Here is a 56,275-nt window from a genome sequence, read left to right on the forward strand (position 1 = left end):
GCACCCACCCCATACGACAACGTCGGCCTTCAAGACCACAACCAGGTCTTGAAGGCCGACGTCACGCCAGGCCCCGGATTAACCAACAGCATCCGATCGCGGTCCGGGGCCCTTGCGCGTCGCGGGGTTACGGCAGCTGCGCCGCCCGTGCCTCGCGGCGGTTGTCGCGGATGTTGTTCACCCGGCGGGCCGTGGCGAACAGGGGGATCACCGCGCCCATCACCAGCTGCAGCGCACAGCCGGTCTGGAGCAGGAGCTGGCCGCCGGGGGCGTCGAAGGCCCAGGACGCCAGGAGCCCCATCGACAGGACGATCCAGGACAGCATCGCCCCGGCCAGACGCCCGCGCGGCTTCGGGTACTCGACCCGGCTCACCATCAGCCACGCCGTGCCGATGATCGCGAGGAGCGTCGCGACGAAGGGCAGCTCCAGCAGCACGATCGAGACGACCGTGAGCGCGCCGAACGGCGAGGGCATGCCCTGGAACATGCCGTTCGGCGGGGTCACACAGCTGAAGCGGGCCAGCCGCAGCACCACCGCCAGCAGCACGACCACCGCTCCGACCGCGGCCACCTTCTGGTACGCGTCGTCGGCCACCATGCCGTAGACGAGCACGAAGTACGCGGGGGCCAGGCCGAAGCTGACGAGGTCCGAGAGGTTGTCCAGCTCGGCGCCCATGGGGGAGGAGCGCAGCTTGCGCGCCACGAGGCCGTCGAACAGGTCGAAGACCGCCGCGCAGAGCATGAGGATGACCGCGGTGGCGGCGCTGTGCCGTGCCATGCCCGCCGACTGGTCGTCCCCGGTGAGGTGCGGGATCAGGATGCCGGTGGTGGTGAAGTACACCGCCATGAAGCCGCACGTGGCGTTGCCCAGCGTGAGGGTGTCCGCTATCGAGAGGCGAAGAGAGAGAGGCATCTCCTCCTCGTCCTCGCCGATCTCGTCCGCCTCGGGCACCCAGCCCGCCTGGGTCTCCGGATCAATCACGGTCAATGCGAGTCACCCCAGCCACGGTCTTCTGGCCGACCTCGACCGCGACCTCCACGCCCTCGGGCAGGTAGATGTCGACGCGCGAGCCGAAGCGGATCAGACCGATGCGGTCGCCCTGCTCGACCTTCGTGTCCTGCGGGACGTAGGGCACGATGCGACGGGCCACCGCGCCGGCGATCTGGATCATCTCGATGTCGCCGAGTTCGGTGTCGAAATGCCAGACTACGCGCTCGTTGTTCTCGCTCTCCTTGTTGAAGGCGGGAACGAAGCCACCGGGGATGTGCTCCACCGACGTCACGGTGCCGGACAGCGGCGCCCGGTTCACGTGGACGTTGAGCGGGCTCATGAAGATCGCGACGCGGGTGCGGCCGTCCTTCCACGGCATGATGCTCTGCACCACACCGTCGGCGGGGGAGATGACACGGCCCTGGGCGATCTCACGCTCGGGGTCGCGGAAGAACCACAGCATGCCCGCCGCGAGCGCGGTGGCGGGCACGGCGACGGCCTTCGCGGCGCCGGAGCGACGGGCACGCAGGAGGCTGACGGCTGCGGTGGCGACGGTCGGGAGAAGCCACGGCGATGCTCCGCGCGCGAGGCGTACGCCGGCCAGGCTGTCTCGATGTGCAGAGGTTTGGCTGTGGGGCATGGATGACCTTCGTAGCGGATGATGCCGCGCGGTGATAGGGGACGGCGGCTTTCCGGGATCGTACCGGTCGGGGGCCACAACTGGGCAAGCCAGGATACCGAGTCGGCGGCCGAAGACCGCTGACGGGGTGTGATCTTCTTCTCGAAGAAAACACCCCGCACCGGGACAATCAGCCCTGGAATCGATACTCCTCGAGCAGCCTTCGCCCGATGATCATTTTCTGGATCTCGGCGGTACCTTCGCCGATCAGCAGCATCGGCGCCTCCCGGTAGAGGCGCTCGATCTCGTACTCCTTGGAGAATCCGTAGCCGCCGTGGATGCGGAACGCGTCCTCCACGACCTCCTTGCAGTACTCGGAGGCGAGGTACTTCGCCATCCCGGCCTCCAGGTCGTTTCGTTCCCCGGAGTCCTTTTTGCGTGCGGCGTTCACCATCATGGCATGGGCGGCCTCGACCTTGGTGGCCATCTCGGCGAGCTTGAACTGGATGGCCTGGTGCTGGGCGATCGCCTTGCCGAAAGTGTGACGCTGCTGGGCGTACTGGACACCCAGTTCGAACGCACGCTGAGCGACACCGCAGCCACGCGCCGCCACGTTGACGCGACCGACCTCGACTCCGTCCATCATTTGGTAAAAACCTCGGCCCGTGGCCCCGCCGAGCACCCGATCGGCCGGAATCCGCAGCCCGTCCATGATCAGTTCGGTGGTGTCGACGCCCTTGTAGCCCATCTTGTCGATCTTGCCCGGGATGGTGAGGCCGGGGCGGACCTCGCCGAAGCCCGGCTCCTTCTCGACCAGGAAGGTCGTCATCGACTTGTGGGGGGGCGTCCCCTCGGGGTGGCCTTCGTCACTTCGCACGAGGACGGCCACGAGGGAGGACGTACCGCCGTTCGTCAGCCACATCTTCTGGCCGTTCAGGACGTACTCCTCGCCGTCCTTCACCGCCTTCGAGGTGATGGCGGAGACGTCCGAGCCGAGGGCCGGCTCCGACATCGAGAACGCGCCCCGGATGTCGCCGGCCGCCATCCGCGGCAGGAAGTGGTCCTTCTGCTCCTGCGTGCCGTGCTGCTTGAGCATGTACGCCACGATGAAGTGCGTGTTGATGATGCCGGAGACGGACATCCAGCCCCGGGCGATCTCCTCGACGCACAGCGCGTACGTCAGGAGCGACTCGCCCAGGCCGCCGTACTCCTCGGGGATCATCAGGCCGAACAGACCCAGTTCCCTGAGGCCGTCGACGATCGCCTGCGGGTACTCGTCGCGGTGCTCCAGTTCGGTGGCGACCGGGATGATCTCCTTGTCCACGAAGTCGCGGACGGTGGAGAGGATCTCCTGCTGGACGTCGGTCAGACCGGCGGTCTGGGCGAGACGGGCCATCGGTTACTTCCCCTGTTCCTTCAGCTCGGGGCGGCCCGGCTGCTCGCCGCCGCGCTCCTTGATGTACGTCTCGGTCGGCACCATCACCTTGCGGCGGAAGATGCACACCAGCGTGCCGTCCTGCTTGTAGCCCTTGGTCTCGACGTAGACGATCCCGCGGTCGTTCTTCGACTTGGAGGGCCACTTGTCGAGCACGGTCGTCTGCCCGTAGACCGTGTCGCCGTGGAAGGTCGGCGCCACGTGCTTGAGCGACTCGATCTCCAGGTTGGCGATCGCCTTGCCGGAGATGTCCGGCACGCTCATGCCGAGCAGCAGCGAGTAGATGTAGTTCCCCACCACCACGTTCTTGCCGAAGTCGGTCGTCTTCTCGGCGTAGTTGGTGTCCATGTGGAGCGGATGGTGGTTCATGGTGAGCAGACAGAACAGGTGGTCGTCGTACTCCGTGACCGTCTTGCCCGGCCAGTGCTTGTACGTCGCCCCGACCTCGAACTCCTCGTACGTGCGTCCGAACTGCATCGCGCTCAGGCCTCCGGGATCTCGAACTTCGAGGTGCGCTGCATGCCGGCGGCCCGGCCCTTGCCGGAGATGACCAGGGCCATCTTGCGGCTGGCCTCGTCGATCATCTCGTCGCCGAGCATCGCGGAGCCCTTCTTGCCGCCCGCCTCGGACGTGCAGTAGTCGTACGCGTCCAGGATCAGCTCGGCGTGGTCGAAGTCCTCCTGGGAGGGCGAGAAGATCTCGTTGGACGCCTCGACCTGGCCCGGGTGCAGCACCCACTTGCCGTCGAAGCCGAGGGCCGCGGCGCGCCGGGCGACCTCGCGGTAGCCCTCCACGTTGCGGATCTGGAGGTAGGGGCCGTCGATCGCCTGGAGGTTGTTGGCGCGGGCGGCCATCAGGATCTTCATCAGGATGTAGTGGTAGGCGTCCGCCGGGTAGCCGGGCGGCTGCTCGCCCACGACCAGCGACTTCATGTTGATGGACGCCATGAAGTCGGCCGGGCCGAAGATGATCGTCTCGACACGCGGGGAGGCCTGCGCGATCTCGTTGACGTTGTTGAGGCCCTGGGCGTTCTCGATCTGCGCCTCGATGCCGATCTTGCCGACCTCGAAGCCCATGGTCTTCTCGATCTGGGTGAGCAGCAGGTCCAGCGCGACGACCTGCTGGGCCGTCTGCACCTTCGGCAGCATGATGCAGTCGAGGTTCTGGCCGGCGCCCTCGACCACCGTGACGACGTCGCGGTACGTCCACTCGGTCGTCCAGTCGTTGACGCGCACCACCCGCGTCTTGCCGGTCCAGTCACCCTCGTTGAGGAACTTCACGATGGTGTGCCGCGCCTCGGGCTTGGCGAGCGGCGCGCACGCGTCCTCCAGGTCCAGGAAGACCTGGTCCGCCGGGAGACCCTGCGCCTTCTCCAGGAAGCGCGGGTTCGAGCCGGGCACGGCCAGGCAGGAGCGCCGCGGGCGGAGCCGGTTGACAGCGGGAAGGTGCGCGGCGGAGCCGCTCGTTGGAAGGGTGGTGGCGGGCGACGGGCGGGCGGTCATGCGGGGACCTCCAGGGGGTCGAGCTTGTTCGCTTTCCGGATCTCGTCGACGATGCGGCCGATGATTCCGGTGATGTCGAAGTCCTTCGGGGTGAAGACCGCGGCCACTCCGGCTTCCCTGAGCTGCGCGGCGTCACCATTCGGGATGATGCCACCGGCGATGACGGGTATATCTGTGGCACCGGCCACACGGAGGCGTTCCAGGACGTCCGGGACCAGCTGGGCGTGCGAGCCGGACAGGATCGACAGGCCCACCGCGTGCACGTCCTCGGCCAGTGCCGCGTCCACGATCTGCTCGGGCGTCAGCCGGATGCCCTGGTACACCACTTCGAAGCCGGCGTCCCTGGCCCGTACGGCGATCTGCTCGGCGCCGTTGGAGTGCCCGTCGAGGCCGGGCTTGCCGACCAGGAAGCGGAGCTTGCCGGTGCCCAGGTCGCGGGCGGTGGCGTCCACCCGCGCACGTACCGCGGCCATCGCCGAGCCGGCCTCGGCGGGCACCGCCACCGGGGCCGAGGAGACCCCGGTGGGCGCCCGGAACTCGCCGAACACCTCCCGCAGCGCGCCCGCCCACTCGCCGGTCGTGACGCCGGCACGGGCACACTCCAGGGTGGCCTCCATCAGGTTGCCGGTGCCCTTGGCGGCCTCCTTCAGCCGCTCCAGCGCCTTGCAGGGGCGCGGGTGGTTGAACGGCGGCTGGTAGCGCGTGTCGCGCCAGCGGCCGATGGCCGTCACCACCCGGGCCTCCACCGCCGGGTCGACCGTCTGGATCGCGGTGTCCAGGTCGGCGGTGAGCGGGTTGGGCTCGGTCGACTCGAAGATGTTGACACCGACGATCTTCTCCTGCCCCGACTCGATCCGGCCCCGGCGCTCCGCGTGCGAGGCGACCAGCTGGGACTTGAGGTACCCGGACTCGACGGCCGCCATCGCGCCGCCCATCTCCTGGATCCGGTCCATCTCGGCGAGCGAGTCCTCGACCAGCTGCGTGACCTTCGCCTCGATGACGTGCGAGCCCTCGAAGATGTCCTCGTACTCCAGCAGGTCGCTCTCGTGGGCGAGCACCTGCTGGATGCGCAGCGACCACTGCTGGTCCCAGGGCCGGGGCAGGCCGAGCGCCTCGTTCCAGGCGGGCAGCTGCACGGCACGCGCGCGGGCGTCCTTGGACAGCGTCACGGCGAGCATCTCCAGCACGATCCGCTGGACGTTGTTCTCCGGCTGCGCCTCGGTCAGACCGAGCGAGTTCACCTGGACGCCGTAACGGAACCGCCGCTGTTTGGGGTTCTCGATGCCGTACCGCTCGCGGGTGACCTTGTCCCAGATACGGCCGAACGCGCGCATCTTGCACATCTCCTCGACGAAGCGGACGCCCGCGTTCACGAAGAAGGAGAGACGGGCCACGACGTCACCCATACGTTCCTGCGGCACCTGGCCGCTGTCGCGCACGGCGTCCAGCACGGCGATGGCAGTGGACATCGCGTACGCGATCTCCTGCACCGGGGTGGCGCCCGCCTCCTGCAGGTGGTAGCTGCAGATGTTGATCGGGTTCCACCTCGGGATGTGGGAGACCGTGTACGCGATCATGTCCGTCGTCAGCCGGAGGCTCGGCCCCGGCGGGAAGACGTGCGTCCCCCGGGACAGGTACTCCTTGACGATGTCGTTCTGGGTCGTGCCCTGGAGCTTGGTGATGTCGGCACCCTGCTCCTCGGCGACGACCTGGTAGAGCGCCAGCAGCCACATGGCGGTGGCATTGATCGTCATCGAGGTGTTCATCTGCTCCAGGGGGATGTCCTGGAACAGCCGGCGCATGTCACCGAGGTGCGAGACGGGCACGCCCACCCGGCCGACCTCGCCGCGGGCGAGGATGTGGTCGGGGTCGTAGCCGGTCTGCGTCGGCAGGTCGAACGCAACCGACAGGCCGGTCTGGCCCTTGTCGAGGTTGCGCCGGTACAGCTCGTTGGACGCCTCGGCGGTGGAGTGACCGGCATACGTGCGCATGAGCCACGGCCGGTCCTTCTCCCGGGCGGTCGGCGGAGCGGACTCCCGCACGCCGTCGGCGATCTGACGCTCAGTCATCTATGACCTCGGGTGTCTCAGACGTTGCGGAAGCGGTTGATGGCGTCGAGGTGCTTGGCGCGCATCTCCTCGTCGCGCACGCCGAGGCCCTCCCCGGGGGCCAGGCACAGGACGCCGACCTTGCCCTGGTGGAGGTTGCGGTGCACGTCGTAGGCGGCCTGGCCGGTCTCCTCCAGGGAGTAGACCTTCGACAGCGTCGGGTGGATCCTGCCCTTCGCGATCAGCCGGTTGGCCTCCCAGGCCTCCCGGTAGTTGGCGAAGTGCGAGCCGATGATCCGCTTCAGGGACATCCACAGGTAGCGGTTGTCGTACTCGTGCATGTAGCCGGAGGTCGAGGCGCAGGTGGTGATGGTGCCGCCCTTGCGGGTGACGAAGACGCTCGCGCCGAAGGTCTCGCGGCCGGGGTGCTCGAAGACGATGTCGATGTCCTCGCCGCCGGTGAGTTCGCGGATGCGCTTGCCGAAGCGCTTCCACTCCTTCGGGTCCTGGGTCCGCTCGTCCTTCCAGAACCGGTAGCCCTCGGCGTTGCGGTCGATGATCGCCTCGGCGCCCATCGAGCGGCAGATGTCCGCTTTCTGGTCGCTGGAGACGACGCAGATCGGGTTGGCTCCGCCGGCCAGCGCGAACTGGGTGGCGTAGGAGCCGAGGCCGCCGCTGGCTCCCCAGATCAGCACGTTGTCGCCCTGCTTCATGCCGGCGCCGTTGCGGGAGACCAGCTGCCGGTAGGCGGTGGAGTTGACCAGGCCCGGGGCGGCGGCCTCCTCCCAGCTGAGGTGGCCGGGCTTCGGCATCAGCTGGTTGGACTTGACGAGCGCGATCTCCGCGAGGCCGCCGAAGTTGGTCTCGAAGCCCCAGATGCGCTGCTCGGGGTCGAGCATCGTGTCGTTGTGCCCGTCCGAGGACTCCATCTCGACCGACAGGCAGTGCGCGACGACCTCGTCGCCCGGCTTCCAGGCGTTGACGCCGGGGCCGGTGCGCAGGACGACGCCCGCGAGGTCGGAGCCGATGATGTGGTAGGGCAGGTCATGGCGCTTGGCCAGGTCGTTGGTGCGGCCGTAGCGCTCCAGGAAGCCGAAGGTCGACAGCGGCTCGAAGATCGAGGTCCACACCGAGTTGTAGTTGACGCTCGATGCCATGACGGCGACCAGCGCCTCGCCCGGGCCCAGCTCGGGCAGCGCCACCTCGTCGAGGTGGGTGGACTTGCGCGGGTCCTTGTCGCGGGTCTCCAGGCCCGCGAACATCTCCGTCTCGTCCTTGTGCACGGTGATCGCGCGGTAGGACTCGGGGAGGGCCAGGGCGGCGAAGTCGGCCGGCGTCGAGTCCGGCGACTGGATCGCGTCGAGAATGGCCTGAGTGGTCACGGTGTTGCCTCCGGCGGTCGGCGCCCTTGAGGGAAGGGGCGCTGAGGGTTACGGCGGTGCTGCTGAGGGTTTTGGGAAGGTGCCGTCGGTTCGGCGTGGGTGGTGCTTCGGCAGCGCTTTGTGGCGCGGGAGGGTGCCTGTGACGCAGGCGTCCGGCGGGCGGGCTGGTGGGCTCGCCAGGACAGGCCGGACACCAACAACGTATGACACCGCGTGTCAGGTGGCAAGGCACTGAGTGCCAGAACTTGCTCTCAGGTGAAATCTTTACGTAACAAATGAGCGATGATCGATCAAGGCTACTGGCGGGTAGCCCAAGGTGCGCCGACTCGCGGGGGTCGTCCCGATGTCTGAGCCGTCATCCGGCACGCAGTGCCATCGCACCCCGGAAAAAAGATCGCGCCCGGAAAACATCGCGCCCGGAAAAACGACGACGCGCCCTCGAGGGGCGCGTCGTCGTGTGCGGTTGCGGTTGCGGTTCGTGCTCAGTGCTCCTTGAGCGCCTGCTCGATCATGCGCATCACCTCGTCGAGCGGGGCGTCGGTCCTGGCCACCGTCACCAGTACCTCGCCCTGCGAGGCCACGGTGGCCGGTGCGGTGGTCCGCGGCGGGGTCTCCCGGCCCGCCCCGATCCCGGTCCCGAACGTCTTCCGCACGATCGCGAAGGCGTGGTCCAGCTGCGTCTCCACGTCCCCCTGCCCGCCGGCCCGCAGCCAGCGCCGCAGCACGTGGTTGTGGGCGGTGACCACCGCGGACGCCGCGACCTCGGCCAGCAGCGGGTCGTCGTTCGCGTCGTCCGCGTGCGCGTGCTCGTCGAAGTGGCCGAGGAGATAGCGCGTGAAGAGGCGCTCGTAGCGGGCCACCGAGGCGATCTCGGCCTCGCGCAGGGTCGGCACCTCGCGGGTGAGCTTGTAGCGGGCGACCGAGATGTCCGGCCGGGCCGCGTACATCTTCATGACCTCCTTGATGCCACGGCACACGGTGTCGAGCGGGTGCTCGTGCGCAGGGGCCGCGTTGAGCACGGCCTCCGCACGGATCAGCGTGTCGTCGTGGTCCGGGAAGATCGCCTCTTCCTTGGAGCGGAAATGGCGGAAGAAGGTACGGCGGGCGACCCCGGCCGCGGCCGCGATCTCGTCGACGGTGGTCGCCTCGTACCCCTTGGTCGCGAACAGCTCCATCGCGGCGGCCGCCAGCTCCCGGCGCATCTTGAGCCGCTGCGCGGCCGCGCGACTGCCGGCGGCGCTTTCCGGGGCGTCGGACGTGGCTGGTGTGCGTGAGGACCTGGCGGGCTGGGGCATGCCCCGAACGTACTGCATGTGCGCAGCTTGATGGGCATGACCGGGGTTTCCCCCGTCCGCGAAGGGCGGGGGACCGCAGGGCCCGGGGGGCGGGGGAGGGCCGTCCCGGAGGGGCGGAAGACCGCCGCCAGGGTCGAGCAGCCCGCCCCAGTCCCGTTCGTCCCGGTACCCGTCGCCGAGGCCCTCAGCGGCGGGCATATTCGCGGAAGCCACGGCCCGTCTTGCGGCCGAGGCAGCCCGCGGCCACCAGGTGTTCGAGCAGCGGCGCGGGCGCGAGCCCGGGATCGCGGAACTCCCGGTGCAGGACCTTCTCGATCGCGAGCGACACGTCCAGGCCGACCACGTCCAGCAGCTCGAACGGGCCCATCGGGTAGCCACCGCCGAGTTTCATCGCCGCGTCGATGTCGTCCAGCGAGGCGTAGTGCTCCTCGACCATCTTGATCGCGTTGTTGAGGTACGGGAACAGCAGCGCGTTCACGATGAACCCGGCCCGGTCGCCGCAGTCCACGGGGTGCTTCCTGATGGTCGCGCAGACCTCGCGGACGGTCGCGTGCACGTCCTCGGCGGTCAGCACGGTACGGACGACCTCGACCAGCTTCATGGCCGGTGCCGGGTTGAAGAAGTGCATGCCGATCACGTCCTGGGGCCGCGAGGTGGCCCGGGCACAGGCCACGACCGGCAGCGACGAGGTCGTGGTGGCCAGGACCGCGCCGGGCTTGCAGACCTTGTCCAGCGTGGCGAACAGCTGCTGCTTGACCTCCAGGTCCTCGGCGACCGCCTCCACGGCCAGGTCGACGTCGGCGAAGGCGTCGTAGGAACCCGCGGCGCTGATCAGGTCCAGGGTCTCCGCGGCGGCCTCGGCCGTCATCCGGCCCTTGCCGACCGAGCGGTCCAGGGACTTTCCGATGCGGGCCTTGGCGGCCTGCGCCTTGTCCTCGCTGCGAGCGGCCAGGACGACCCGGTACCCGGCCTTGGCGAACACCTCGGCGATGCCGGAGGCCATGGTGCCGGAGCCGGCCACCCCGACCGAGCGGACCGGGCGGCCCTGGGTGAGGGCGGCGCCCTCCAGCGGGGTCAGCGCGTCCCGGACGACCGTCGCGCTGCCCGGAGCCTCGTAGGTGTAGAAACCGCGCCCGGACTTGCGGCCGGTCAGGCCCGCCTCGCTGAGCTGCTTGAGGACGGGGGCCGGGGCGTGCAGCCGGTCGCGGGACTCGGCGTACATGGCCTCCAGGACCGTCCGGGCGGTGTCGACGCCGATCAGGTCGAGCAGGGCCAGCGGGCCCATCGGCAGGCCGCAGCCGAGCCGCATGGCCGCGTCGATGTCCTCACGGGAGGCGTACTTCGCCTCGTACATCGCGGCGGCCTGGTTCAGGTAGCCGAAGAGCAGCCCGTCCGCGACGAACCCGGGGCGGTCGCCGACCGCGACCGGCTCCTTGCCCAGTTCCAGCGCGAGATCGGTGACCGCGGCGACCGCACTCGGGGCGGTGAGCACCGAGGAGACGACCTCGACCAGCTTCATCGCCGGGGCCGGGTTGAAGAAGTGCAGACCGAGGACGCGCTCGGGCCGTGCCGAGTCGGCGGCCAGCCGGGTCACGGAGAGCGCGTTGGTGCCGGTGGCCAGGACGGTCTCGGGGCGGACGATGCCGTCCAGCTCGCGGAGGACCTGGTGCTTGATGTCGTACGACTCCGGCACCACCTCGATGACGAGGTCGGCGTCGGCCGCGGCCGTGAGGTCGGTGCCGGTGCGGACCCGGGCGAGGACGTCGGCACGCTCCTGCTCGGTCAGTCTGCCGCGGGCCACGGCACGGGCCGTGGAGGCCTCCAGGGCGGCGAGGGAGCCGGCCGCCTGGGACTCGCTGACGTCGATGCCGATCACCTCGCGGCCGGCCCTGGCGAGGACCTCGGTGATACCGGTGCCCATGGTGCCGAGGCCGACCACGGCGACGGTCCTGAGCGGGGACAGGGAGGGGTCGGACTGGGGAGTGGCCATCGCGGGACTCCAGGAATGAGGGTGACGACTGGAAACGCCCCGGGTGCGCCGAAACGGCGCACCGGGTGCGGAGAGAGCTGCACGGGAGCTGCGTGAATGCGGGTGTTGCCGGGCTGCGGGCGCACACGCCCGGTGCGGTCGCCGCGGGCGTGCACACGCCCGGGAACCGCTGATCCCGACCGGCCCTGTCCCGGAGCCGAGTCGTACGTACGGTACGAGGTACCGAACCGACCTGATGCTCACGACGGCTGCGTCACCAAACCGGAATGAGCGTCAATGCGAGTGGGTGACTCGCTCGATTGAGCTTAACCGGCGGGTAACGAGCGCGCCAGCCCCCGGGCTTTGTGATGTACGTCCCTCCGCTCCCGCAACCCCTCTACGCTGGGCTTCGTGGACGAAGAGTTGCGGTCGCTCACGGAGCGTCTGCGTCAGGAGTCGCAGGGATCGGCCGCCTGCGACCGGCTCCTGGCGACCGAGAACCCCGACGAGCTGGCGGAGGTGCTCACCGCCGCCGGACAGCCCTTGTGGGCCAGGGAGTTGGCGGCGTACCGCCTGGGCACCGCCGGCGACCGGCGTGCCTTCGAGACCCTGGTCCTTCTGCTCAACCACCGCGACCCGCCCCGGTGCGCCTCCGCCGCGCACGCCCTCGCCCGCCTGCGGGACCCGCGCACCGCCCGCGCGGCCGCGGCCCTCGCCACCAACGAACTCCGGGTCGCCTACGCCCTGCACCCGGTCCGTCTCCTGGTCGTGCTCCGCGCCCCGGAGTCCGTGCCCGCCCTCATCACCACCCTGGAGCGCCGGCTGCGCCCCCACGACCCCTACCGCAAGGTCGCGCTCGCCTGCGTGGAGGGCCTCGGCGACCTGGGCGACACCCGTGCCCGCCGTGTCCTGAGCGAGGCGCTGGCCCACCCCACCCTCGCCGAGGCCGCGGTCCGGGCGCTGTCCCACATTCCTAGGCCGAGGTGAGATCGCGGTTCCTGACGTACCGCACCTCGGGCACCGGCACCCCGTCGACCTCGTACGGCTCCTCGGAGCCGTCGGGACGGAAGCCCGCAGTCTCGTAGAACCGCCGGGCGCGCGTGTTCCCCTTCAACACCCACAGGTACACACGCGTGTACCGGGCACACTGCCCCAGCACCGTCTCCAGCAGCCGCCGCCCGGCGCCGGTGCCGACATGGGCCGGGTCCAGGTAGATCGCGTACAACTCGGCGTCTGCGGTGCGCACGTCGCCGTCCCGGTACGGCCCGTGCGCCGCCCAGCCGACGATCTCGCCGCCCCGTTCGGCGACCAGGTCCGTCACCCCGTCCTCGCCGTCCCGGAACCGGGCCCGGCGCCGTTCGGCGTCCCGCTCCACACTGAGCCCGTCCAGGAACGGCTGCGGCATGAGCCCCCGGTAGGCGTACTGCCAGCCCCGGATGCGTATCTCCGAGACCCGGTCGCAGTCGTCGAGGGCCATCGGTCGGATGCGGAGCAAGTCGTCGGTCATGACGGCACCCTAGGAAACGGACGGCTCCACCCGCCGGGAATTCCGCCCGGTCCGCGGCACGAGCCTCGCGGAGGGCCGGTGGCCGCCACGACACGGCTGTACCGGGCGGCCGGGGCGACGCCGTCGGGGGCGGTGATGCGGGTCGGCGCAGCCATGCGTCCACGGTGGACCCGGGTGTCACAACGTCCCCGACCGGCTCGTCAGGACCGGTTCAGCCGCGGAAGCCCAGCAGCCCGTGCAGGGTCGAGCCGCGGGACGACGTCGAGGCGGCCTTGGTGCTCAGGGGCTTCGGGTCCGGGGTCTTGCGGCAGACGGCGTCGGCGGTGCCGTCGCCGTGCGGCACCGTGCCGTCGGTCAGGTAGGCGGCGAGGTGGTCGTCCAGGCAGGTGTTGCCGCTGAGCGTGATGCCGTGGTTGCCGCCGCCCTGTTCGACGACCAGGCTGGAGCCTGCCAGCAGCCGGTGGGCCGCGACGCCGCCCTGGTAGGGCGTGGCCGCGTCGTCGGTGGCCTGGAAGAGGAGGGCCGGCGGGAGCTTGCCGTTGGCGATGTCCGGCGGTTTCAGGGTGGACGTCGGCCAGGAGGTGCACGCCGCGTTGTACCAGGCGTTGTTCCAGGCCATGAAGGGCGCCTTCTCGTACGCCGCCCAGCTGTCCTTGCGCCACTGGGCCCAGTCCCGCGGCCAGGAGGCGTCCCGGCACTGGACGGCCGCGTAGACGCTGTAGCCGTTGTCGCCCGAGGGGTCGACGGCCGCGAAGTTCTGGTAGGCCTCGACGAGCGCCGCCGTCTTCCTGCCGTGGGCGTAGGCCGAGAACGCCTCCGCCAGGTAGGGCCAGTAGCCGTTGTAGTAGCCGCCCGGGATGAAGGTGTCGTCCAGCTCGGAGGCGCCCACCTTGCCGCCCGCCGGCTTCTTCGCCAGCGCGGCCCGCATGGCGTACCACTCGGTCTCGACCTGCTTCGGGTCGGAGCCGAGCTTGTAGGTGGAGTCGTACTTGGCGATCCACGTCATCAGGGCGCGGTGGCGGTCGTTGAACGCGTAGTCCTGGCTGAGGTTGTCGTCGTACCAGACACCCGTCGGGTCCACGATCGAGTCCAGGACCAGCCGGTGGATCCGGTCCGGGTGCAGCTTGGCGTAGACGGCGCCCAGGTAGGTGCCGTAGGAGTAGGCGAAGTAGCTGATCCGGCGGGCCCCGAGGGCCTGGCGGACGGAGTCGATGTCCTGCGCGGCGCTGACCGTGTCGAGGTAGGGCAGCACGCTCGCGTACTTCCTGGCGCAGGCCGCCGCGAACGACTGCACGCGCTTGAGGTTCGCCTGCTCCAGGGCGGGCGTGGCCGGCACCGAGTCGGGGCGCACCGGGTCGAAGTAGCCGGGCGCGCAGTCGATCGCCGGAGTGCTCTTGCCCACGCCACGCGGGTCGAAGCCGATGACGTCGTAGCGGGCCGCCACCTTCTTCGGCAGCGTGGAGGCGACGAACCCCGCGAGGCCCAGCCCGCTGCCGCCGGGGCCGCCGGGGTTGACCAGCAGCGGGCCCTGGTAGGCGGAGGCGGCGGCGGTGTGCGGGACGCGGGAGAGGGCGAGCGTGATCTGCCCGCCGCCCGGGTTCCGGTGGTCGAGGGGCACCTTGAGGGTGCCGCACTGCAGCGTCGGGTAGTCGGTGCTGCCGCACTTCTTCCAGGCCACCGAGGGTGTCTCGGCGGCGGCTCGGGCGGTGGCGCTCGCGGGCGGGACGGTGACCGACCCGGCCATGACGGCGGCGGCGCACAGCACGGCTGCGCGTGTTCGCATGGGGTCCTCCCAGGACGGAGGGTCGCGGACCGCACGGGTCACGGTCCTCGCCGCATCGTCCCGGGAACAGCACCCGGAAGAACCTGTTCTGACGATTATTGACCCAATTGGGCCGAGGGTTGCGCTCGAACGCTCCCCGCCGCGCACGCCGCGGCCGGGAACGCTCTCAGAGCAGCGTGAGTTGTGCCGGCTCGGGCGGCGCGGGCTCCTCCTCCGCCGGAGGCACCGGCGTCCGGCGGAAGGCGCCGGCGCGGGTCGGGCCGATGCCGTACTCCTCGGCCAGTTCGTGCACCTGCCGGGTGATCCGGCGCTGGTACCACCTGGGCGCGTAGGCGCCCTCCGCGTACAGCCGCTCGTAGCGGCGGACGAGGTGCGGGTGGTGGGATGCGAGCCAGCTCATGAACCACTCACGGGCGCCGGGGCGCAGGTGCAGCACCAGGGGTGTCACGGACGTGGCGCCGGCGGCCGCGATCGCCCGCACGGTGGCCCGCAGTTGGGCCGGGTGGTCGCCCAGGAAGGGGATCACGGGGGCCATCAGGACACCGCAGCCGACACCGGCCTCGGTGAGGGCCCGTACGACGTCCAGGCGGCGCTCGGGCGCCGGGGTGCCCGGCTCCACGGTGCGCCACAGCTCGGCATCGACGAAGCCGACCGAGACCGAGATGCCGACGTCCGTGACCTCGGCCGCGCGCCGCAGCAGGTCGAGGTCGCGCAGGATCAGCGTGCCCTTGGTGAGGATCGAGAACGGGTTCGCGTGGTCGGTGAGGGCCGAGATGATCCCCGGCATCAGCCGGTAGCGGCCCTCCGCGCGCTGGTAGCAGTCGACGTTGGTGCCCATCGCGATGTGGTCGCCCAGCCAGCGCCGTGAGCCCAGCTGGCGGCGGAGCAGGTCGGGGGCGTTCACCTTGACCACGATCTGGGTGTCGAAGCCGATCCCGGTGTCGAGGTCCAGGTAGCTGTGCGTCTTGCGCGCGAAGCAGTACACGCACGCGTGGGTGCAGCCCCGGTACGGGTTCACCGTCCATTCGAACGGCATCCGCGAGGCGCCCGGCACCCGGTTGATGATCGACCGGCCCCGCACCTCGTGGAAGGTGATCCCCCGGAACTCGGGGGTGTCGAAGGTGCGGGTCGTGACCGCGTCCGCGCCGAACAGCGCGGTGTCCGCACGGCCGTGTTCGGCCTCCTCGGTGAGGTTCTCCCAGCGCATGACGCCTCCTCGATAGCACTGCCCCCAGAATAGAACATCTGTTCCCATGATCGTGCGGACGATCTGTGGAGACCGCGCGCACACCGTTTCCGACCGCTTCCGTCACCCCGATTTGGGCGGCCGGGCGCCGGGGTGGTTGGCTTGCCCCAACCCCGAGAACTCAGGTGCTGGAGGAACTCAATGGCGCAGGTCGAGGCCACTACGGAGCGGGTCGTCGCGGCGGACGCGGAGACGGTGTTCGACGCGCTCGCCGACTACAGCGGCACGCGCGCGAAGCTGCTGCCCCAGCATTTCAGCGAGTACGAGGTGCGCGAGGGCGGCGACGGCGAGGGCACCCTGGTGCACTGGAAGCTCCAGGCCACGAGCAAGCGCGTCCGCGACTGCCTCCTGGAGGTCAGCGAGCCCACCGACGGCGAGCTGGTCGAGAAGGACCGCAACTCCTCCATGGTCACCACCTGGCGCGTCACCCCGGCCGGCGAGGGCAGCTCCAGGGTCGTGGTCCACACCACCTGGCAGGGCGCCGGCGGCGTCGGCGGTTTCTTCGAGAAGACCTTCGCCCCCAAGGGCCTCGGCCGGATCTACGGCGAGGTGCTCGACAGGCTCGCCACCGAGGTCGAGAAGTAGTCCCGTTCCCCCGGCGGTAGGTAACCGCCGGATGGACAGGGGGTGTTGACCCCTCTCACCGGTTCGAGTGGATCTCCGGCCCGACCGGTGCCGTGCCGTAACTCGTCGTGCTTGCCCACAGTTGTCGCCCAGCGGGACACAAGGCGGCAATTGTGCGCAGGCGCGACGAGGGGAGCGGTACGTGGGGACGACTCTGGTGCAGTACGAGGAGCCGGCCGCGGCACCCGCAGACGCCCCCCTACCGGAACCCGCCCCGGCGCGGGGACTCGGGCCGCGCCGCACCCGGCTGGTGTTCTGCGGGCTGATGCTCGCGCTGCTCCTGGCGGCGCTGGACCAGATGATCGTCGCCACCGCGCTGCCGAGGATCGTCGGCGAACTGCACGGTCTGGAGCGGATGTCCTGGGCGATCACCGCCTATCTGCTGACCTCCACCATCGGCCTCCCGGTCTACGGCAAGCTCGGCGACCTCATCGGCCGCAAGAGCGTCTTCCAGTTCGCGATCCTGGTCTTCGTCGTCGGTTCCGCGCTGGCCGGCCGCGCGCAGAGCATGGACCAGCTGATCGCTTTCCGCGCGGTGCAGGGCATCGGCGCCGGCGGGCTCATGATCGGCGTCCAGGCGATCATCGCCGACATCGTGCCGCCCCGGCAGCGCGGGCGCTTCATGGGACTGATCGGCGCCGCCTTCGGCCTCGCCTCCGTCGCCGGGCCGCTGCTCGGCGGCTACTTCACCGACCACCTCTCCTGGCGCTGGTGTTTCTACGTCAACGTGCCCTTCGGCCTGGTCACGCTGGCCGTCGTCACCGCCGTGCTGAGGCTGCCGAAGCCCCGGGTCCGCGCTCGTTTCGACGTCCTGGGCAGCCTGTTGCTGGGCGCCGCCTCCACCTGCCTGGTCCTGCTGACCAGTTGGGGCGGCACGGAGTACGCGTGGGACTCCCGCGTCATCCTGGGACTCGGGGCCGGCGCCCTGGCCGCCACCGCGCTGTTCCTGGTCGCCGAGCACCGCGCGGCCGAACCCCTCATCCCGCCGCGGCTGTTCCGGGACTCCGTCTTCAACGTGACCGGACTGGTCGGACTGGTCATCGGCGTCGCCCTGTTCGGCGCCGCGAGCTACCTGCCGACCTTCCTGCAGATGGTCGACGGCGCCTCGGCCACCGAGTCCGGGCTGCTGATGCTGCCCATGATGGGCGGGATCGTCGGCGCCTCGATCGTCTCCGGCCAGCTCATCAGCCACACCGGGCACTACCGGATCTACCCGGTGCTCGGCGGGGGAGTGTCGGTGGTCGGCATGTGGCTGCTCTCCCGGCTCGAGGTCGACACCCCGCGCTGGCAGTACAGCATCTGGATGGCCGTCCTCGGCGCCGGCATCGGCATGGTGATGCCGGTACTCGTGCTGGCCGTGCAGAACTCCGTGCCGCCGGCCGACCTCGGCACCGCCACCAGCGCCAACAACTACTTCCGGCAGATCGGCGGCAGCGTCGGCGCCGCCGTCTTCGGCACGCTCTTCGCCGACCGGCTCACCGACGCCCTGCACCGGCATCTGCCCGCCCACGCCGGCGCCCGGCTGCCCGACCCCGAGACGCTGACCCCGCAGCTCGTCCACGCGCTGCCCCCGGCACTGCGTGACGCCTACATCCGCGCCTACGCCGACGCGATGCCCAGGATCTTCCTCTACCTGGTGCCGATGCTCGTCCTCGGCCTGCTCATCGCCTGCTTCCTCAAGGAGAAACCGCTGGTGTCCCACCCCACCGCCGAAACCGCGTCCGTCCCCGTCCACACCCCGATCCCGCAGGCGCGCTCGGCGCATCCCGGTGCCGGGATCCCGGTCTGCGGCACCGTGCAGCACCCCGACGGGACCGTGGTGCCCCGCGCCGCACTCACCCTCATCGACGCCGTCGGCCGGCAGATCGGCCGGGGCGCCAGCGGCGACGACGGACGGTACGCCCTGTCCACACCCGGCTCCGGGGCGTACGTCCTGATCGCCGCCGCCGGCGGCCACCAGCCGCAGGCGGTCACCGTGACCGTCGGCGAGCGGCCCGTCGATCTCGACGTCGTCCTCGGCGGCGCCGGACGCCTCGCGGGCACCGTCCGCACCGCCGACGGCACGCCGGTGCGCGACGCCACCGTCACGCTCACCAACGTGCAGGGCGAGGTGGTCGCCAGCACCCGCAGCGGACGCGAGGGCGGCTACGTCATCACCGAGCTGGTGGCGGGCGAGTACACCCTCGCCGGCAGCGCCCCCGCCTTCCGCCCGGCCGCCCTCCCGGTCACCGTGCAGGCAGCCCGGGAGACCCGGCAGGACGTCGAACTCGCGGGCGGCGCCGTGCTGAAGGGCACCGTCCGGGCCGGCGGCGGGCGGCCCGTCGAGGACGCGCGGGTGACGCTGCTCGACGCCGCCGGGAACGTCGTGGACACCCTCACCACCGGTCCCGACGGAACGTTCCGGTTCGTCGACCTCTCCTCGGGCGAGTACACCGTCATCGCCGCCGGTTACCCGCCGGTCGCCACGGTGCTGCAGGTGGCGGGCGGCGGCCGCACCGAACGCGATCTCCAACTGGGGCACGAGGACTGACCGGACGGGGCACGGGGCCGGACCTGGCGGGCGCGAGGGCGCGGACCTGTGCGCCGGTGCGCTCCGGTGATACCAATTCCAGAATTGGCACACATCGCAACCGGCGGCCACCGTACGGTAGTGGCGGGCGGCACAGATCTTCGCGGAGCCGTGGGGAGAGAGGGCCTGGGCCATGAACCATGGCGGCGAGCGGGACGCACCTCCCAGTCTCGGTGCCGGGGAGGGCGCGTCCGGCCGTATCCCCCTCGCCGTGGTGGTCGTCGGCCGCGACGGGCGGGTCTCCCACTGGAGCACCGGCGCGCGCCGGCTGTTCGGCGCCGTCAGGGAACAGGCGATCGGCCGCCCCGTCCTGGACCTGCTGCCGGTCTCCGGGGCGCTCCCCGAGGACGACGAGATCACCCCGTACGGTGCCTACGCGGCCTACGACGGACTCGGCCCCGACCTGGAGTCCTCCCTCGACGGACGGCTCAGCTTCCCGGCCGCCGGCCGGGCCCGGCTGACCGTGCCGGACCGCGACCGCGTCGACGTGCTGTGGTGGGCGTATCCGCTGGTCGGACCCGGCGAGGAGCGGCTGTTGGTGCTCGCCGCCGACGCCGGGCGGCTGCGCCGGTCCGAGCGCGCCGAGGACGTCGCCTTCGAGCGCATCGCGCCCGGATTCGCCCTGCACACCGACTTCCCCGGCGCCGAGGAACTCGCCCGCCGGCTCCCCGAGATCCTGCCCAGCATGAGCGTCGGCGAGAGCGCGCGGATCGTCGCCCAGGTTCTCGAACTCGGCTACCCCATCCTGGAGTTCAGCCAGAACGACCGGGTCCCCGTCACCCCCGACTGGGGTGTCGCCCGGCGCGCCGAGCGCCAGGCCCGTCGAGAGCGTGCCGCCCGGGCGGCCGCCCAGGGCCTCCCGCCGCCCGCCGGCCTCACCGGCGACGAGGGCGAGGACCTGGAGCACGCGGCCGTCCGCGAGCGCCTGGAATTCCTCAACGAGGTCAGCGGGAGGATCGGCACCTCGCTCGACCTGTCCCGGACCATCGTCGAGGTCAGCAGGGCCGTCGTACCCCGTTTCACCGATGTCGCCGGCACCTATCTGCGCGAACAGGTCGTCGCCGGGGAGGGGTTCCAGGGGGGCGTGCCCGACACCACCACCATGTGGCACCGGGTGGCCCTGGAGCACACCGACGAGCCCGGCCGCTGGGACGACGTCGTGCCGGTCGGCGAGGCCATGCCGTTCCCCGCGCACACGCCGTTCTTCCAGTGCATGACCAGCGGTGAGCCGGTCCTGGTCCCGCGCATCAGCGTGGAGATGGGCCACGCCATCGCCTCGCAGTTCGAAAAGCGCGACATCCGGCCGCTGATCACCGGCCGCTCGATGCTGGTCGTCCCCCTCAAGGCCCGCAACGTCGTGCTGGGTTTCATGATCCTGCTGCGCCACCCCGAGCGCGAGACGTTCAACGACATGGACCGCGTCACCGGAGCCGAACTCGCCGCCCGCGCCGGCCTCGTGCTCGACAACGCGCGCATGTACACCTTCCAGGAGAGCGTCGCGGAGACCCTCCAGGACAGCATGCTGCCGCACATCCCGCCGCGCATGGCGGGCTGTGACATCGCCACCCGGTACCTGCCGGGCACCCTGCTCGGACGGGTCGGCGGCGACTGGTTCGACTCCGTGAAGCTCCCCGGCGCCCGCACCGCCCTGGTCGTCGGCGACGTCATGGGCCACGGCCTCCACTCGGCCGCGATGATGGGCCAGCTGCGGACCGCCGTCCAGACCATGGCGGCCCTGGACCTCCCGCCCGCCCAGCTCCTGCGCAACCTGGACGACCTCGCCCAGCGCCTCGGCGACGGCTACCTCGCCACCTGCCTCTACGCCGTCTACGACCCGATCGAGAGCGAACTCCACCTCGCCAACGCGGGCCACATCCCGCCCGTGCTGGTCCGTGCCGTGGACGGCCGAAGCGAACTCCTCGACCTGCCCACCGGGGCGCCCATCGGCGTCGGCGGGGTCGCCTTCGAGTCGCTGAGGGTGCGGGTGGAGCCCGGTGACCGGCTGGTGATGTGCACCGACGGACTGGTCGAGATGCGCGGCGAGGACATCGGTGTCGGCCTCGCCGCCCTCTGCGAGTCCGCCGCCCACCCGGCCGCCTCCATGGACGACGCCTGCGACACCATCGTCCGCACCCTGGCCGCGACCTTCTCGAAGACGGGCCGCGGCGACCGCAAGGACGACGTCGCCCTGCTGATGACCCGCCTCAACGGCATCGAGCCGGACGACGTCGCCGAGTGGCGGCTCGCCCTCGACCCCGCCGAGGTCCGCAGGGCCCGAGCGGCCGTCCGCGAACAGCTGCACGACTGGGGCCTGGCCCGGCTCGCCGACCCCGCCGAGCTGATGGTCAGCGAACTCGTCACCAACGCGATACGGCACTCCCACAGCCGCCCGGTCCAGCTCCGGCTGATCCGTGACGAGACCCTGCTGTGCGAGGTCGACGACGACGACCACACGCTGCCGACCCTGCTGGGCAGGGACTCCGGCGCCGAGGCCGGGCGCGGACTGCGGGTGGTCAGCACGCTGGCCCGGGAGTGGGGCAGCAGCCGTACGGCCGCCGGGAAGACCGTCTGGTTCGAACTCACCTCACGGCGCCGCTGAAGACGCACGTTCGCCGAATGCGCGGTGAAGGAGCGCGCCGGGCGCTTGTGGCCGAAACCGGCGCAGGGTAAACCGTACTGGCCCGTCACATACGGCGGCCTTCTGCGGTCACACCCCGGGGAGTTGGGCATGAGCGTGACGAGTCGGTACCGGAACGCCTGGGAGGGCTTCTGGCGTGAAGCGCCCGAGGGGACGGGAGCGGTGTTCTGGGACGCGGAACCGGGCGTCACCGCCGCCGTCCACGTCCCCCTCCTCGAGCCCCACCTCATCGACCCCGGCCTGCCGCTGGTCGACCTGGGCTGCGGCAACGGCACCCAGACCCGTTTCCTCGCCGGCCGTTTCCCGCGCGTGCTGGGCACCGACGTCGCCGAGGCCGCCCTGGCGCACGCCCGGCACGCCGACCCGGCCGGACTGGCCCGCTACCGGCAGCTGGACGCGGTCGAGAAGACCGAGGCCGAGGCCCTGCACGCCGAACTCGGCGACGCCAACATCTACATGCGAGGCGTCCTGCACCAGTGCGAACCCGACGACCGGCAGCTGCTGGCCGACGCCGTCGCGACGCTCGTCGGCGATCGCGGCCGGGCCTTCCTCGTCGAGCTCTCCGAGACCGCCCGCCCCGTCCTCGGCGGCCTCGCCCAGAGCCCGTCCGGCCCGCCTGCCAAGCTCGCCCCGATCTTCCGGCACGGCATCGCCCCCGGTGAGGTCGCCGACGACGCGGTGCCCGAGTACCTGGAAAACGCCGGCCTCACGATCCTCGCCGGCGGCGAACTTCCCTTGATGACAACCGAGTTCACCCCCGACGGCGAGCAGATCATGCTGCCGTCGAAGTGGCTGGTGACCGGCCGCCCGAACTGACCGCGGGCCGGGCCGCCGCCGAGGGGCGGCGACCCGCTTCCTGGCCGGTGGCCGTACGGGCGCGTAACGTGGCGCACCATGAAGATCCTCATCAGCGCCGACATGGAGGGCGCCACCGGGGTGACCTGGCCCGGCGACGTACTGCCCGGCACGCCGCAGTGGGAGCGGTGCCGGTCGATGTTCACCTCGGACGTCAACGCCGCCGTCCTCGGCTTCCTCGACGGCGGTGCCGACGAGGTCCTCATCAACGAGGCCCACTGGAGCATGCGCAACCTGCTCCTGGAGCAGCTCGACGACCGCGCCGAGATGATCACCGGCCGCCACAAGGCCCTCTCCATGGTCGAGGGCGTCCAGCACGGCGACGTCGACGGCATCGCCTTCATCGGCTACCACACCGGTGCCGGCATGGAGGGCGTCCTCGCCCACACCTATCTCGCCAACTCCATCACCGGCGTCTGGCTGAACGGCGTGCGCGCCAGCGAGGGTCTGCTCAACGCCCACGTCGTCGCCGAGTACGGCGTCCCGGTCGTCCTTGTCACCGGCGACGATCTGGCCTGCGAGGACGCCCTCGGCTACGCGCCCGAGGCCCTCAAGGTCGCCGTCAAGGACCATGTGTCGAGGTACGCGGCCAAGTGCCGGACGCCCGCCAGGACGGCAGCTGACATCCGCGCCGCCGCCAAGGACGCGGCCGGGCTCGCGGTGCGCCACGAACCCGTGACCGGCGGGCCGTTCACGGTCGCCCTCGAGTTCGACGCCGAGCACCTCGCCCTCTCCGCCACCGTCGTGCCCGGGGTGCGGCGGACCGGCGAGCGGAAGGTGGCGTACACCGAGGAGACCATGTACGACGGCATCCGCACCTTCAAGGCGGTCACCACGATCGTCTCGTCCGCGGTGGAGGAGCAGTATGGCTGACGAGCAGGCGCTGGACGAGGTGGTCCGGTTCACCTCCGAGCTGATCAGGATCGACACCAGCAACTTCGGCGACGGCGCGTGCCGGGAGCGGCCCGCCGCCGAGTACGCGGCCGAACAGCTGGCGGGAGCCGGCCTGGAGCCGATCCTCCTGGAGCGGACCGAGGGCCGTACCAACGTCGTCGCCCGCATCGAGGGGACGGACGCGGCCGCGGACGCGCTCCTCGTCCACGGTCACCTCGACGTGGTGCCCGCACAGGCCGCCGACTGGCGGATCGACCCCTTCTCGGGGGAGGTCCGCGACGGGGTGGTCTGGGGCCGGGGCGCCGTCGACATGAAGAACATGGACGCGATGATCCTGGCCGTGGTGCGGGCCTGGGCCCGGGAGGGGGTACGGCCGCGCCGGGACATCGTCGTCGCGTTCACCGCCGACGAGGAGGCCAGCGCGAGGGACGGCTCAGGGTTCCTCGCCGACCACCACCCCGAGCTGTTCGAGGGCTGCACCGAGGGTGTCAGCGAGTCGGGCGCCTTCACCTTCCACGACGGCCTGGGCCGGGAGCTCTACCCCATCGCCGCGGGCGAGCGCGGCACCGGGTGGCTGAAGCTCACCGCGCACGGGCGCGCCGGACACGGCTCCAAGGTCAACAAGGAGAACGCGGTCACCCGGCTCGCCGCCGCCGTCACCCGCATCGGCGAGCACAGCTGGCCGCTCCGGCTCACCCCGACAGTCACCGCCGCCCTCACCGAACTAGCCGCCCTCTACGGCGTCGAGCCCGACCTCACCCAGGTCGACCTGCTCCTCGCCAAGCTCGGGCCGGCCGCCAAGCTGGTCGAGGCCACCGTCCGCAACAGCGCCAACCCGACCATGCTGACCGCCGGTTACAAGGTCAACGTCATCCCCGGCGAGGCCGTCGCCTATGTCGACGGACGCCATCTGCACGGCACCGAGGACGAGTTCCGCGACACTCTGGACCGGCTCACCGGACCCGACGTCGACTGGGAGTTCCACCACCGCGAGGTCGCCCTCCAGGCACCCCTCGACTCGCCGACGTACGCCCGGATGCGCGCCGCCGTCGAGGAGTTCGCGCCCGAAGGGCATGTGGTGCCCTACTGCATGTCGGGCGGCACCGACGCCAAGCAGTTCTCCCGGCTCGGCATCACCGGCTACGGTTTCACACCGCTCCGGCTGCCGGAGGGCTACGACTACCAGGCCATGTTCCACGGCGTGGACGAACGCGTCCCCGTCGAGGCCCTGCACTTCGGCGTCCGGGTCCTGGACCGCTTCCTGCGCACGGCATAGGAGACATCGTGGAGACGAAGCCGTACGGCTCCTGGCCCTCGCCCATCGACGCGGCCCTGGCCGCGGCGCACGACGGCAGCCCCGAATGGGTGGGCTTCGTCGGCGGCGAGACCTGGTGGACCGAACCCCGCCCGCGGGAGGGCGGGCGCCGGACCCTGGTGCGCGGCAGCACCCGGGAGTCCGTGCTGCCCGCGCCGTGGAACGTCCGCAGCCGGGTCATCGAGTACGGCGGGCAGCCCTGGGCCGGTGCGGTGCCCGCGGCCGGCGGCGAACCGCTGCTGGTCTTCGTCCACTTCGACGACCAGCGCCTGTACCGGTACGAGCCGGGCGCCGAGCCCCGCCCGCTGACGCCGCCCGGGCTCCGGTTCGCCGAACCGCGGTTGCTGCCGGAGCGGGGCGAGGTCTGGTGCGTCCTTGAGGAGTTCACCGGTGACGGCCCCGGCGACGTGCGGCGGGTGATCGCCGCAGTCCCGCTGGACGGGTCGGCCGCCGAGGACCGGGCCGCCGTGCGCGAACTCACCGGCGACCGGCACCGGTTCGTGACCGGTCCGCGTCTGTCGCCCGACGGGCGGCGAGCCGCCTGGCTCGCCTGGGACCATCCGCGGATGCCGTGGGACGGCACGGAGCTGCTGGTCGGCGAGGTCGGCGACGACGGCGCGCTGCACGCCGTCCGCACGGTCGCGGGCGGCCCCGAGGAGTCGGTCGCGCAGGCCGAGTGGTCGAAGGACGGCCGGCTGCTGTACGCGAGCGACCGCAGCGGCTGGTGGAACCTCTACCGCGACGGCACCCCGCTCTGCCCGCGCGAGGAGGAGTTCGCCGGGCCGCTCTGGAAGCTCGGCCAGCGCTGGTTCGCCCCGCTGGACAGCGGGCTGATCGCCGTCGTGCACGGCCGGGGGTCTACCAGACTCGGGATACTCGACCCGGAATCCGGCGAACTCGTCGACGCCGCCGGTCCCTGGACCGAGTTCGCCCCCACCCTCGCGGCGCACGGGACCCGTGTCGTGGCGGTCGGCGCGAGCCCGCGCACCGCGTACGAGGTGATCGAACTCGACACCGCGAGCGGCCGTGCCCGGGTCGTCGGCGCCGCGCACCGCGATCCGGTCGATCCCGCCCACTACCCCGAGCCGCGGGTCCGCACCTTCACCGGCCCGGGCGGCCGCGAGGTGCACGCCCACATCTACCCGCCCCACCATCCCGGCCACACCGCCCCCGAGGGCGAGCTGCCACCGTACGTCGTCTGGGCCCACGGCGGTCCCACCAGCCGGGCGCCCCTCGTTCTCGACCTGGCGATCGGCTACTTCACCTCCCGTGGCATCGGGGTCGCCGAGGTCAACTACGGAGGCTCCACCGGGTACGGACGGGAGTACCGCAACCGGCTGCGCGAGCAGTGGGGCGTGGTCGACGTGGAGGACTGCGCGGCCGTCGCCCTCGCCCTCGCCGAGGAGGGCGCCGCCGACCGCGCCAGGCTGGCGATCCGGGGCGGCAGCGCCGGCGGCTGGACCGCCGCGGCCTCGCTGACCGGCACCGACGTCTACGCCTGCGGCACCATCGCCTACCCCATCCTCGACCTCACCGGCTGGGGCACGGGGGAGACCCACGACTTCGAGTCCCGGTACCTGGAGTCACTGATCGGGCCGCTGGCCGAGGTCCCCGAGCGGTACGCGGAACGCTCGCCCAGCGAGCACGCCGACCGGCTCAGCGCGCCCTTCCTGCTGCTCCAGGGCCTGGACGACGTGATCTGCCCGCCCGTGCAGTGTGAACGCTTCCTCGCGAGCCTCGAGGGACGGCGGGTGCCGCACGCGTACCTCACCTTCCCCGGCGAGGGCCACGGCTTCCGCCGCGCGGAGACCATGGTGCGCGCCCTGGAGGCCGAACTCGCCCTGTATGCCCAGGTGTTCGGGCTGAGCGTGCCCGGCATCCCCGAGTTGGAGCTGGTGAAGTGAGAGAGCTGGTACGGCCGTCGAGACTCGCCCCCGGAGCCCGGGTCGCCGTGGTGGCGCCGAGCGGGCCGGTGCTGGAGGAGCGGCTCCAGGCGGGCCTCGACATCCTGCGCGGCTGGGATCTCGACCCGGTGGTGGCGCCTCATGTGCTCGCCGAGGGGGGCGAGTTGGGGTACCTCGCGGGCTCCGACGCCGACCGGGCCGCCGATCTCCAGCGGGCCTGGTGCGACCCGACCGTGTCCGCCGTGCTCTGCGCGCGCGGTGGCTACGGCGCCCAGCGCCTGGTGGACCTGCTCGACTGGGGGGCGATGCGGGCCGCCGGGCCGAAGGTGTTCGTCGGCTTCAGCGACGCGACCGTGCTGCACGAGGCGTTCGCCGTCCGGCTCGGGCTCGCCACCCTGTACGGGCCGGTGGCCGCGGGCGCCGACTTCGTCAAGAGCACCGAGGCGCAGGAGCACCTGCGGGCCACCCTGTTCGCCCCGGAGACGGTCCGCACCGTCACCGGCCGGGGCCGCTCCCTGGTGCCCGGCCGGGCCCGGGGTGTCACGGTCGGCGGGTGCCTGCGCCTGCTCGCGACCGGCATCGGCACCCCGCACACCCACCCCGGCGCGCGCGGCGGGCTGCTCCTGCTGGAGGACGTGGGCGAGCAGCCGTACAGCCTCGACCGGAGCATCACCCAGCTGCTGCGGTCCGGCCGGCTCGACGGCGTGGCCGGGATCCTGCTCGGGTCCTGGGACCGGTGCGGGCCGTACGAGGGGGTGCGGGCGGTGCTCGCCGACCGGCTCGGCGGACTCGGGGTACCGGTGGTGGAGGAGTTCGGCTTCGGGCACTGCGAGTCGGCCCTGACCGTGCCGCTCGGCGTGGCCGCGGATCTGGACGCGGACGCCGGCACGCTCACCCTGGTGGAGCCGGCGCTGCGGTGACGCCGTGGCCGGCCTTGCATAGGGTGGCCGGATGCCGCACATCGCTTCCCGTCATCTCGCCGAGGGCCCTCGCGTGGGCATCCGCCACTACAGCTACGAGGACGGCGCCGAGTTCATCGCCCGGGCCCGGGAGAGCAAGGACCTCCACCAGCCGTGGCTGTTCCCGCCCACCACGGACGCCGCCTACGCCGGCTACGCGGGCCGGCTGATCGAGGACCGCACCAAGGCCGGGTTCCTGGTCTGTGAGAAGGACGGAGCGGAGCACGACGGGGCGATCGCCGGGTTCATCAACATCAACAACATCGTCGAGGGCGGCTTCCAGTGCGGTGCCCTCGGCTACGGGGTGTTCGCGCACGCGGCCGGGCGCGGGCTGATGCGGGAGGCGATGGGGCTGGTCGTGGACCACGCCTTCGGACCGATGCGGCTGCACCGGCTGGAGATCAACGTCCAGCCCGGCAACGCCGCCTCCATCGCGCTCGCGCGCGGCGCCGGGTTCCGGCTGGAGGGCTTCTCACCCAAGATGATCTACATCGACGGGGCCTGGCGCGACCACGAGCGGTGGGCGATCACCGCCGAGATGCGCTGACCGAGCCACCGGAGCGGCCTTTGCGGAATCCTGACCGGCAGCTCCCCTGGTCAGCTCGCCCCGTGCCCGGTTCCATGGCGATCGTGACGAGGATCCGACGTGAGGTACTGAACCTGCCCGCGGCGGAGCTGGGCCCGGACAACCCGCTCCCCCCGCTCCGCCCCCTCGACGATGGGGGCACCGCCCACGCCTTCGGGGCAGTGGGGGACCACCGGGTCGACGAACGCGACCGGGAGGACCTGCCCGCGGACATGGCCCGGCAGATCGGCTACGAGCCGCTGCGCAGCCTGCTGCCGGTACGGATCCGCGACGGCTACGGCAGAACCCGCGCACCCCGTGCCCTCGACGCGCTCGTGATCGAGAACGGCCGGCTGCGCGCCACCGTCCTGCCCGGCCTGGGCGGCCGTGTCGCCTCCCTCGTCCAGCTGCCCACCGGCCGTGAACTCCTCTACCGCAACCCGGTGTTCCAGCCCGCCAACTTCGCCCTCAACGGTGCCTGGTACGCCGGTGGCATCGAATGGAACATCGGTGCCACCGGCCACACCACGCTCTCCTGCGCCCCGCTGCACGCGGCCCGGGTCCCCGCCCCCGACGGCGGTGAGATGCTCCGGCTGTGGGAGTGGGAGCGGCTGCGCGACCTGCCCTTCCAGGTCGACCTGTGGCTGCCGGACGGTTCCGACTTCCTGTACGTCGGCGTCCGCGTCCGCAATCCGCACGAACGCCCGGCGCCGCTGTACTGGTGGTCCAACACGGCTGTTCCGCAGGACCGCCGGGTCGTGGTGCCGGCCGCGGAGGCCTGGGAGTTCGGGCCGGACCGCAGGCTGCGCCGGGTGCCCGTTCCGCCGTACGACACCCGGCACCCGTACGCCACCGACTACTTCTACGACCTGCCGGACGGCCGGCGCCGCTGGATCGCCGCGCTGGACGCGGCCGGCCACGGGCTGGTGCAGACCTCGACCGACGGACTGCGCGGCCGGAAGCTGTTCGTGTGGGGCTCGGGCCCCGGCGGCCGGCGCTGGCAGGAATGGCTCGGCGGGCCCGGTACCGGCGGCTACCGCGAGATCCAGGCCGGGCCGGCCCGCACCCAGCTGGAGCACGTCCGGCTGGAGGCGGAGAGCGAGGTCTCCTGGCTGGAGGCGTACGGACCGCTGTCCGTGGTGCCGGGGACGGCGGCGGACCCGGTCACGCAGAGGGTCGAGGCGAGGCTGGCGGACGCCCTGCCCCGCGGCGCGCTCGACGCCGCGTACGCGGCCTGGCAGCCGTGTGCCGACACCGCACCCGGCGAGATCCTCGCGACCGGTTCCGGCTGGGGCGCCCTCGAAGTCCTGCGCACCGACTGGAAGCTGCCCGGCACGCCGTTCCCGGAGTCGACGCTCGGCGAGGAGCAGCGGCCCTGGCGGGAGCTGCTGCACACCGGCACGCTGCCCGAACCCCGCCGGGTCCGGCCGCCGGGCCCCACCCTGGTCGCCCCGCACTGGCGGGACATGCTGGAGACGGCCCCCGCGACCCCGCACACCGAGTACCACCTCGGCGTCGCCCAGTGGCACGCCGGCGACCGGGCCCAGGCCGTCCGCAGCTGGGAGCGGGCCCTTCAGCTCGCCCCGTCGCTGTGGCCGCTGCTGCGCTGTCTCGCCGTCGCCGACCAGGAGTACGGGCACCACGAGCGGGCCGCCGAACGGTACGCCGACGCCTTCGACGACCTGAGCCGGGAGCGCCGCGACGACGGCGAGGCCTGGACGGCGGCGGCCGCCGCGCTCGGCCGCGAGGCCCTCGAAGCGCTGCTGCGGGTGCGCCGGGCCGCGGACGCGCGCACCGTCTGGGAGGCCCTGCCCCCGGCCGTCCGGGAGCGCGGCCGGTTCCGGCTCCTCCAGGCGGAGCTGCTGCTCGCCGAGGGTCGGCGGGCCGCGGCCCGGGCCGTGTTCGAGGACGGGTTCGAGGTCGCCGACCTGCGGGAAGGGGCCGATACCGTCGACCGGTTGTGGGCGCGGCTCGGTGACGGGCCGCTGCCCGGCCGCTACGACTTCCGGATGCGGCCGGGCAACCCCTGATCAGGCAGGGTGCTGATCGACGTACTCGAAGACCGAGCCGTCGGGATGCATCGCGAGCAGGTTGCGGCCGGCCGGGGTGGGCACCGGCCCGGCGAGGATGCGGGCGCCCAGGTCGTCCAGCAGCCGGTGGGCCGCCTCGACGTCCTGCACCGCGATCGTCGCGGTCACCTTGCGCAGCACCTCCAGCTCCGCCTCCGGGCCGCTCATCAGGAGGAAGGAGCCGACCGCGGCGACCTGGACGCCCCCGCGTTCGAAACGCAGGGCTCTGCCCCCGGAGAGGCGTTCGTAGAACGGGATCGCGGTTTCGAGGTCGTCGACGCAGATGCGCAGGGAGGCGCCCAGAATCTCCATGCGACGAGCCTAGTTGGCACCGGGCCGGAAGAGGCCGCCTCCGGTGATCTCCTGTTACGGCTTTTCCCGTCCGGGTACCCGGAGCGCATGGAACATCTGGATCATCTCGAACATCTGGACAAGGACCTCGTCGACGAACTGGCACAGGTCGCACGCGAGACCGTACGGGATGAGCTCCGCGAGCAGGGCCGCAAGCGGCGGCGCACCGCCCTGCTCTACGGCGCCTCCGGTGCGGTCGCCCTGTACGCCGGCGCGGCGGTGTCGGCCGCCGTGGGCCTGGCGCTGGCGACCGTGCTGCCGGGGTGGGCCGCGGCGCTGGTCACCGCCGCACTCCTGGGCGCGGTCGCCGCGCTGCTGCGGAAGGCCGCCCGGCCCAGCCACCCGCACGCTCCCCGCCGGGTCATCGGCGGCAGCGCCCCCGCGGGGCCGCCCGGTGGGCTGGGGCTGCCGTACCCGCCCGTGCCGGCGCAGCCGCCGGTACCGCCGATCACGCCGGTCACCCCGGTCACGCCCGACGCCGGCCCGGACGCACCGCGCCGTCCGGCCTGAGGCCCGACACCCCCGCCGTGTGGCGGGCCGCGCACGCGCGCGGCCGGCCGCACGGCTCGGCGTGCGGCGGGCGGGGCGCTCTCGGCGGGCGGCGTTTGACGGTCCCGCCTACGGTTACGTGGGAAGCCTCGGAACCCGGACGCGTTCCCGGAGGCGCACCGTGAGCCGCCGACCCCGGACCGTGACCGCCTGCACCGGGTCCGCCGGAGCCGTCGAAAGCCTCCGGAACCGCTACGGACACTCCCTCCGAAGGAGTCTCATGAACACCGCCGAACTCGTCGAACTCGCCCAGCAGTTGCGTGTGGACAGCGTGCGGGCGGCCGCCGCGGCCGAGTCCGGGCATCCGACCTCGTCGATGTCCGCCGCCGACCTGATGGCCGTCCTGCTGGCCCGCCATCTGCGGTACGACTTCGACCGGCCCGCCCACCCCGGCAACGACCGCCTCATCCTCTCCAAGGGGCACGCCTCACCCCTGCTGTACGCCGCCTACAAGGCGGTCGGCGCCATCGACGACGCCGAACTGCTCACCTTCCGCAAGCTCGGCTCCCACCTGGAGGGGCACCCCACCCCGCGCCGGCTGCCCTGGGTCGAGACCGCCACCGGCTCCCTCGGCCAGGGCCTGCCGGTCGGCGTCGGCATCGCGCTGTCGGGGAAGCGGCTGGAGCACGGCCCCTACCGGGTCTGGGTACTGTGCGGGGACAGCGAGATGGCCGAGGGCTCCGTGTGGGAGGCCGCCGAGCACGCCGGGTACGAGCATCTCGACAACCTCATCGCGATCGTCGACGTCAACCGGCTGGGCCAGCGCGGACCCACCCGGCACGGCCACGACCTGGACGCCTACGCCCGCCGTTTCCAGGCCTTCGGCTGGCACACCGTGGAGGTCGACGGCCATGACGTGGACGCCGTCGACCGCGCCTGCGCCGAGGCCACGGCCACCGCGGGACAGCCCACCGCGATCCTCGCCCGCACCCGCAAGGGCCGGGGCGTCGCCGCCGTCGAGGACCGTGAGGGCATGCACGGCAAGCCGCTGCCGGACCCCGAGGAGGCCATCGCCGAACTGGGCGGGAGGCGGGACCTCCGCCTCCATGTGCAGGAGCCTCCGGCGGCCCGCGCCCTGCACTCCGTGCCCACCGGCGCGCTCGAACTGCCCCGCTACGAGGAGGGGGACGAGGTCCCCACCCGTGACGCCTTCGGCAAGGCGCTGGCCGCGCTCGGCACCGCCCGCGCCGACGTCGTCGCGCTGGACGGCGAGGTCGGCGACTCCACCCGTACCGAGTTCTTCGGCAAGGAACACCCCGACCGCTACTTCGAGTTCTACATCGCGGAACAGCAACTCGTGGCGGGCGCGGTCGGCATGGCCGTCCGCGGCTGGGTGCCCTACGCGGCCACCTTCGCCGCCTTCCTCACCCGGGCCCACGACTTCGTCCGCATGGCCGCGATCAGCGGCAGCGGGATCAACCTGGTCGGCTCGCACGCGGGTGTCGCCATCGGCCAGGACGGGCCCTCCCAGATGGGCCTGGAGGACCTGGCGATGTTCCGCTCGCTGTACGGCTCGACCGTGCTCTACCCCTGTGACGCCAACCAGACCGCCAAGCTCGTCGCGACCATGGCCGGGCTGGAGGGCATCCGCTACCTGCGCACCTCACGCGGCGCGCACCCGGTGATCTACGGACCGGACGAGGAGTTCCCGGTGGGCGGATCCAAGGTGCTGCGCTCCTCCGACGCGGACCGGCTGACCGTGGTCGCCGCCGGGGTCACCCTGCACGAGGCGCTGAAGGCCGCCGACGCGCTCGCCGAGGACGGCATCCGGATCCGGGTCGTCGACCTGTACTCCGTCAAGCCCGTCGACCGGCAGACCCTGCGCCTGGCCGCCGAGGAGACCGGCTGTCTGCTCACCGTCGAGGACCACCACGAGGAGGGCGGGCTCGGCGACGCGGTCGCCGAGGCCTTCGCGGACGGCCGGCCGGTACCGCGCCTGGTACGGCTCGCCGTGCGGACCATGCCCGGCTCGGCTGCGCCCGACCAGCAGCTGCACGCGGCGGGCATCGACGCCGAGGCCATCGCGACGGCCGGCCGGATGCTGGTCGAAGAGGCGGTCGTGCGATGACCGGCGGCGCCGCGGCGGTGGTGGCGCCGACGGCCCGGCGCGGACCGCGACGTGAGGAGGGCCCATGACCCGACAGAACGGACTCCGGTACGTCTACGCCCTCTGCCGCCCCTTCGCGGCGGCCCTGCAGGCCGAGCTCACCGGCGTGGCCGGCGCCCCGCCCGGGCTGCTCAGGCACCACGGCTTGGTCGCCGTCGTCAGCACGGTCCCCGAGGGCGACTTCGGCGAGGCGCCCCTGCGGGACCACCTGGCGGACCGCGACTGGCTGGCCGCGACCACCCGCGCCCACCAGGGCGTGGTCTGCGCGCTCACCACGGTCACCACCCCCCTGCCGCTGCGGCCCGCCACGGTCTTCCCCGACGACAGCGCCGTACGGACCATGATGGAGACCCACGAGGCCGACATCCTGCACACCCTCGACCGGCTCGACGGCATGGTCGAATGGGGCGTCACGCTGTACGCCGACCCGCCCGAGGCGCCGCCCGCCGCGGAATTCGCCCGCACCCTGCACGAGCGGCTCTCCCGGCACGCCGCGGATGTCCGGCTGTATCCCGCGCCGAGCGCGGTGCCGGCCGGTGTTCCGGAAGGGCATCTGCTGAACGCCGCCTACCTGGTGGCGCGCGCGGACTGCGAGGGATTCGTGGAACTGGTGGACCGCTCGAAGGACCAGGTACCGGGCGTGCGTGTGGAACTCGGCGGCCCCTGGGCGGCCTACTCGTTCACCGGCGACTTCACCAAGGCCTTCGCGAAGTCCTGAGGAGACCGCTCCCGCGGCCCGAGGCCGTGAACTTGGCCTCGGGCCGCGGGAGCGGACTCACTTGCGGCAGAGGATCTCGCCGTGCAGGACGGCGAACCAGCCGTCGTCCTGGGCCGCCCACTCCCGCCAGGCCCCGGCGACGGCCCGCAGCTCCCCGGCGGTCGCGTGGCCGCCCGCCGTGGCCCGCTCGGCGTAGACGGAGGCGACCGTGCGGTCGGCCCACAGCCCGCCCCACCACGCCCGCTCCTCGGCCGTGCTGTACGTCCAGGTGCCGGAGGTGGCGGTGATGTCGGTCAGTCCCGCGGCCAGCGCCCAGGACTTCAGCCGCCGTCCGGCGTCCGGTTCGCCCCCGTTGGCCCGGGCCACCCGCCGGTACAGCTCCAGCCAGTCGTCCAGGCCCGGCACCGCCGGGTACCAGGTCATCGCCGCGTAGTCCGAGTCCCGTACGGCGATGAAGCCGCCGGGCTTGGTGACCCGGCGCATCTCGCGCAGCGCCTGCACGGGGTCGCCCACGTGCTGGAGCACCTGATGGGCGTGGACCACGCAGAAGGTGTCGTCCGGGTAGTCCAGCGCGTGCACGTCGGCGACCGTGAAGTCCAGGTTCGTCAGCCCGCGTCCGGCGGCGGTCCGCCGGGCCTGCTCCAGGATGCCCGGCGCGTGGTCGGCGCCGGTGACCCGGCCGTCCGGGACCAGTTCCGCCAGGTCCGCGGTGATCGTGCCGGGGCCGCAGCCGATGTCCAGGATCCGCATGTGGGGCTTGAGCGAACCGAGCAGATAGGCCGCGGAGTTGGCGGCGGTGCGCCAGGTGTGGGAACGCAGCACCGACTCGTGGTGCCCGTGCGTGTAGACGGCGGTCTCCTGCGGTTTCGACATGGCTCAGCCCTTCGCTTCACACCAGGCGGACGGGGCCGGACGGCCCCGTCCCGCGGTGTCCGCAACGCTACGCCCGCATGCCGAATGATGAGACCAGCGTTCTACTATGTGGACTGACGTCCAGTCAGTCAGTGCGGACGGTAGACGGTCAGCGCCGCAGGCAGCTTGTCGATCGTCACCTCGCCCTTCACGTCGGTGACCTCACCGTCGTACGCGAGTGGGGTGCCGGTCTTGAGACCGGTCAGACGCAGTCGGCTCACCCGTACCTCCGCGTGCGCGGGGGAGCGGCTCAACGCGCCCGCGACGGCGGCCGAGAGCAGGCGCAGCGCGGGATGCCGGCCGCCGTGCACCACCCGCACGTCCAGCTGCCCGTCCGCCAGGTCGGTACGGCGGCCCGGCGTCAGGCCCATCCGGTGGTAGACGCAGTTGCCGACGAACAGCAGCCACAACGGGTGGGCCGAACCGCCGAGTTCGACCTCCAGCGGATGCTGGTCGGTGCGCAGCACGCGCAGCGCCGCCAGCACCTCGGCGGGCCGGCCGCCGATGCGGTGCGCCCAGCGCTCCCGCTCGCGCACCAGCTCCGGATACACCCCGAGGCTCAGCGTGTTGAGGAAGATGCCCTCCTTGCCCTCGCAGGCGAAACGGCCGACGTCCACCCGGACCGCCTCGCCGTCGCGCACCGCACGGCCCAGGCCCCGACCCCCCTCCACGGTCAGGTCATAGGCGAAGTGGTTGAGGGTGCCGCCGGGCAGCACCGCGAGCGGCAGGCCGTGCCGCAGCGCGATCCGGGCGGCCACGTTCACGGTGCCGTCGCCGCCGCACACCCCGAGCGCCTGCGCCCGCAGCGCCGCCTTCTCCAACTCGGCACGGACCTCCGCCGGTTCGCACTCCACCAGTTCGGCCTTCGGCAGCTCGTCGTGCAGCGCCCGGACCCGGTCGGAACTGCCCGAAGCCCGGTTGGCCACCACCACCAGCCCCTCCCCGTCGGGCAGCGCCGGAGCCTCGGCCCGGGGCTTGGGCGGCGGCCCGATCTGGCCCCGGGTCGGCACCAGCCGGCGCACGACGAACGCGGCACCCACGCCCAGGGCCGCCCCCGCCAGCACATCGCTCGGGAAGTGCACGCCCGTATAGACGCGGGACATCGCGACGGAGAACGCCACCGGCGCCACCACCGCGCCCCACCCCGGGGACTCCAGGGCGACCCCGGCCGCGAACGCCGCCGCCGACGCGGCGTGACCGGACGGGAACGAGGTGGTGATCGGCTGCCGCTTCAGGTGCCGTACCGCGGGCACCGGGTCCAGAACCGGCCGGGACCGGCGCACCGAGCGCTTGCCGAGGGTGTTGATGGTCAGGGAGGCCAGGCTGAGCGACGCCAGGCCGCGGACGGCGGCCCGCCGCGCCCGGGGGGTGCGGGACGCCGCCACCCCGGCCGCCGCCGCGAACCACAGCAGGCCGTGGTTGGCGCTGCGGCTCAGCCGGGGCAGCACCGGCTCGGCGAACGGCCAGTTCCGCTCGGCCGCCACCTGGAACAGCCTCAGGTCGAGAGCGAGCAGCCGGTCGCGCAGCGCGTGCCGGCCGGGCTTCAGGACGGTCAGGTCAACATCTGGGCTCATGCGGGTCCGGTTACCCTGAAGTGGCTGTTTCGTGCCGGTACCCGGTGCGGTCGAGTGAGAGGACCCCTGGATGCGCCTGCTCCTCATACGTCATGGGCAGACCCCGACCAACGTCGACTTCCTGCTCGACACCGCCGTGCCGGGCCCCGGTCTGACGGCGCTCGGCCAGCAGCAGGCGGCGGCCCTGCCCGAGGCCCTGGCCGACGAGGACATCGAGGCCCTCTACGTCTCCACCCTGACCCGCACCCAGCTCACCGCCGCGCCACTGGCCGCGGCCCGCGGTCTCGTCCCCCTCGTCCGCGACGGCGTCCGCGAGGTCTCCGCCGGCGACCTGGAGCTGCTGCCTGGCCACTCCGAGCGCGGCCAGGAGTACATGCGGACCGTGTTCGCCTGGGCGGCCGGCGACACCGCGCTGCGCATGCCCGGCGGGGAGACCGGGAGCGAGACGCTGGCCCGCTACGACGCGGTGATCGCGGAGGCCGCGGCGAGCGGCGCCGGGACGGTGGCCGTGGTCAGCCACGGCGCCGCGATCCGGCTGTGGGCGGCGGCCCGCGCCGACAACGTCGACGTGGCCTTCGCCGCAGCCCGCCCCCTCGGCAACACCGGCGTGGTCGTCCTGGAGGGCTCCCCGGCCGACGTCTGGAAGGCGGTGTCCTGGGAGGGCTCGGTCGTGGAGGCGACGGGGGAGAGCGGGCCGGCGGGGGAGCCGGTGCCGTCCAGCGCCCAGTGACTTGCGTCACTGGGGCGGATGTCCTCGGCCTCGGGCCCGGTGGGGGTTGCCGCGCCCGCGGACGAGGACGTCGCACAGATAACGGTTTGCCCCCGGCCAGGGGCGCCGCGCAGAATCCCTGACCATGGGACATCTGGAAGCCGCGCACCTCGAGTACTACCTCCCCGACGGGAGGGCGCTGCTCGGCGACGTCTCCTTCCGGGTCGGCGAGGGTGCCGCGGTCGCCCTCGTCGGACCCAACGGCGCCGGCAAGACCACCCTGCTGCGGCTGATCTCCGGCGAGCTGAAGCCGCACGGCGGCACCGTGACCGTGAGCGGCGGCCTCGGTGTGATGCGCCAGTTCGTGGGCTCCGTACGCGACGAGACCACCGTGCGTGATCTGCTGGTCTCGGTGGCACCCCCCGGCATCCGGGACGCCGCGCAGGCCGTGGACCGGGCCGAGCACGGCATCATGACCGTCGACGACGAAGCCGCCCAGCTCCGCTATGCGCAGGCACTGGCCGACTGGGCCGAGGTGCGCGGCTACGAGCACGAGACGCTCTGGGACATGTGCACGATGGCCGCGCTCGGCGTGCCCTACGACAAGGCCCAGTTCCGGCAGGTGCGCACCCTCTCCGGCGGCGAGCAGAAGCGGCTGGTCCTCGAGGCCCTGTTCCGCGGCACCGACGAGGTGCTGCTGCTCGACGAGCCGGACAACTACCTCGACGTCCCCGGCAAGCGCTGGCTGGAGGCACAGCTGGGGGAGACCCGTAAGACGGTCCTGTTCGTCTCCCACGACCGGGAACTCCTCGCCCGCGCCGCCGAGAAGATCGTCTCCGTGGAACCCTCGCCGACCGGCGCCGACGCCTGGGTGCACGGCGGGGGCTTCGCCACCTACCACGACGCCCGGCGCGAACGCTTCGCCCGCTTCGAGGAACTGCGCCGCCGCTGGGACGAGAAGCACGCCCAGCTGAAGAAGCTGGTGCTGAACCTCCGTCAGGCGGCCGCCGTCTCCCACGAGATGGCGTCCCGGTACGCGGCGGCACAGACCCGGCTGCGCAAGTTCGAGGAGGCCGGGCCGCCTCCGGAGCCGCCGCGCGACCAGGACATCAGGATGCGGCTGCGCGGCGGCCGTACCGGCGTGCGGGCCGTGACCTGCGCGGGCCTCGAACTCACCGGCCTGATGAAACCCTTCGACCTGGAGGTCTTCTACGGCGAACGGGTCGCCGTCCTCGGCTCCAACGGCTCCGGCAAGTCGCACTTCCTGCGGCTGCTGGCCGGGGAGGAGGTGGCGCACACCGGTCAGTGGAAGCTGGGTGCGCGGGTGGTGCCCGGGCACTTCGCCCAGACCCATGCCCACCCCGAGCTGCAGGGCCGTACCCTCCTCGACATCCTGTGGACGGAACACTCCCAGGACCGCGGCGCCGCGATGTCCCGGTTGCGCCGCTACGAGCTGACCCACCAGGCCGAACAGACCTTCGAGCGGCTCTCCGGCGGCCAGCAGGCCCGGTTCCAGATACTCCTGCTGGAGCTGGAGGGTGTGACGGCGCTGTTGCTCGACGAGCCGACCGACAACCTCGACCTGGAGTCCGCGGAAGCCCTCCAGGAGGGTCTGGAGGCCTTCGAGGGCACGGTGCTCGCCGTGACCCACGACCGCTGGTTCGCCCGTTCCTTCGACCGCTACCTGGTCTTCGGTACCGACGGCCGGGTCCGGGAGACCCCGGAGCCGGTCTGGGACGAGCGCCGGGTGGAGCGCGCCCGCTAGACAGGCCCGGCGGCCCGGACCTTCGTACAGTGGAGGCAGGGATCCGGACCGCCGGTACGGACACGACGAGCGGGGTACCACCATGACCGGAGTCGACCCCAGCCGACTGGACGACCAGCAGCTCATGAAGGAGCTGGAGACCATTCACCGGACGCGCCACGACACGCTGCTGCACGGCTCCAACGACGCACTGCGCGCCCACAACGAGCGCATGGCCCAGCTGGAGGGCGAGTACCTGCGCCGCAACCCGCGCCGCATCGTCGCCGCCGGCCGCACCCGCGAGGGCGCCCGGGAGCGCAACTGCGCGGAGACGGCGTCACCGCGCGCCTCCGCGAGCTGACCCGCTTCCTCGGCCTCAGGCCTTGCCGACCGCGGTGAGGAGGGCCTCGCAGAACGCCTTGAGGTCGTCCGGTTTACGGCTGGTGACCAGCGTGTTCGGACCGGCCGCGCAGACCTGGACCTGCTCGTCGACCCAGGTGCCGCCGGCATTGCCGATGTCGGTCCGCAGGCTCGGCCACGAGGTCAGGGTCCGGCCGCGCACGACACCGGCCTCGACGAGCGTCCAGGGTGCGTGGCAGATCGCGGCGACCGGCCTGCCCGCCTCGAAGAAACCCTTCACGAACGCCACGGCCCTGTCGTCCGTCCGCAGGATGTCCGGGTTGGCGACCCCGCCGGGCAGCACCAGCGCCCCGAACGAGTCCGCCGAGGTGTCCTTGACCACCTCGTCCACGGGGAACGTGTCCGCCTTGTCGAGGTGGTCGAAGCCCTGGACCCGCCCCGGCTCCGTCGACACCAGCACCGGCTCGTGCCCGGCGTCGGAGACCGCCTTCCACGGCTCGGTCAGCTCCACCTGCTCGACGCCCTCGGGCGCGCTCAGAAACGCGATACGCATGATGTTCGCTCCTTGCTCTGTCGCTCTGTCGACTTCCCGCCCGGTGTCGCGGTTCACTCCCCGCCGGCCACGGCCTCGGCCAGCTCCAGCAGGTTGCGGTAGCGCGTCGAACGCGGCAACCGGGACACCCGGTGGACCAGGGCGTCGGGGGCGTCGCCCCGGCGCAGCACCCGCACCAGCTCGCTCGGCTGCGCCGGGAAGTCGTGGCGGGTCAGGGACCGGGCCAGTTCCAGCCGCAGGCTCGCCGGTGACGGCCGCTCGCTGCCCCACGGCAGCATCGGGGCGCGGTACATCTCCGGGTCGTCCTCGGCGGGCGGCTCCGGGTCGCTCCATTCCTCGGTGCGGGTCGGATGCCGGGACCTGAGCAGGCCCCGCAGTTCGTGCTTCATCTCGTCGTCCCGGTGAACACTCAGCCGGTCGCTGCCTCGCTGCATGTCTCCCTCCAGGTGGCTCGGGGTGCGCCGGACGCGTACCCGAGGGCAACGGGCCGACACGCCGGACTCGGCCCGCGCCGTCACCCGAACGAGTCGGCGTGTCCCGCGAATGGGGGTCGGCCGCGCGCGGCCCCGCGTGTCGCGGGCTGTGATGGCTGCGGGGGCACCAGCCGCGTGTCCCCGGAGTCGTACGTTCCGAGGAGCCACCCCATGCGCCGTACCGCTCGCGCCCTGTCCGTCACCGTCCTGGCGGGTGCCGCGTTCGGCCTCGCCGGTACGGCCTCCGCGGCCGGCCCCGCCGCCGAGCCCAGCCCCGGCGTGGCGTGGCCCGGGACCACCGTCTCCGGGACCTGCGGGCCCGCCGGGGCGAACTGTCCGGCCGACGGCGGGGCGGTCCAGGGAGAGGAAGGCGGGGTGCCCCACGGAAACGGCCCCGTGGTGGCCGGTGAGGACGGCGCGGTCTCCCTGGGGGATGACGGCACGGCGTCCCGCCTCGACGACGGCACGGTGGCTCCGCGCGGCGACGACGGCGCGGTGGCTCCGCGCGGCGACGACGGCGCGGTGGCCCCGCGCGGCGACGACTCCACCGTGCCCTGGGGCGACAGCGGCACGGGCGCACGGGGCGAGGACGACGGCACGGCTGCCCGCGGTGACACGGGTACGGGTGGGCGTGGTGACACGGGTACGGGTGGGCGTGGTGACACGGGTACGGGTGGGCGTGGTGACACGGGTACGGGTGGGCGTGGTGACACGGGTACGGGCGGGCGCGGTGACGACGCCACGGGTTCTCGTGGTGACGTGGGCGGCGGGCGCGAGTGCGCCTCCTCCGATTCCTCCCGTTCCTCGCGTTCCTCCGGCTCCGGCCACTGCGCCGACGACGCGCCGACGGTGGAGCACGGGGTGGAGGCCGGGGCGGGCGGCACCTTCACGGACTCGGTTCCCGCACTGGTCGCGGGCGCCGTGCTGATCGCGGCCGCGGGCGCCGGCGCGGTGTACCGGCTGTCCGGCGTGAGGTCACGCGCGGACGGATGAGACGGCCGCCGGCGGGTACCCGGGGCGACCGCTCCGGCACCGTACGGGCCACCCGACGAGGAGCAGGGCCCGGCCCGGACGGCACACGGCACCACGGACTGCGCGGAGGCGGACATGCGGCGGACGGATCCCGAGGGCCGGAGGCCGGCCCGGGACACGCCCGCGCGGGGCCACGGACCCGTACGGTACGGGCCGCCGCTGCCCGACGACGGGCTGCCCGTCCTGCCCGAACTCTCCGCCGCGCTGGCCGCCGCCGCGAGCCGTGGCGGGGAGGAACCCGTCGGCGGCGGACCGGCACTGCTCGACGCGGCCCTCGGCTACTGGGAGCGCCGCGGGCTGTCCACCACGCCCGCGTCGGCGACCGCCGGGCCCGGCGCCCCCGCGCTCCTGCTGGCCCTCACCGCCGCGCTCGGCGGCGACGTCCTGGTGCCGCGCCCCTGCGCCGCCTGGTGGGCCCCGTACGCCCGGCTTCTCGGCCGGCCCGCCTTCCACGTGGCCACCCCCGCCGAGTCCGGGGGAGTGCCCGACCCCTACGCGTTGCTGGAGACCGTGCGCCGGGTCCGGGACGAGGGCGGCGACCCCCGGCTCCTGGTGCTCTCCGTCGCCGACGACCCGACCGCCACCGTCGCACCGCCCGAACTGCTGCACGCGACCGTCGAGGCGGCCACCGGCGAGGGACTCCACCTGGTCAGCGACGAGACCTGGCGCGACACCCTGCACGCCCCGCACGCCACCGTGCTCCTCAGCCCCGCCGAGATGGTCCCGGACCGGGTCACCGTCGTCACCGACCTGGCCGGCGCCCTGCTGCCGGCCGGCTGGCCCGCCGCCGTCGCCCGGTTCCCCGAGGGCGACACCGGCAGTGCCCTGCACGCGCGCGTGCTCGACGTCCTCACCGCGCTCGGCGCCCGGCTCGCCGGACCGGTCGCGGTCGCGGCCGCCTACGCACTCGACGAGCCCGAGCCCGTCACCACCCGTCGGAAAGCCGTCGTACGCCTGCACGCGCGGGTGGCCGCCGCCCTGCACGCCACGGTGGTCGACGGCGGCGGCGTGGCCCGGCCCCCGCAGGCCGGCCGGCACCTGTACGCCGACCTGGAACCCCTGCGCGCCGCGCTCGGTGTCCAGGGGGTGGGCGACGCACAGGAGTTGGAGGACTTCCTCACCGCCCGGCTCGGCAGGCCCGCGCCCGGCGGCCACCGTTTCGGCGACGACCTGCAGGCGCTGCGGGTCCGGCTCGCCACCGGGCCACTGCTGGCCGGCACCGACGCGGAACGGCTGGAATGCCTCACGTCCCCCGCACCGTTGGAACTGCCACACGTGCAACGTGCGTTGATGTCCCTGAGATCGGTACTCGACGAACTCCGCGACGACGCTCAGCGATGGGAGCCTCCTCGATGACGCAGCAGACGCATGAGTCAGGGTCCGCCACGACGACCGCCCCCACGACGACCGCATCCACGGCCACCGTCACGACGCCCGTCACCACGGCCCGGGACGACGCCGCCACCGGCCCGGCACCGACCCCCTGCCCGCCGCTCGCCGAACCCCGCCCGCTGGGCGAACTCCGTTTCTGGCCGCGGACCTTCCACGACCGCCTGACCGCACCCCTGCCCGGCCTCAAGGCCATGGCCCGGTTCGCCCGTGAGGGTTCGGTCCGCCCCGGGCGCGAGGGTCTCGCGGACATTTCCCGGCTGCCGTACGAGCCGGGCCCGCCGCCCCGCGCCGACGCCGGCACGGTCGCCGTCACCTGGGCGGGACACGCCAGTTGGGTCGTGCGGATCGGCGGCCTGACCGTCCTCACCGACCCCGTCTGGTCCCGCCGCATCATCGGCACCCCGGCCCGGGTCACCCCGGTCGGCGTCGCCTGGGAGACCCTGCCGCGGGTCGACGCGGTGGTCATCAGCCACAACCACTACGACCACCTGGACGCCCCCACCCTGCGTCGCCTCCCGCGCGACACCCCCGTGTTCGCACCGGCCGGCCTGGGCCGCTGGTTCCGGCGCCGCCGCTTCACGACCGTCACCGAGCTGGACTGGTGGGAGGCGGCCGAACTGTCCGGTGTCCGCTTTGACTTCGTCCCCGCCCACCACTGGTCCAAGCGCACGCTCACCGACACCTGCCACAGCCTCTGGGGCGGCTGGGTCGTCACCGCTGCCGACGGGCAGCGCGTCTACTTCGCCGGCGACACCGGCTACGGCCACTGGTTCTCCCGCATCGGCGGCCGCTATCCCGGTATCGACCTGGCCCTGATGCCCATCGGCGCCTACGACCCCCGCTGGTGGCTGAGCGACGTCCACCTGGATCCGGAGGAGGCGGTCCGGGCGACGGAGGACCTGGGGGCGAGACGGATGGCACCCATGCACTGGGGCACCTTCATCCTCTCCGCGGAGCCGGTCCTCGAGCCGCTGACGCGGGTGCGGGCGGCCTGGGAGAAGGCGGGCCTGGACCGGGAGGACCTGTGGGACCTGCCGGTGGGAGGGTCGAGGGTGCTCGAAAGGACTCCGGTCGAACGCGCCCTTGACTGAGGTGCACCTGCGCCCCGCACGCACCGTCACGCGGCGGGCCGGACCCGCCGCCACAGACTCGGAGCCACACTGATGATCACGGTCAGCGCGACCGCCAGCACAACCCCCTCCCACGGCTCCGGGAACAACGACCCGCCCAGGATCCCGATCAGCTGATAGGTCGCCGCCCAGGCCACACAGGCCGGCGCGTTGCCCCGCGCGAACCGCCGCAGCGGCCACTCCGCCAGCAGACACGCCAGCATCACCGGTATCCGCCCGGCCGGCACCAGGCGCGACAGCACCAGCACCAGCACGCCGTGCTCGGACAACTTCGCCTGCGCCTGCTCCAGCCGGTCCTCCGGTGCCCGCGACCGGATCGCCGCCAGCCATCGCGACCCGTTCTTCGACCTCATCCCGCGCCGCCCCAGCCAGTACAGCGCGGCATCCCCGAGGAAGGCGGCGAGTGACGCCGTCACCAGCACCAGTGCCAGCGCGAACGGCGCCGTCTGGTGAAAGGCCACCACCGCCGCCGAGCTCACCAGCGCCCCCGTCGGCACCACCGGCACCAGCGCCCCGATCAGGACCAGCAGGAACAGCGTCGGATAGCCGATCGCCTGCTGCGCGGACTCGGTCGACGAGGTGGCCGCCGTGGCACCGGCGGCGGTCACCACCATCAGCAGTCTCACCGTGCGGCCTCCAGTCGCACGCCCTCCCCGTGACCGAGCTTGTGCACCGTCACCCGTGGCGCGTACTCCGCCGCGAGGCGCACGAACTCGTCGCCCGGTGCGTGGAACTCGTGCGGGCGCACCCCGTCCATACCGATCGGCCAGTACGTCCCGTAGTGCACCGGCACCGCACTGCGCGGCTCCAGCAGGGCCAGCGCCCGCGCCGCCCGTCCGGCGTCGAGATGCCCCTCCCCGAGGTGGGGCCCCCAGCCGCCGACCGGCAGCAGGGCCACGTCCACCGGACCGACCGCCTCGGCCATCTCGTCGAACAGCCCGGTGTCCCCGGCGAAGTACGTCCGTGCCGCGCCCTCGACGACATATCCGAGGGCGGGGGAGCGGTGCGGGCCGACCGGCAGCCGGCGCCCGTCGTGACGTGCGGGCACGACGCGTACGACCAGCGGGCCGACGGATATCTCGTCCCCGACGCCGACCTCGGTGATCCGCAGCTGCCGGAGCCGGCGGAGCGCGGGCACCGCGCGTGGTGCGCCCCGGGGCACGAGCAGGCGCGTGCCCGGGGCGAGCCCGGTCAGCGAGGGCACGTGCAGGTGGTCGGCGTGCAGGTGGGAGACGAGCGCGAGGTCCGCACGACGGGCCTCGGGCGGCGGCGGCGCACCCCGGCGGCGGCGCAGGTGCGCGAGCCGGCGCGCGAACAGAGGATCGGTGAGCAGGCGTACGCCCGAATCCTCGATCGTGCAGGTGGCGTGACCCCACCAGGTGATCTCCACCGGCACCTCTTTGCCTCCTTCGCGCGACTCCCCGAAGCCTACGTGCAGGAGTAGGGTCGGCGGCGAAACCCGGAGGTGAGGCCGGAGGTGAGGGGGGATGCCATGGGACAGGCGCGGGGTGCCTGGGGCGGGCTCGCGCCGGTGCGGGTGACCGCCATCGCGAGTCTGACGCCCCTGGAGGAACTGGAGATCGACCCTTTCCTGGTCGACTCCCGCAGCCAGCACGCCATGTGCGCGCGCTGGGCCGTGGAGCACGGGTACGTCATCGCGCGGGAACTGCTGGTCCGGGGGCTGCGCCACGACCACAGCGCCCTGTGGGCGGGTGTCCGGCCCGGCCTCGACGTCTTCGTCGCGCCGAGCAGACGGGTGCTGGAGAGCGCGCTGTCCTCGGTCGAGGACTTCACGGCGGAATGCGCGAGACGCGGGGTGCGGGTGGAGACGGTGGGGCGGGCCGAGCCCTGCTACGACGCCCAGATGAAGGCGCGGGTCCACCGGAGACTGTCGATGCCGACGGCAGGGTACGACGGGAGGTGAGCCCGCTCGCGCCCACGGCCGTGTGACAGGGTTGGCGGCAGCAGACCCGCTGCCGAGGCGGGTCGCGGACGTGAGGTCGGTGGGGCGTGCGGTGGCGGCGGGTCGTCAGTCAGATCGGGCGGAGCGTCGTGGTGTGGGCGGTGTCCACCCTGACCATGCTGGTCCTCGCCGGGATCCTGCCCGACTTCCAGCTCCAGTCCGCCGACGGTGACAGTGCCACCCGCATCGCGGTGACCGCGGCCCTCGGCGCCGGTGCCTTCGGTGTGCTGTCGGCCGTCGTATGGCCCCTTCTCGTACGTCTCCTGCTGCTGGTGCCCGCCCTCGTCCTCGGCCTGCTGGTCTTCTTCCTCAACGGCTCCCTCCTGCTGGTCGCCCTGCGCATCAACCCCTCGGGGCAGAGCGAGGCCGCCCCGGAGACCGCCGTCATCGTGGCCGCCGTGATGTCCGCCGTCGCCTCCGCGACCGGCGGTGCCCTCGCCGTCCGCGACGACGACGCCTACCGCAGCCGGCTCTCCCGGCTGGCCACCCGGCGCCGCGGATCCCGCCCGCCCTGCGCGGCCACCCCCGGCACCCTCTTCCTCCAGTTCGACGGTGTCGGCCACGACGTCCTCACCGCCGCCGTCGCCAAGGGACTGATGCCCACGACGGCGGGATGGCTGGACTCCACCCACCGGCTCACCCCCTGGCGCACCGACTGGTCCAGCCAGACCGGCGCCAGCCAGCTGGGCATCCTGCACGGCTCCACCTTCGACGTCCCGGCCTTCCGCTGGTACGAGAAGGACAGCCGGGAGGTGATGGTCTGCAACCGGCCGACCAGCGCCGCCGAACTCCAGCGCCGTGCCGTCGAGCACACGGCCGACGGGGGCCTGCTCACCCTGGACGGCGCCAGCCGCGGCAACCTCTTCAGCGGCGGCGCCGACGAACAGGCCCTCGTGCTGTCCATAGCCACCCGGCGCCGCGGACGGGAGAACCGTTCCCGCGCCGGGTACTTCGCCTACTTCTCCGACCCGGCCAACGCGGTCCGCACCGCGCTCTCCTTCTTCGCCGAGGCCGGCCGTGAGATCGGCCAGTCCGTCACGGCCCGGATGCGCAAGCAGCGGCCGCGCGTCGGACGCGGCGGTCTCTACCCCTTCGTGCGCGCCTTCGCCACCGTCGTCGAACGCGATGTCGTCGTCGCCGCGGTCATGGGCGACCTGCTCGCCGGCCGCACCGCCGTCTACGCCGACCTCGTCGCCTACGACGAGGTCGCCCACCACTCGGGCCCGCACAGCCGCGACGCCGAGAAGGTGCTGCAACGCCTGGACCGGGCTCTCGCGCTGATCGGGAAGGTCGCCGAGCACGCTCCCCGGCCCTACCGGATCGTCGTTCTCTCCGACCACGGGCAGAGCCCCGGCGAGACCTTCCGCTCCCGGTACGGCCTCACCCTCGGCGACCTGGTCCGGGCCGGCTGCGGACTGCACGTGCCGCGCCGGGCCGAGCGGACGCACAGCGGGGCCGAGGCCCGGGCCGCCGTCCGCGCGGCGCTGCGCAGGCCGGTCGAGGAGGGCGGCGAGAAGCACCGGCCGGCCCGGGGCTCCGAACCGGTCGTGCTCGCCTCCGGCAACCTCGGCCTGGTCTCCTTCCCGGACGTGCCGCACCGCATGACCAAGGAGGAGATCGACGCCCGGTACCCGGCGTTGCTCACCACCCTCGCCAACCATCCCGGTGTCGGGTTCCTGCTGGTGCGCAGCGAGGAGCACGGCGGGGTGGTGCTCGGGGCGTACGGCGCGGAGATACCGCTGGACCGGCTCGACGGGCATCCGGGGCCGCTGGCCGCCTTCGGAGCGGGCACGGCGGACGCGGTGCGGCGGACGCACTCCTTCCCGCACACCGCCGACATCATGGTGAACTCGTGGTACGACCCGGAGGGCGGCGAGGTCCTCGCCTTCGAGGAGCAGATCGGGTCGCACGGGGGCCTGGGGGGCGCGCAGGGCAGGCCGTTCCTGTTGTCGCCGGTCTGCGTCTCCCAACCGGTGGCGGAGGGCGAGGAACTGGTGGGGGCCGAGGCGGTGCACGGGGTGCTGAGGCGGTGGCTGCGGGAGGCGGACGGGCCGCAGGTGCCGGTGCCTGCCGGCGAGGAGACGGCCGCGTAGTTCGTTCACTGCGGGCCAGTGGGGGCTGTTCGCGCCCACGCGGCGGGGCCGTATATCGGCACAGCCCCGCGTCCCTGGCGCGGCGCTTCAGCCCGGCCCCGGATAAATCGGCTGCGTTCCGCTCGGCCCCGGCTCACACTGTTCGAGTCGCGAACCTCTCGAACACCCCCCAAGGAGACGCCTCTTGCAGGCTGCCGTCGCCGTCACCCCCGCCCGTATCCCCGAGCTGCTCCTCGGCCTCGCCACCGTGCGGCCCGTGTTCATCTGGGGGGCGCCCGGGATCGGGAAGTCCTCGCTGGTGCGGGCGTTCGCCGAGTCGCTGGGGCTGGAGTGTGTGAGCCTGCTCGGGACCCAGCTCGCTCCGGAGGATCTCATCGGCGTTCCGCAGATCCGGGACGGCCGGTCCGTCTTCTGCCCGCCCGAGGCGATCGCCCGGGACGAGCCGTACTGCCTCTTCCTCGACGAGCTGAACGCGGCCACGCCCGATGTGCAGAAGGCGTTCTACTCGCTGATCCTCGACCGCCGGATCGGCAGTTACGAGCTGCCGAAGGGGTCGATCGTCATCGGCGCCGGCAACCGGGCCACCGACAACGCCCTCGCCCGGCCCATCGCCTCCGCGCTCGTCAACCGGCTGGCCCACGTCCACCTGGAGGCCTCGGCCCACGACTGGCTCGCCTGGGCCGCGGGCAACGGCATCCACCCGTGGGTCCTGGACCACCTCACCGACCGGACCGACCACCTGTGGTCCAGGCCGCCGAAGACCGAGGAGCCGTTCTCCACCCCGCGCTCCTGGCACATGCTCTCCGACGCCCTGCACTCCTTCGGGCGCGACCTCGACGAGGAGACCCTGAAGGTCCTGGCGCACGGCATGCTCACCCCGGCCCACGCGACCGCCTTCTGCGGCTACGTCAAGATCGTGCGCAGCCGGTTCGGCATCGAGGCGATCCTCCGGGGCGACGCCGGCTGGCCGCACCGGATCGAGGACCGCGACCTGCTGTACTACCTCGCCGAGTCGTTCCGCGGGCGGCTGGTCAAGGAACTGCCCGCCGCCAAGGAGCACATGTCGGCGAACGGCCGGCAGACCGCGTACCGCGCCAAGTCGCTGCTCGTGCAGCTCGCCGAGATCTCCGTCGAGGTCGCCCAGACCGTCATCGCCTCCGACGCCGAAGGCAACCCCGTACTGCCCTCCTGGTTCCTGATCGAGGCCGCCCGGGACATGCCCCGGCTGGTGGAGGCCCGACGATGAGCCCCAGCGGGCGCAAGGACCAGAAGAAGGCACCGAAGAAGGACCCGGCCGCGGAGAACTTCGCGGCCGGCGTCGAGCTGCTGCGCGCCAACCCGGCGCTGCGGGCGGTCGAGTTCACCCTCTGCCGGCACGAGAAGTGCGAACTGGCGCCCCACGAGGGGCTGGTACGGGCCGACTCCGACGGCGTTCTGCACGCCCACGCCACCCGGCGCGCCGAACCGGCCGAGTGGGCCTGGGCGTTGGCCCACTGCACGATCCATCTCGGCTTCGGTCACCTGCCCGCCGCCACCGGGACACGCACCGAGCCCGACCAGTACGACCTCGCCGCCCGCTGCACCGTCGTCAACCGCTTCCTGGCCACCTTCCCGGTCGGCGAGGCACCGGACCACCTGCCCGCGTCCTACCCGGAGGGCGACGAGGACCGGCTGGCCGCCGGCTGGCGCCGCGTCGGCAGCGTCCCGGCCGCCTACGAGCGTGGCGGCACCAGCGGCGGCGAACCCGACCAGCTGCTCCTGACCTGGAACAAGTGGGCCGGCCAGGTCCCCGACTGGCAGGTCGCGTTCGCGCACGCGCTGACCCGGACCATGTCCCGGGCGATGGACCTGGCCGGTGGCCGCCGTGCCTCCATGACCGGGCCGCCGACCCCGCTGCGCCCCTGGGAACGGGCGCTCAGCTGGTTCGTCTCCTCCTATCCGCTGCTCGGCGGGATCGCGGCCGGCATCAAGCTGGTCGCCGACGCCGAACTCGCCCGCGCCCACGACATCGCGGTGGCCGCCGTCAACCCGGAGGCCGGCGAGATCTACGTCAACCCGCTGCGCACCCTGGACGACGAGGAGTGGCGGTTCGTCCTCGCCCACGAGATGCTGCACGCGGCCCTGCGCCACGGCGACCGACTCGGCGGCCGCGATCCCTACCTCTTCAACGTCGCCTGCGACTACGTCGTCAACGGCTGGCTGGTCGAGATGCGCGTCGGCACCATGCCCGAAGGACTGCTGCACGACCCTGAGTTGAAGGACCTCTCGGCGGAGGAGGTGTACGACCGGATCGCCGTCGACCTGCGCCGGATGCGGCGCCTGGCCACTCTGCGCGGCAAGGGGCGCGGCGATGTCCTGGGCGCGCCGCTCGGGCCGCCCGGCGTCTCGGTCGACCTCGACGAGTTCTACCGCCGGGGCCTCGGCCAGGGTCTCGACCTGCACCGGGCGCAGGAGCGCGGGGTCCTGCCCGGCGGCCTGGTCGAGGAGATCCGCGCCCTGAGCCATCCGCCGCTGCCCTGGGACGCCCGACTGGCCCGCTGGTTCGACGAGTTCGTGCCCCGGCCGGAAGTCGTACGGTCGTACGCGCGGCCCTCCCGCCGGCAGTCGTCCACCCCGGACATCCCGCGTGCCGGCCGCTGGTTCCCGCCCGAGGAGGTCGCCCGCTGCACCTTCGGCGTGGTCCTGGACACTTCCGGCTCCATGGACCGCACCCTGCTCGGCAAGGCACTCGGCGCGATCGCCTCCTACGCCGAGGCCCGTGACGTACCGGCGGCCCGGGTGGTGTTCTGCGACGCCGCCCCGCACGACGCCGGGTACCTGCCGACGACCGAGATCGCCGGAAGGGTACGGGTGCACGGCCGCGGCGGCACCGTCCTGCAGCCCGGGATCGACCTGTTGCAGCGCGCGGACGACTTCCCGCCGGCCGCACCGGTGCTGGTGATCACCGACGGCTGGTGCGACGTGCTGCGGGTGCGGCGCGAGCACGCCTACCTCGTCCCCGACGGCCGTCGCCTGCCGTTCACCCCCCGTGGGCCGGTCTTCCGCGTGCGGTGAGCCGGGATGTGATCGGATGGGAGTGAGCGAAACCGGTTCACTCGCCTTCGTACGCCGAAAGGAACAACCATGGCCGTCACGCGCATCGCGCACACCGTGTGGGAGGGCAACCTCCTCGAGGGCAACGGTGTCATCAGCTTCGACTCCTCCGGTATCGGCGAGCAGCCGGTCACGTGGGCCTCGCGCTCCCAGGAGTCCAACGGCAAGACCAGCCCCGAGGAGCTGATCGCGGCCGCCCACTCCAGCTGCTTCTCCATGGCCCTCTCGCACGCGCTGGCCGGCGCCGGCACCCCGCCCACCAGGCTGGAGACCAAGGCCGACGTCTCCTTCCAGCCGGGTGAGGGCATCACCGGGATCCACCTGACCGTCGTGGGCACGGTGCCCGGCCTGGACGAGGCCGGTTTCGAGGCCGCCGCCGAGGACGCCAAGAAGAACTGCCCGGTCAGCCAGGCCCTGGCCGGCACCACCATCACCCTGGACGCGAAGCTCGCCTGACCGTCCTTCCTCCTTCGGACGCCGCGTCCCCGCCACGGGGCGCGGCTTCGTCGTTCACGGCGCACCCGGCATTGACAACCGCTCGCTGTTGGTTTTGTGCTGGATTCGGGGAAGTGGCCGGGCGGAAGGGGACGGACATGGCACGTGCGGTCGGGATCGACCTCGGTACGACGAACTCGGTGGTGGCCGTCCTGGAGGGTGGTGAGCCCACCGTCGTCGCCAACGCCGAGGGGGCGCGCACCACCCCGTCGGTGGTGGCCTTCGCGAAGAACGGCGAGGTGCTGGTCGGCGAGGTCGCCAAGCGGCAGGCGGTGACCAACGTGGACCGCACCGCGCGCTCGGTGAAGCGGCACATGGGCGACGGGACCTGGCGGTTCCCGGAGAGCGGGAGCGTGGACGGCACCCGGTACCGGGCCCAGGAGCTGTCGGCGCGGGTGCTGCAGAAGCTCAAGCGGGACACCGAGGCGTACCTCGGCGAGGACGTCACCGATGCCGTGATCACCGTACCCGCGTACTTCGACGACTCGCAGCGGCAGGCCACCAAGGAGGCCGGGGAGATCGCCGGCCTGAAGGTGCTGCGGATCATCAACGAGCCGACCGCCGCGGCGCTCGCCTACGGCCTCGACCGGGGCGAGGAGCAGACGGTCCTGGTCTTCGACCTCGGCGGCGGCACCTTCGACGTCTCCCTGCTCGAGATGGGCGACGGCGTGATCGAGGTCAAGGCCACCAACGGCGACACCCGCCTCGGCGGCGACGACTGGGACCAGCGGATCGTCGAGCACCTGGTGAAACGCTTCAAGGGGCAGTACGGCATCGATCTCGGCAACGACAAGATGGCCCGGCAACGCCTGCGCGAGGGCGCCGAGAAGGCGAAGACCGAGCTGTCCTCGTCCACGGAGACGTCGGTCAACCTGCCGTACATCACGGCCTCGGCGGAGGGCCCGCTGCACCTGGAGGAGAAGCTGACGCGAGCCCAGTTCCAGGAGCTGACCGCGGATCTGCTGGACCGCTGCAAGAAGCCCTTCCACCAGGCGGTCAAGGACGCGGGCGTGGAGGTGTCCGCGATCGACCACGTGATCCTGGTCGGCGGCTCGACCCGGATGCCCGCCGTCACCGACCTGGTCAGGGAACTCACCGGCAAGGACCCGCACAAGGGCGTCAATCCGGACGAGGTGGTGGCGGTCGGCGCCGCCCTGCAGGCGGGCGTGATCCGCGGTGACGTCAAGGACGTGCTGTTGCTGGACGTCACTCCGCTGTCCCTGGGCATAGAGACCAAGGGCGGCATCATGACCAAACTGATCGAGCGCAACACCACGATCCCGACCCGGCGTTCGGAGATCTTCACCACCGCCGCCGACAACCAGCCCTCGGTGGGCGTCCAGGTCTACCAGGGCGAACGCGAGATCGCCGCCTACAACAAGAAGCTCGGCGTCTTCGACCTCACCGGCCTGCCGCCGGCACCGCGTGGAGTCCCGCAGATCGAGGTCGCCTTCGACATCGACGCGAACGGGATCATGCACGTCTCGGCCAAGGACCTGGCGACCGGGCGTGAGCAGAAGATGACCGTGACCGGCGGCTCCGCCCTCGCGAAGGACGACATCGACCGCATGATGCGGGAGGCGGAGCGGTACGCCGAGGAGGACCGCAAGCGCCGCGAGGCCGCCGAGACCCGCAACCAGGCCGAGCAGCTCACCTACCAGACCGAGAAGTTCATCCGCGAGAACGAGGACCGCGTACCGCCCGACACGAGGACCGATGTGGAGTCGGCGATCAGCGGACTCAGGACCCTGCTGGACCGCGACGCCGACACCGCGGAGCTGCGCCGGGGTGTCGAGCACCTGGCGACCGTCAGCCAGCGCATGGGCCAGGCCATGTACGCGGGTGCCTCCGGCGGTTCGCCCGAGGAGCGGCGTCCGGCCGACGCCGACGAGGAAGGCGTGGTGGACGCGGAGATCGTGGACGACGCCAGGGGAGAGGCCGGCTGAGTCAGCGGCGGGTGGTCGTCTCCCGGCCCCGGCGGTCCGGGCGGGGGCCCGGTCGGCGGCGGTCCCGGCTGCGGCGGACCGGGTAGGGGAGGACGAGGTACCAGGGCGATCACGGCCGTGCCGATGACGGCGTGGATCTGGTGGAGGACCGGGACGTCCGACATGAGGGCCGTTCTCGGCCGGAGGGTGAACAGGCTGCCGTCGGCCGTCGTGGCGCGCAACACAGGATGCCGCAGTGGAGGACGGGCGAGGCGGTGTTGAGGAGCTTCTACTGGTGGATCTGGCAGGAGCGGGTCGTCCAGCCGTACGTGTCGCGGCGGTACCGCCAGGCCACGCCGGCCGGCGGCAGCGCGAACGCGACGCAGGGCAGGGCGCCCCGCAGGAGGATGCTCATGGGCGAGTTCCGGTGCCTGCGCTCGGCATGGCCGCACAGACCGCGTCCAGCACACATGCGTAAGGGGTGCCGAAGTCACCCAGCCCGCGCCGCAGTTGCTCCAGGCGGTCGCGGTGCTCGGTGAGCAGGTCCGTGTTACCGGTGCGGGCCGTGAACTCCAGGACGGCGGGCAGGAAGTCCGGCAGTTCCTCGCCGGTGAACTCCATGCCGTACGCCTCGTAGACCTCCTTGAAGCGCACCAGTGACATGCCCCGGCGGCGTGTGTCGCCGTCGTGCCACCAGCTGAGGTACAGGCTGTGCCGGTTCTTGGAGTCGAAGACCTGCACATAGTGCGCGGCCAGTTCCTGAAGCGGGGTCACCGCCGCGTGGTCGGTGAACTCCCGCAGTTGCGGCGCCGCTTCGCGCAGCAGCGGCAGCCGGGCGACGAAGTCGTCGTCCGGATAGGTGAGGCAGAGCGCCGCCGCCTGGTAGAACACCGCGTCCGTGGACATCAGGTCTCCTTCGCCTCGTCCGGGGTGTCGGCGGTCTGCCGTACGCGCGGCAGGTGGAGGTTCTCCACCGACACCAGGGGGAGCAGATTCCGGCCCGAGTCCTGGCGGAAGGGTCCGTCGCCGTCCATGCCGGGGCCGCCGCCGTGATCGAGGCCGCACCCTTCCGGGAGCGCGGACCCCTCCAGCCGGCGTGCGTCGCCGACCGCCGAGGTCGGGATCACATACCGGTCCTCGTACTTGACGATCGCCGGCAGCCGGTACATCGTCCCGATCTCCGCCGCGGTCATGCCCAGCGCGGCGGCGGTCCCCGCGTCCGGCTCCTCGCCGAGGTCGAGCAGGGTGTCGATGGCGGCGAAGAGGTCCTGGGCGTCCTCTCCGCCGTGGCCCGTCCCGGACGGCGCGTGCACCACGGGGGACAGGGGCGGGATGTACCGGACCATGACCCTGTCGTCGCTCCAGCGGTCCCGGTGGAAGGCGCCGGCCTCCCGGCCGCCGGTCTGGGCCGCACTGCGCGGCGGGTCGGGCGCGGGCGTGCCGGGGCGGAAGAACCGGGCGGCACCGAGCGGCGCCGCACCGGGCTCCCTGGGAGGTGTCTCCGTGTCGGTCACCTGCGCTCCCTCGCTCACCCGTCGCTTCGACGCTAGGGGCGGGCGTGGGAACGCACCTGTCCAGAGGATCCGAACGGGTCACCGGCCGAGCCGCGCGGGCTCACCTGTCCAGGACATCCGCACGTGTCGCCGGGCGGGACACCCGAACGGCTCAGGCCTTGCGGGCGACGGCCCCGTAGACCGGCACGACGCCCTCCTCCTGGAGGGACACGTCCTCGGGGTCCGGTCGCCAGCCGGAGACCGGGATCACCCCGGGCCCGAGCAGTTCCAGACCGTCGACGAAGCGGAGGAAGCCGGTCAGCGGGCGCGGGTGGAAGGGGGTGCCGCCACGCCGGAAGTGCGCGGCCGCCTGCGCGACGGCCCCGGGACTGAGATCGGGGGTGACCTGGGACAGGATCAGGTGGCTGCCCGGCGCGAGCGGGTCTCGGCGGCGTGGGCCAGCAGGGTGCCGGGGTCGCGGACGTCGGCGTGGACGTAGGCGGTGCTGCCCTCGGGCGTGCCGCGCAGCAGGGCCTCCGAGTGCCGCACGATCGGGTCGTTGTCCGCGTACACCACCCTCGACTCCGCCGCGACGCCCTGCACCAGCTGGTGCAGGTTCGGTTCGGTGGGGATGCCGGTGCCGATGTCCAGGAACTGCCGGGTCCCCGACTCGGCGACGGCGCGCACGGCCCGCTGCATGAACCGGCGGTTGGCACGCGCCCCGCGCAGCACCGTGCCGTCCACGGCGAGGATCCTCCGGGCGAGCTCCTCGTCCACCGGGTAGTCGTCCTTGCCGCCCAGCCACCAGTCGTACACCCGCGCCGGATGCGGCCGGCTGGTGTCGACGGCGGGGAGCGCGGGCTCGGGTGCGCTCACGGTCGCTGTTCCTCAGAGGCCGTCACGGTACTCCCGCAGCAGTTCCTCGGTGCGCTGCGCGGAGGCGGCCCGGGCCGTCATGTGGTCCAGCACCTCCAGGTGGGCGCCGACCTCGTCGCGGGAGTCCAGGTACAGGGCGCCGGTCAGGTACTCGGTGAAGACCATGTCGGGCAGCTCGGGCTCGGCGAACCGGAACAGGGTGAACGGCGCGTACGTCCCCGGGTGCGGGCCGCTCGCGAACTCGGCGATCTGCAGCGTGATCCGGTCGCGCGCGATGAAGGCGAGCAGCTTGTCGACCTGGCCGCGCATCACCTCGCAGTCGGCGCTGACCGGGCGCCGCAGCACCGTCTCGTCCATGATCACCCACAGGTGCGGCGGATCGTCCTGCTCCAGCAGCCGCTGCCGGGTCAGGCGCAGCGACACATGCCGTTCCACGGCCGCGGGGTCACCGTGGCCTATGGTGCCGGCCTCCAGCACGGCCCGCGCGTAGGCCTCGGTCTGCAACAGGCCGGGAATGAAGTGCGGTTCGTAGGAGCGGACCACCCGGGCCGCGCCCTCCAGGCT

General features: G+C 72.5%; 48 protein-coding genes and 2 pseudogenes (1 of these 50 cut by a window edge). 26 read left to right on the forward strand and 24 right to left on the reverse strand.

What is annotated here, in order from left to right; all coding sequences use genetic code 11:
- Positions 1-127: 127 nt before the first annotated feature.
- The 9 genes from pssA to ACZ4O3_RS08530 all read right to left on the reverse strand — a co-directional run bounded on the left by pssA (position 128) and on the right by ACZ4O3_RS08530 (position 11,262).
- Complete coding sequence (gene pssA / locus ACZ4O3_RS08490; RefSeq protein ID WP_362721432.1) at positions 128-988, reverse strand: CDP-diacylglycerol--serine O-phosphatidyltransferase; 861 nt, start codon at positions 986-988, stop codon at positions 128-130.
- The gene (locus ACZ4O3_RS08495; protein WP_362721442.1) at positions 975-1,631 is read right to left on the reverse strand and encodes a phosphatidylserine decarboxylase; all 657 of its coding nucleotides are present in this window, start codon (positions 1,629-1,631) and stop codon (positions 975-977) included. The genes pssA and ACZ4O3_RS08495 overlap by 14 nt, the downstream gene beginning before the upstream one ends.
- A gap of 169 nt (positions 1,632-1,800) precedes the next feature.
- Positions 1,801-3,006, reverse strand: coding sequence for an acyl-CoA dehydrogenase family protein (locus ACZ4O3_RS08500; protein ID WP_467721681.1), 1,206 nt, complete (start codon positions 3,004-3,006; stop codon positions 1,801-1,803).
- A gap of 3 nt (positions 3,007-3,009) precedes the next feature.
- The gene (locus ACZ4O3_RS08505; protein ID WP_316781971.1) at positions 3,010-3,522 is read right to left on the reverse strand and encodes a MaoC family dehydratase; all 513 of its coding nucleotides are present in this window, start codon (positions 3,520-3,522) and stop codon (positions 3,010-3,012) included.
- Between the two features lie 5 nt (positions 3,523-3,527).
- On the reverse strand, positions 3,528-4,547 hold the full coding sequence (locus tag ACZ4O3_RS08510) for an HpcH/HpaI aldolase/citrate lyase family protein (protein WP_467721682.1): 1,020 nt from the start codon (positions 4,545-4,547) through the stop codon (positions 3,528-3,530).
- Positions 4,544-6,616 (reverse strand): protein meaA, encoded by a 2,073-nt coding sequence (locus ACZ4O3_RS08515; RefSeq protein ID WP_467721683.1) that lies wholly within the window; start codon positions 6,614-6,616, stop codon positions 4,544-4,546. The genes ACZ4O3_RS08510 and ACZ4O3_RS08515 overlap by 4 nt, the downstream gene beginning before the upstream one ends.
- A 17-nt stretch (positions 6,617-6,633) precedes the next feature.
- Complete coding sequence (ccrA, locus tag ACZ4O3_RS08520) at positions 6,634-7,977, reverse strand: crotonyl-CoA carboxylase/reductase (protein ID WP_362729229.1); 1,344 nt, start codon at positions 7,975-7,977, stop codon at positions 6,634-6,636.
- 482 nt (positions 7,978-8,459) lie between these two features.
- Positions 8,460-9,290 (reverse strand): TetR family transcriptional regulator, encoded by an 831-nt coding sequence (locus ACZ4O3_RS08525; protein WP_384989991.1) that lies wholly within the window; start codon positions 9,288-9,290, stop codon positions 8,460-8,462.
- 166 nt (positions 9,291-9,456) lie between these two features.
- A complete protein-coding gene (locus ACZ4O3_RS08530; RefSeq protein WP_467721684.1) occupies positions 9,457-11,262 on the reverse strand; it encodes a 3-hydroxyacyl-CoA dehydrogenase family protein in 1,806 nt (601 codons plus the stop codon).
- Between the two features lie 390 nt (positions 11,263-11,652).
- Between ACZ4O3_RS08530 and ACZ4O3_RS08535 the strand changes: the two genes are divergently transcribed.
- Positions 11,653-12,228, forward strand: coding sequence for an adenylosuccinate lyase (locus tag ACZ4O3_RS08535; protein WP_384989987.1), 576 nt, complete (start codon positions 11,653-11,655; stop codon positions 12,226-12,228).
- Here ACZ4O3_RS08535 and ACZ4O3_RS08540 read toward each other — a convergent pair.
- The 3 genes from ACZ4O3_RS08540 to ACZ4O3_RS08550 all read right to left on the reverse strand — a co-directional run bounded on the left by ACZ4O3_RS08540 (position 12,215) and on the right by ACZ4O3_RS08550 (position 15,738).
- Positions 12,215-12,748 (reverse strand): GNAT family N-acetyltransferase, encoded by a 534-nt coding sequence (locus tag ACZ4O3_RS08540; protein WP_467721685.1) that lies wholly within the window; start codon positions 12,746-12,748, stop codon positions 12,215-12,217. The genes ACZ4O3_RS08535 and ACZ4O3_RS08540 overlap by 14 nt on opposite strands.
- Positions 12,749-12,959: 211 nt before the next feature.
- Positions 12,960-14,531, reverse strand: a complete 1,572-nt coding sequence (locus ACZ4O3_RS08545; protein WP_467721686.1) for an alpha/beta hydrolase — start codon at positions 14,529-14,531, stop codon at positions 12,960-12,962.
- 166 nt (positions 14,532-14,697) lie between these two features.
- The gene (locus ACZ4O3_RS08550; protein WP_467721687.1) at positions 14,698-15,738 is read right to left on the reverse strand and encodes an Rv2578c family radical SAM protein; all 1,041 of its coding nucleotides are present in this window, start codon (positions 15,736-15,738) and stop codon (positions 14,698-14,700) included.
- A gap of 180 nt (positions 15,739-15,918) precedes the next feature.
- Here ACZ4O3_RS08550 and ACZ4O3_RS08555 point away from each other — a divergent pair, with 180 nt between their 5' ends.
- The 10 genes from ACZ4O3_RS08555 (at position 15,919) to ACZ4O3_RS08600 (ending at position 30,130) form a co-directional block, all read left to right on the forward strand.
- Positions 15,919-16,362, forward strand: coding sequence for an SRPBCC family protein (locus ACZ4O3_RS08555; RefSeq protein ID WP_362727469.1), 444 nt, complete (start codon positions 15,919-15,921; stop codon positions 16,360-16,362).
- Between the two features lie 181 nt (positions 16,363-16,543).
- Positions 16,544-18,931 (forward strand): MFS transporter, encoded by a 2,388-nt coding sequence (locus ACZ4O3_RS08560; protein WP_467721688.1) that lies wholly within the window; start codon positions 16,544-16,546, stop codon positions 18,929-18,931.
- Between the two features lie 172 nt (positions 18,932-19,103).
- Complete coding sequence (locus ACZ4O3_RS08565) at positions 19,104-21,569, forward strand: ATP-binding SpoIIE family protein phosphatase (RefSeq protein WP_467721689.1); 2,466 nt, start codon at positions 19,104-19,106, stop codon at positions 21,567-21,569.
- A 129-nt stretch (positions 21,570-21,698) separates the two neighbouring features.
- Positions 21,699-22,424: a class I SAM-dependent methyltransferase gene (locus ACZ4O3_RS08570; RefSeq protein ID WP_467721690.1), complete on the forward strand. Its 726-nt coding sequence runs from the start codon at positions 21,699-21,701 to the stop codon at positions 22,422-22,424.
- A gap of 78 nt (positions 22,425-22,502) precedes the next feature.
- Positions 22,503-23,336, forward strand: a complete 834-nt coding sequence (locus ACZ4O3_RS08575) for a M55 family metallopeptidase (RefSeq protein WP_362726173.1) — start codon at positions 22,503-22,505, stop codon at positions 23,334-23,336.
- Entirely contained in the window at positions 23,329-24,633 is a 1,305-nt protein-coding gene (locus ACZ4O3_RS08580) for a M20/M25/M40 family metallo-hydrolase (RefSeq protein WP_467721691.1), read from the forward strand. Before ACZ4O3_RS08575 ends, ACZ4O3_RS08580 begins: the two co-directional genes overlap by 8 nt.
- 8 nt (positions 24,634-24,641) lie before the next feature.
- Positions 24,642-26,576 (forward strand): LpqB family beta-propeller domain-containing protein, encoded by a 1,935-nt coding sequence (locus ACZ4O3_RS08585; protein ID WP_467721692.1) that lies wholly within the window; start codon positions 24,642-24,644, stop codon positions 26,574-26,576.
- Positions 26,573-27,496: a S66 peptidase family protein gene (locus ACZ4O3_RS08590; RefSeq protein WP_384989972.1), complete on the forward strand. Its 924-nt coding sequence runs from the start codon at positions 26,573-26,575 to the stop codon at positions 27,494-27,496. The genes ACZ4O3_RS08585 and ACZ4O3_RS08590 overlap by 4 nt, the downstream gene beginning before the upstream one ends.
- A gap of 31 nt (positions 27,497-27,527) precedes the next feature.
- Complete coding sequence (locus tag ACZ4O3_RS08595; protein WP_467721693.1) at positions 27,528-28,082, forward strand: GNAT family N-acetyltransferase; 555 nt, start codon at positions 27,528-27,530, stop codon at positions 28,080-28,082.
- A 74-nt stretch (positions 28,083-28,156) separates the two neighbouring features.
- Positions 28,157-30,130 (forward strand): DUF5107 domain-containing protein, encoded by a 1,974-nt coding sequence (locus ACZ4O3_RS08600; protein WP_467721911.1) that lies wholly within the window; start codon positions 28,157-28,159, stop codon positions 30,128-30,130.
- Here the strand turns inward: ACZ4O3_RS08600 and ACZ4O3_RS08605 are convergent, their stop codons facing one another.
- Positions 30,131-30,481: a VOC family protein gene (locus tag ACZ4O3_RS08605; RefSeq protein WP_384989970.1), complete on the reverse strand. Its 351-nt coding sequence runs from the start codon at positions 30,479-30,481 to the stop codon at positions 30,131-30,133. It abuts the gene before it with no gap.
- Between the two features lie 87 nt (positions 30,482-30,568).
- Here ACZ4O3_RS08605 and ACZ4O3_RS08610 point away from each other — a divergent pair, with 87 nt between their 5' ends.
- The 3 genes from ACZ4O3_RS08610 (at position 30,569) to ACZ4O3_RS08620 (ending at position 33,894) form a co-directional block, all read left to right on the forward strand.
- Positions 30,569-31,030 carry a phage holin family protein gene (locus tag ACZ4O3_RS08610; RefSeq protein WP_467721694.1) on the forward strand — a complete coding sequence of 154 codons (462 nt, stop codon included), beginning with the start codon at positions 30,569-30,571 and terminating at the stop codon, positions 31,028-31,030.
- A gap of 259 nt (positions 31,031-31,289) precedes the next feature.
- Positions 31,290-33,137 carry a transketolase gene (locus tag ACZ4O3_RS08615; RefSeq protein WP_467721695.1) on the forward strand — a complete coding sequence of 616 codons (1,848 nt, stop codon included), beginning with the start codon at positions 31,290-31,292 and terminating at the stop codon, positions 33,135-33,137.
- A gap of 64 nt (positions 33,138-33,201) precedes the next feature.
- Entirely contained in the window at positions 33,202-33,894 is a 693-nt protein-coding gene (locus ACZ4O3_RS08620; protein ID WP_467721696.1) for a GvpL/GvpF family gas vesicle protein, read from the forward strand.
- 57 nt (positions 33,895-33,951) lie between these two features.
- On the opposite strand, the gene ACZ4O3_RS08625 is transcribed toward ACZ4O3_RS08620, so the two are convergent.
- Positions 33,952-34,767, reverse strand: a complete 816-nt coding sequence (locus ACZ4O3_RS08625; protein ID WP_467721697.1) for a class I SAM-dependent methyltransferase — start codon at positions 34,765-34,767, stop codon at positions 33,952-33,954.
- A 128-nt stretch (positions 34,768-34,895) separates the two neighbouring features.
- Positions 34,896-36,380 carry a phosphatase PAP2 family protein gene (locus tag ACZ4O3_RS08630; RefSeq protein ID WP_467721698.1) on the reverse strand — a complete coding sequence of 495 codons (1,485 nt, stop codon included), beginning with the start codon at positions 36,378-36,380 and terminating at the stop codon, positions 34,896-34,898.
- Between the two features lie 70 nt (positions 36,381-36,450).
- Here ACZ4O3_RS08630 and ACZ4O3_RS08635 point away from each other — a divergent pair, with 70 nt between their 5' ends.
- From ACZ4O3_RS08635 to ACZ4O3_RS08645, 3 genes are all read left to right on the forward strand, one after another.
- Positions 36,451-37,110 carry a histidine phosphatase family protein gene (locus ACZ4O3_RS08635; RefSeq protein ID WP_467721699.1) on the forward strand — a complete coding sequence of 220 codons (660 nt, stop codon included), beginning with the start codon at positions 36,451-36,453 and terminating at the stop codon, positions 37,108-37,110.
- 124 nt (positions 37,111-37,234) lie between these two features.
- Positions 37,235-38,854: an ABC-F family ATP-binding cassette domain-containing protein gene (locus ACZ4O3_RS08640; protein WP_467721700.1), complete on the forward strand. Its 1,620-nt coding sequence runs from the start codon at positions 37,235-37,237 to the stop codon at positions 38,852-38,854.
- Positions 38,855-38,936: 82 nt separating this feature from the next.
- Positions 38,937-39,194 carry a DUF6158 family protein gene (locus ACZ4O3_RS08645; protein ID WP_362729123.1) on the forward strand — a complete coding sequence of 86 codons (258 nt, stop codon included), beginning with the start codon at positions 38,937-38,939 and terminating at the stop codon, positions 39,192-39,194.
- Between the two features lie 15 nt (positions 39,195-39,209).
- Here ACZ4O3_RS08645 and ACZ4O3_RS08650 read toward each other — a convergent pair whose 3' ends face one another.
- Positions 39,210-39,746 (reverse strand): type 1 glutamine amidotransferase domain-containing protein, encoded by a 537-nt coding sequence (locus tag ACZ4O3_RS08650; RefSeq protein WP_467721701.1) that lies wholly within the window; start codon positions 39,744-39,746, stop codon positions 39,210-39,212.
- A gap of 53 nt (positions 39,747-39,799) precedes the next feature.
- Positions 39,800-40,180: a DUF2795 domain-containing protein gene (locus tag ACZ4O3_RS08655; protein WP_384989953.1), complete on the reverse strand. Its 381-nt coding sequence runs from the start codon at positions 40,178-40,180 to the stop codon at positions 39,800-39,802.
- Between the two features lie 210 nt (positions 40,181-40,390).
- On the opposite strand from ACZ4O3_RS08655, the gene ACZ4O3_RS08660 reads away from it, so the two are divergent.
- The 3 genes from ACZ4O3_RS08660 (at position 40,391) to ACZ4O3_RS08670 (ending at position 43,734) form a co-directional block, all read left to right on the forward strand.
- Entirely contained in the window at positions 40,391-41,212 is an 822-nt protein-coding gene (locus ACZ4O3_RS08660) for a hypothetical protein (RefSeq protein ID WP_467721702.1), read from the forward strand.
- A gap of 114 nt (positions 41,213-41,326) precedes the next feature.
- Positions 41,327-42,607, forward strand: a complete 1,281-nt coding sequence (locus ACZ4O3_RS08665) for an aminotransferase class I/II-fold pyridoxal phosphate-dependent enzyme (RefSeq protein WP_467721703.1) — start codon at positions 41,327-41,329, stop codon at positions 42,605-42,607.
- Positions 42,604-43,734, forward strand: a complete 1,131-nt coding sequence (locus tag ACZ4O3_RS08670; RefSeq protein WP_467721704.1) for an MBL fold metallo-hydrolase — start codon at positions 42,604-42,606, stop codon at positions 43,732-43,734. The genes ACZ4O3_RS08665 and ACZ4O3_RS08670 overlap by 4 nt, the downstream gene beginning before the upstream one ends.
- Before the next feature lie 26 nt (positions 43,735-43,760).
- On the opposite strand, the gene ACZ4O3_RS08675 is transcribed toward ACZ4O3_RS08670, so the two are convergent.
- Positions 43,761-44,387, reverse strand: a complete 627-nt coding sequence (locus ACZ4O3_RS08675; RefSeq protein ID WP_384990046.1) for a DedA family protein — start codon at positions 44,385-44,387, stop codon at positions 43,761-43,763.
- Between the two features lie 8 nt (positions 44,388-44,395).
- Entirely contained in the window at positions 44,396-45,169 is a 774-nt protein-coding gene (locus ACZ4O3_RS08680) for an MBL fold metallo-hydrolase (protein WP_467721705.1), read from the reverse strand.
- A gap of 96 nt (positions 45,170-45,265) precedes the next feature.
- Here ACZ4O3_RS08680 and ACZ4O3_RS08685 point away from each other — a divergent pair, with 96 nt between their 5' ends.
- The 6 genes from ACZ4O3_RS08685 to dnaK all read left to right on the forward strand — a co-directional run bounded on the left by ACZ4O3_RS08685 (position 45,266) and on the right by dnaK (position 53,363).
- Positions 45,266-45,697: a hypothetical protein gene (locus tag ACZ4O3_RS08685; RefSeq protein WP_362726817.1), complete on the forward strand. Its 432-nt coding sequence runs from the start codon at positions 45,266-45,268 to the stop codon at positions 45,695-45,697.
- A gap of 131 nt (positions 45,698-45,828) precedes the next feature.
- A complete protein-coding gene (locus ACZ4O3_RS08690; RefSeq protein WP_362726820.1) occupies positions 45,829-47,829 on the forward strand; it encodes an alkaline phosphatase family protein in 2,001 nt (666 codons plus the stop codon).
- A 184-nt stretch (positions 47,830-48,013) separates the two neighbouring features.
- Positions 48,014-49,075 (forward strand): ATP-binding protein, encoded by a 1,062-nt coding sequence (locus ACZ4O3_RS08695; RefSeq protein ID WP_362726814.1) that lies wholly within the window; start codon positions 48,014-48,016, stop codon positions 49,073-49,075.
- Entirely contained in the window at positions 49,072-50,883 is a 1,812-nt protein-coding gene (locus ACZ4O3_RS08700) for a vWA domain-containing protein (protein WP_467721706.1), read from the forward strand. Before ACZ4O3_RS08695 ends, ACZ4O3_RS08700 begins: the two co-directional genes overlap by 4 nt.
- 69 nt (positions 50,884-50,952) lie before the next feature.
- Positions 50,953-51,378 (forward strand): OsmC family protein, encoded by a 426-nt coding sequence (locus tag ACZ4O3_RS08705; RefSeq protein WP_362720200.1) that lies wholly within the window; start codon positions 50,953-50,955, stop codon positions 51,376-51,378.
- A 137-nt stretch (positions 51,379-51,515) separates the two neighbouring features.
- Complete coding sequence (gene dnaK / locus ACZ4O3_RS08710) at positions 51,516-53,363, forward strand: molecular chaperone DnaK (RefSeq protein ID WP_362720197.1); 1,848 nt, start codon at positions 51,516-51,518, stop codon at positions 53,361-53,363.
- 268 nt (positions 53,364-53,631) lie between these two features.
- On the opposite strand, the gene ACZ4O3_RS08715 is transcribed toward dnaK, so the two are convergent.
- The 5 genes and pseudogenes from ACZ4O3_RS08715 to ACZ4O3_RS08735 form a co-directional block, all read right to left on the reverse strand.
- Complete coding sequence (locus ACZ4O3_RS08715) at positions 53,632-53,757, reverse strand: respiratory nitrate reductase subunit gamma (RefSeq protein ID WP_467721707.1); 126 nt, start codon at positions 53,755-53,757, stop codon at positions 53,632-53,634.
- Complete coding sequence (gene narJ, locus ACZ4O3_RS08720) at positions 53,754-54,248, reverse strand: nitrate reductase molybdenum cofactor assembly chaperone (protein WP_362720194.1); 495 nt, start codon at positions 54,246-54,248, stop codon at positions 53,754-53,756. The genes ACZ4O3_RS08715 and narJ overlap by 4 nt, the downstream gene beginning before the upstream one ends.
- Positions 54,248-54,688, reverse strand: a pseudogene (gene narY / locus ACZ4O3_RS08725) (nitrate reductase subunit beta); the annotation flags it as partial. The gene narJ and the pseudogene narY, both read right to left, overlap by 1 nt.
- 319 nt (positions 54,689-55,007) lie before the next feature.
- Positions 55,008-55,711: pseudogene (locus tag ACZ4O3_RS08730) on the reverse strand (SAM-dependent methyltransferase).
- Between the two features lie 12 nt (positions 55,712-55,723).
- On the reverse strand, positions 55,724-56,275 hold the 3' portion of the coding sequence (locus tag ACZ4O3_RS08735; protein ID WP_467721708.1) for a helix-turn-helix domain-containing protein. It continues 312 nt past the right edge of the window; 552 of the gene's 864 nt are visible here — the last part of the coding sequence; the start codon falls outside the window, past its right edge — the gene reads right to left on this strand; the stop codon is at positions 55,724-55,726.

The sequence above is a fragment of the Streptomyces sp. NPDC026515 genome, from assembly GCF_055567595.1.

What these genes read in the sequence shown, in the direction of transcription:
- ACZ4O3_RS08670 (WP_467721704.1), top strand. Translation starts at nt 42,604, where the DNA reads ATGACGCAGCAGACGCATGAGTCAGGGTCCGCCACGACGACCGCCCCC.
- ACZ4O3_RS08530 (WP_467721684.1), bottom strand. Translation starts at nt 11,262, where the DNA reads ATGGCCACTCCCCAGTCCGACCCCTCCCTGTCCCCGCTCAGGACCGTC.
- narJ (WP_362720194.1), bottom strand. Translation starts at nt 54,248, where the DNA reads ATGTCCACGGACGCGGTGTTCTACCAGGCGGCGGCGCTCTGCCTCACC.
- ACZ4O3_RS08510 (WP_467721682.1), bottom strand. Translation starts at nt 4,547, where the DNA reads ATGACCGCCCGCCCGTCGCCCGCCACCACCCTTCCAACGAGCGGCTCC.
- ACZ4O3_RS08685 (WP_362726817.1), top strand. Translation starts at nt 45,266, where the DNA reads ATGGGACAGGCGCGGGGTGCCTGGGGCGGGCTCGCGCCGGTGCGGGTG.
- ACZ4O3_RS08500 (WP_467721681.1), bottom strand. Translation starts at nt 3,006, where the DNA reads ATGGCCCGTCTCGCCCAGACCGCCGGTCTGACCGACGTCCAGCAGGAG.
- ACZ4O3_RS08575 (WP_362726173.1), top strand. Translation starts at nt 22,503, where the DNA reads ATGAAGATCCTCATCAGCGCCGACATGGAGGGCGCCACCGGGGTGACC.
- ACZ4O3_RS08715 (WP_467721707.1), bottom strand. Translation starts at nt 53,757, where the DNA reads ATGAGCATCCTCCTGCGGGGCGCCCTGCCCTGCGTCGCGTTCGCGCTG.
- ACZ4O3_RS08700 (WP_467721706.1), top strand. Translation starts at nt 49,072, where the DNA reads ATGAGCCCCAGCGGGCGCAAGGACCAGAAGAAGGCACCGAAGAAGGAC.
- ACZ4O3_RS08650 (WP_467721701.1), bottom strand. Translation starts at nt 39,746, where the DNA reads ATGCGTATCGCGTTTCTGAGCGCGCCCGAGGGCGTCGAGCAGGTGGAG.
- ACZ4O3_RS08645 (WP_362729123.1), top strand. Translation starts at nt 38,937, where the DNA reads ATGACCGGAGTCGACCCCAGCCGACTGGACGACCAGCAGCTCATGAAG.
- ACZ4O3_RS08675 (WP_384990046.1), bottom strand. Translation starts at nt 44,387, where the DNA reads ATGGTGGTGACCGCCGCCGGTGCCACGGCGGCCACCTCGTCGACCGAG.
- ACZ4O3_RS08625 (WP_467721697.1), bottom strand. Translation starts at nt 34,767, where the DNA reads ATGTCGAAACCGCAGGAGACCGCCGTCTACACGCACGGGCACCACGAG.
- ACZ4O3_RS08620 (WP_467721696.1), top strand. Translation starts at nt 33,202, where the DNA reads ATGACCCGACAGAACGGACTCCGGTACGTCTACGCCCTCTGCCGCCCC.
- ACZ4O3_RS08555 (WP_362727469.1), top strand. Translation starts at nt 15,919, where the DNA reads ATGGCGCAGGTCGAGGCCACTACGGAGCGGGTCGTCGCGGCGGACGCG.
- ACZ4O3_RS08705 (WP_362720200.1), top strand. Translation starts at nt 50,953, where the DNA reads ATGGCCGTCACGCGCATCGCGCACACCGTGTGGGAGGGCAACCTCCTC.
- ACZ4O3_RS08640 (WP_467721700.1), top strand. Translation starts at nt 37,235, where the DNA reads ATGGGACATCTGGAAGCCGCGCACCTCGAGTACTACCTCCCCGACGGG.
- ACZ4O3_RS08570 (WP_467721690.1), top strand. Translation starts at nt 21,699, where the DNA reads ATGAGCGTGACGAGTCGGTACCGGAACGCCTGGGAGGGCTTCTGGCGT.
- ACZ4O3_RS08610 (WP_467721694.1), top strand. Translation starts at nt 30,569, where the DNA reads ATGGAACATCTGGATCATCTCGAACATCTGGACAAGGACCTCGTCGAC.
- ACZ4O3_RS08655 (WP_384989953.1), bottom strand. Translation starts at nt 40,180, where the DNA reads ATGCAGCGAGGCAGCGACCGGCTGAGTGTTCACCGGGACGACGAGATG.
- ACZ4O3_RS08550 (WP_467721687.1), bottom strand. Translation starts at nt 15,738, where the DNA reads ATGCGCTGGGAGAACCTCACCGAGGAGGCCGAACACGGCCGTGCGGAC.
- ACZ4O3_RS08635 (WP_467721699.1), top strand. Translation starts at nt 36,451, where the DNA reads ATGCGCCTGCTCCTCATACGTCATGGGCAGACCCCGACCAACGTCGAC.
- ACZ4O3_RS08665 (WP_467721703.1), top strand. Translation starts at nt 41,327, where the DNA reads ATGCGGCGGACGGATCCCGAGGGCCGGAGGCCGGCCCGGGACACGCCC.
- ACZ4O3_RS08540 (WP_467721685.1), bottom strand. Translation starts at nt 12,748, where the DNA reads ATGACCGACGACTTGCTCCGCATCCGACCGATGGCCCTCGACGACTGC.
- ACZ4O3_RS08630 (WP_467721698.1), bottom strand. Translation starts at nt 36,380, where the DNA reads ATGAGCCCAGATGTTGACCTGACCGTCCTGAAGCCCGGCCGGCACGCG.
- ACZ4O3_RS08495 (WP_362721442.1), bottom strand. Translation starts at nt 1,631, where the DNA reads ATGCCCCACAGCCAAACCTCTGCACATCGAGACAGCCTGGCCGGCGTA.
- ACZ4O3_RS08660 (WP_467721702.1), top strand. Translation starts at nt 40,391, where the DNA reads ATGCGCCGTACCGCTCGCGCCCTGTCCGTCACCGTCCTGGCGGGTGCC.
- ACZ4O3_RS08615 (WP_467721695.1), top strand. Translation starts at nt 31,290, where the DNA reads ATGAACACCGCCGAACTCGTCGAACTCGCCCAGCAGTTGCGTGTGGAC.
- dnaK (WP_362720197.1), top strand. Translation starts at nt 51,516, where the DNA reads ATGGCACGTGCGGTCGGGATCGACCTCGGTACGACGAACTCGGTGGTG.
- ACZ4O3_RS08515 (WP_467721683.1), bottom strand. Translation starts at nt 6,616, where the DNA reads ATGACTGAGCGTCAGATCGCCGACGGCGTGCGGGAGTCCGCTCCGCCG.
- ACZ4O3_RS08580 (WP_467721691.1), top strand. Translation starts at nt 23,329, where the DNA reads ATGGCTGACGAGCAGGCGCTGGACGAGGTGGTCCGGTTCACCTCCGAG.
- ACZ4O3_RS08505 (WP_316781971.1), bottom strand. Translation starts at nt 3,522, where the DNA reads ATGCAGTTCGGACGCACGTACGAGGAGTTCGAGGTCGGGGCGACGTAC.
- ACZ4O3_RS08565 (WP_467721689.1), top strand. Translation starts at nt 19,104, where the DNA reads ATGAACCATGGCGGCGAGCGGGACGCACCTCCCAGTCTCGGTGCCGGG.
- ACZ4O3_RS08605 (WP_384989970.1), bottom strand. Translation starts at nt 30,481, where the DNA reads ATGGAGATTCTGGGCGCCTCCCTGCGCATCTGCGTCGACGACCTCGAA.
- ACZ4O3_RS08545 (WP_467721686.1), bottom strand. Translation starts at nt 14,531, where the DNA reads ATGCGAACACGCGCAGCCGTGCTGTGCGCCGCCGCCGTCATGGCCGGG.
- ACZ4O3_RS08595 (WP_467721693.1), top strand. Translation starts at nt 27,528, where the DNA reads ATGCCGCACATCGCTTCCCGTCATCTCGCCGAGGGCCCTCGCGTGGGC.
- ACZ4O3_RS08600 (WP_467721911.1), top strand. Translation starts at nt 28,157, where the DNA reads ATGGCGATCGTGACGAGGATCCGACGTGAGGTACTGAACCTGCCCGCG.
- ACZ4O3_RS08525 (WP_384989991.1), bottom strand. Translation starts at nt 9,290, where the DNA reads ATGCAGTACGTTCGGGGCATGCCCCAGCCCGCCAGGTCCTCACGCACA.